This is a genomic window from Shewanella sp. 1180_01, from assembly GCF_052850535.1.
Genome location: NZ_VXCT01000019.1, coordinates 1 through 57,671, shown reverse-complemented (window position 1 = coordinate 57,671; position 57,671 = coordinate 1). Strand labels below are relative to the sequence as shown.

Genomic DNA, 57,671 nt, shown 5'->3' with positions numbered 1-57,671 from the left:
AATGCACACCTTTACCCAAAGTTATGTGGCGCTGAAGTATCAAGATTTACCGGCTGATGCCTATCAAGCGCATTTAACAAAATTTAAAGCGGCGGCGAAGCAACTGAATTGGTTATTGCTCAGGGCTAAGGTGAAAAAGAAGTTCACGCTAGCCTAGGATTTGTAAACTGAGCATTAGCCGGCCAAGTTGCATCAGTTCAAGGCTCAGTAAACGCCTAAAATTGCGGGTTAATTCCACAGAAGCAGCAATAGTGTTGAATCTTATAAATCAAACACATAGAATTGTTTTACTGTCACCATGCCGAGTTGCACATGCTAAAGTTAATCCAGTCCAATCAGATGGAAGTGCTCTGCGCCCATTTAGCCGCTTACCTGACCCAGCCCCTTGCTTTTGCACGTCTACTGAGTAACGAGCATATTCTGGTGCAGAGTCCTGGCATGTCGACTTGGCTGCGCCTCGAAATCGCCAAACAAAATGGGATTGCCGCCGCATTGGAATTCCCGCTGCCATCGAGCTTTACCTGGCAGTTGTGCCATGACTTATTGCCCGATGTGCCCAAAGACAACGCCTTCACTAAAGCGGCGATGACGTGGAAGCTGATGCAACTCTTGCCGCGCATGTTACAAGATGACGCCTTTGGGCCATTGAGACACTATCTAGGTAATACCCTAGAAAGTACGTCCACCACAAATACCGCCAACACGAGTGAACAACTCAACACCAGTGATATGACCGCTGACGACATTAAGCTGTACCAACTCTGTGGCCGTATCGCCGACATCTTCGACCAATACTTAGTGTATCGCCCCGATTGGATTTTAGCGTGGGAGCAAAACGAGCATCCCGAATCACTTACCAAGCCGCTGAATGAAGACCAACGCTGGCAACCTATTTTATGGCGCGCGCTCATTGCCTTTAACCGTGATGAGCTTAATCAAAGCCATTACCACAGGGCCAATCTACACAGCGACTTGATTGCCGCGCTGAATAATCCCGACACGTCACTCGCCCAATTGCCACAACGCTTATTTGTGTTTGGCATTTCCTCAATGGCGCCGCAAACCCTTGAGGTGCTGTACCATCTGGCAGGCCGCATCGATGTGATCGTGCTGGGTTTAAGCCCTTGTCAGCACTATTGGGGGGATATTGTTGATCCCCGTAATCGTGCCCGCATGGCGGTGCAATATGCGGGTAAACGCCAATTAGCCGAACTGTGGGAAGATAAACTCGAAGTGGGCAATCCGCTGCTTGCCAATAACGGCAAGATGGGCCGTGAATTACTCGATATGCTGCTTGAGCTTCCCGCCGAACACTGCGACTTTGGCGACGATGTGTATTGTGAGCCCTGCGACGATCCCAACGATCCACACAGTCATGCCAGCATGCTCCACGGGGTGCAATACGATATTTTAGAGATGCAAACCTTAGACAGAGTACTAGGGCCTGATGCCGAGCTGTATCAAAATGTCGAGAACAGACGCCTGCTTAAGCGCGACGATGAATCCATTCGAGTAAAGAGTTGTCACAGCCCATTGCGGGAAGTCGAAACCCTGCACGATCACTTGCTTGAGTTACTCAGCAATGATGTCGACCTGACACCCAAAGACATAGTGGTCATGATGCCCGATGTCGCCGCCTACGCGCCCTACATCGATGCCGTCTTCTCGGCGAAGCAAGGCCTGCATTACATTCCCTACGCCATTGCCGACCGCGGCGCGGCGCAGGAATCACCGCTCATCAATAGCTTTTTGAATTTACTTGGGATTAATCAAAGTCGTTTTGGTCTGACCGACATTTTGAGCATACTCGAAGTGCCCGCCATTTTGCGCCGTTTCCAGCTCGATGACGATGAATTGCAACTTATCCGCCGCTGGTTAGATGAAGCGGGCGTGCGCTGGGGCCGCGATGAGCAAAGCCGCCTAAAACAAGGTGTGCCAGCGTTTGAGCAAAACTCCTGGGCCTTTGGTATTAAAAGGCTGATTTTAGGTTACGCCTTGAGTGACGATGCTCCGCTGTACCAAGACCATCTGATCGTGACTGGCATCGAAGGCCAATCGGCGCAGGCGTTAGGTAAGTTACTCAATTTTATTGAAGTACTCGATGAAACGGCGCAAATACTCGCCCTGCCGCAAGTGGGCGCCCTGCGTTTGGCTGAATTAACTGAGCTGCTGGATGCTTTTTACGACACAGATGAAGACGAGCGCGAACAATTGCAGGAAATCCGCGATGCCATTGCCGCCCTAGAGCAAGAGTTACTATCGGCGGGTAAGCCATTAGATACAAACTCGTTAGATACAAGTATGTTCGTGACACTAGCCCAACAGAACATAAGCGGACTGAGCCTCAGTATCGAAGTGCTGCAGCAATGGTTTAATCAACGCTTAACCGAATCTCGGGTCGGCCAGCGTTATCTTGCGGGAAGCGTGAACTTTTGTACCTTGATGCCGATGCGCTCGATCCCCTTTAAGATCGTGTGTTTACTCGGCATGAACGATGGGGTTTATCCTAGGGTTCAACATCCCGTCGGCTTTGATTTAATGGCACACTTTGGTGCCCGTAAAGGCGATCGTTCCCGCCGCCTCGATGACAGATATTTGTTTTTAGAAGCCTTATTGTCGGCGCGCGAGCAACTGTATATCAGCTATATCGGTCGCAGCGAACGGGATAACTCTGAGCGTATCGCCTCTATGCTCGTCTCTGAACTAATTGAATATTGTCAGCTGTGCTATTTGCCTGAAACGCTATTGGCTCAATCGCAAAACGCTTCAAGCTCCATAGACCCAGAAGATGCTGAAAAAGCCCTCTATAACGCGATTGTCAGCCACCAGCCGCTGCAACCCTTCGATCCTAAGTTGTATCAAGCCGCAGTAAAAAGTGATGACGAAAATAGCTCAAACATAGATGGCTCAAGCATAAGTAAAAATGAGTCAGGCATAGGCCAAAGTTATAGCCAGCAATGGTGTCCGCCCAATGCCGACGCTGCGGGCACACATGCTGGCCGCTTTATCGGCGCGCAAACTCGCATCATGCTGGAAGCAGATGAGCCAGACTCCATCCTGCAGGCCGATGCACAGCCCGATCCTCTGCACGCAACGCAAAGCAAGCAAGTTGATGTGTCTGCCCTGATCCGTTTCTTTCGAAATCCGGCGCAGTACTTCTTCAACCGAACGCTTAAAGTCGACCTTAGTCTTAATATTCAGGCCGATGATAATGACGAGCCCTTTAGCTTAAATGCTCTAGAGCGCTATATGTTGCAGGCCCAGTTACTCGACGATGCCATAGGCCAAGGTCTGACTGAGCCCGATATCGAGCTGATTAAACGCCTCAAAGCTAGCGGCAGTTTGCCGATGCAGCCCTTCGATGATTTGCTGCTACGCCAATATCAGCAAGATATTAAGCCTTTGATTGGCAGAACCTTGTTCCTCAAGGGAGAACAAACCGGCAGTCATGCGGATATTAAACTCCTATTTGACTTACCCATCACGGCGGGTAAATCCCAGCAAGTGTTACTGCAAGGCCGTATTGATGACATCAGCCCTAAGGGATTAGTGAATTACCGTCCCGGTAGCGCCCACGGCCGCGATGTGCTGAGGTTATACCTTCGCCACCTGTGTTTAATGGCAATGGGCCACACACATGCAAGCTATCTACTCGACATGGGGCATTTCCACGCCTTAGCGCCAATTACTGCTGAGCGCGCCCATGCGTTACTGGCCGATTTGCTGGTGCTGTTTTATCAAGGTCAGCAATATCCACTGTGTTTTATGCCGCGCACCTCACTAGCCTACGTCAGCAGCGAGGGTGGGCACGATGAGCGTTTGCAGCAAGCGTTACCTGAATGGCTGGATGAGCAGAGTCAATTAGGCGAAGGGAACGAACCCCATTACCAACGCTTATTCAGTTTTCCGCGGGATTTCTCTGAGGATAGCTTTGGCGCATTAGCCGAGCGCATCTATCGCCCTATGGTGAGTTTATATCTCAAAGATACCTTGGCTCAGCTTGAAGAATTTGCGCTAAATGATGGCATGAGCCAAGGCCAGACTCCCGCTGTACAAGCGACTGAAACGCAAGCGACTGAAACACGAGCGACTGCAGCACATTTGAACCGCGATAGCGCACAGGGAGAGCAATCATGAGTGATCACAAGCAGTTAAACGCAGCGGCGTTACATTCAGCGGCGCAGGCGCTTGATCCACTCACATTGCCCTTTGGTGGTAGTCGTCTGATTGAGGCCAGCGCTGGCACAGGTAAAACCTACACCATTTCAGGTCTTTATTTACGCTTATTGCTTGGCGATGGCATAGCAGCGCCGCTCACCTGCGAGCAAATTCTCGTGGTTACCTTCACCAATGCGGCCACCGAAGAGCTAAGGGATCGTATTCGTCGGCGTATTCAAGTCGCCTTTAAGTGCTTCTTAGGGCTAACGATTGCCGATCCCTTTGTGCAGGCGTTGTATGACAACACCCCAGAGAGTGATCGCGCCATTGCCCTAAGGCGATTCGATCTCGCCCTTAAATCCCTCGACGAAGCGGCAATTTTTACCATCCACGGTTTCTGTCAGCGAATTTTATCGGATCTCGCCTTTGAGTCCTCCCTGCTGTTCGAATCGGACTTCACCTTAGACGACAGCGAGTTTTTGCACCATGCCGTGCGGGATTTTTGGCGTGAGGCCTGTTATCCGCTGCCCGATTACTTAGCGCAAATCATTGCTAAGGAATTTGGCGAGCCCGATGGTTTGGTCAAACAATTGCGGCCGCTCCTTGGCGCCAGTCAAGCAAAGCCTCTGAAACCCGCGCTTAAGTTTGATGCCTTAGCCCTGTCACTGCGCCAAAGTTTAGAGCGCTTTAAATTAGCTTGGCCGCGGGGGCGCGATGGCTTATTGGCATTGCTACAAGGTTTGCCACTGAATGGCACCCGCTTTGGCAAAGCAACGGATAAGTACCCCAAGCTCGCCGCCATGTTCGATGCACTGGATAACTGGCTCGCCTTCGGTCATGGGTTGCCGCCACTGAAAGAGTTAGAAGCCTTGTCCTTGTCTGAGTTAAAGCTCAACAAGGGCGGCGTGATCCCAAGCGTGAGCGAAGCGCCGCTGATGGATCATATGGAGCAGCTCGCTACATTGATTGCCGCCATTAAACCAGCGTTTTTGTATAGTGCGAAACTTGGTATAAGCGAGCGATTTGCCCAGCAAAAGCAGCAAAAAAACGTACTGACTCCCGATGACTTGCTCACAACCTTAGCAAGCGCGCTACATGCCAATAATGAAACCTTGCCCAAAGCCGTGGCGACACGTTTCCCCGTCGCGCTTATCGATGAATTCCAAGATACCGATCCGCTGCAATTTGCGATCTTCTCTGGCATCTACCAAGGCCGCTACTCGTTTGAGCAGCAAGGTGTAGATACTACAGAGAACAAGCTCAGCCTGTTGATGATTGGCGATCCTAAACAGGCCATTTATGCCTTTCGCGGCGCCGATATCCATACCTATATTGAGGCCCGTCATCATACGCAGGCCCACTATCATCTAGATACCAACTACCGCTCAAGTGCAAACATGGTCGCTGGGGTTAACCATCTCTTTAGCCAGCATCACGATCCTTTTATCAGTCAGTCGATCCCCTTTGATAGCGTGAAAACGCCCAGTAGTGCCAAGGGGAAAACCCTCACTGAAAAAACCGTCAATCCAGCTGCCTTAAGATTAAGACTCTTAAGCGAAAGCGCAGAAAACGGCCTCAACAAAACCACCGCCAGACACTTGCTCGCCGAAGATGCAGCGGCGGAGATCACCCGTTTACTGACAGATGCGGCCAATGGCGCGTGCCACAGCCCGAAAGGGCCTTTGATCACTAAAGACATCGCTATCTTAGTGCGGGATCGCAACGAAGCCGCGGTGATGAAAACCGCATTGAGTAAACGCCACATAGGCGCAGTGTTTTTAAGTCGTGACAGTGTATTCGATACCCTTGAAGCGCGGGAAATGGCGTTAATTTTGCGATCTCTGGCGAATCCTAAGGATGAACGGGCATTGCGCAGCGCGCTAGCTACAGCATTATTGGGCTACAGCGCCGAGCAAATTCATGCCTTCAACCAAGATGAAGAGCACAGACAGCTGTTATTAGAGCAGTTTTTTAACTTGCACCAAGTGTGGCAAAAACGCGGCATCATGCCCACGCTATTAAGCCTTGCCAATAGCACTAAGCTGATTGACCGTTTACTGCACTCCGCTAGTACGCAAACCGATGCACAGGAGCAAGATGCCACCAACGGCGAGCGCCGTTTGACAGATTTTCGTCACCTTGCCGAGCTATTACAGCAAAAGGCCACCGAGCTTGATGGTATTAGCGCCCTGCTCAATTGGTATGAACAACAACTGATTGATAACACGGGCACCGATGAACAGCAGCTGCGCCTTGAAAGCGAGCAGAATCTAGTGCAGATCGTTACTATCCATAAGAGTAAGGGCCTTGAGTATCCCGTGTGCTTTGTGCCCTTTGTCAGCCTAGCCCGCGACAATCGCCGTCGCCCGACGCCTATGCTGTACCACAGAACCAACGATGCAGGTGAGCAAGAGCTAGTATGGGATATCGAAGGCACGGATGAGGGTTGGGATCGCGCCAAACAAGAAACCTTGGCCGAAGACTTGCGCTTACTATATGTGGCGCTCACTCGGCCTGTGTATTTGTGTTACTTGTATATCGCCAATCACAGTCGTCAGCTTAAAAATGGCCTTAAAAGTCAGCTGCATGAAACCGCCATCGGCTATCTGCTCGGCATAGGCGACTCAGAATGTGACTTTGCCCGTATCTGCAATGCAGCGCAGCAGCTCGCACAAGATGTGGAAGCCATAAGTATTGATAAGGTGCCCGATGACATAGACGAGCAGCCATTGCCCTCAAGCCAAGACATAGCACAAATACTGAGCGCGAAAACCTTAACCCGCCAATACAGCACGCCGTGGCGAGTCGGCAGTTATTCAGGCCTAGTTAAAAATACCAGCCATGGTAAAGCCGCTCCTGGCGCCGATGATGAAGCATTAGGCACACTTGAATATATGGCTGCGCAAACACTCTCTATTCCTGATGAGCCAAGTCATGAGCTGCAGGATGGCATGCTCAATCGCTTTAACTTTGAGCGCGGTGCTAACGCCGGTAGTTTTATGCATTTAGTGCTAGAAGAGATTGATTTTACGCAGGCAGACAGAGACTTACCGCTGCAACTGCCTAAAGCCATGCTGAAATACGGTATCGCGCCCGAGTGGCAAACGGTATTGCACACTTGGTATCTGGATGTGCTACATGCGCCGCTTGGGCTCATGCCAACGACAATGCCTTCAACATCGGCCTTAGAGAATAATTCCAAGACGGCCAAACCTGAGCATCCTGATTTGTGCTTAGCCAAGTTATCGCCGCAGGATACCTTAGTCGAAATGGAGTTTTATTTACCCCTAAGCGAGCTTAAGGATACTGAGCTCAATGCGCTACTGCAGCAGTTTGGCTATGAGTCGACACTTAAGTTTGATGATCTCAAGGGCATGCTCAAAGGCTTTATCGACTTAACCTTTGAATACCAAGGAAAATATTACATCGCCGACTATAAGTCGAATCATTTAGGCGACAACATCAATGCCTATCATCAGAGCGCGCTGCAAAGTGCAATAACCGATCACAGGTATGATTTGCAGTACATCCTCTACTCATTGGCACTACACAGATATTTGAGTTTACGCCTGCCAAGTTATGACTACGACAGCCATATCGGCGGTTGTTATTACTTGTTCTTACGGGGAATGTCGGCTCAGTATCCCGGCTACGGTATTTACTACGACAAGCCGCCGAAGGCACTTATTCTCGCGCTGGATTCACTTTTTAATGACAATTTATTTCACAGCAGATTAGCTCGTGCAATCGATACAGGAGTCACGGCATGATGCGCTCAACCCAAAGGCTAAATGCACATTCACTCTCAGCCGCGAAATGGATAGACCATGGCGCAATCCAGCTTAGCGCGCCGCTACCAGAGCTGTTGAAACTGTGGGAGCAGGAACGACTGCTCACGCCACTCGATCGGCATTTCGCACTCGAGATGAGTCTCTTACATCCATGCGACAGCCAACAACCCTTGTTTATTTTGCTATGTGCGCTGTTGAGCCAGCAATTATCTTCACAGCACAGCTGCCTAGTGCTCGCCCATATCGTGCCGCTTAATCCTATGGCCGAGCAAAATAGCCACTGTAAAATAGCCTTAAGCCTAGAAGCGCTCACAGAGACTTTACAAAGCTTTGATGCCGTTGGCCAAGCGGGCAGTAACAAACCACTTATTTTTGATAATGGCAGACTCTATCTACAACGTTATCATCAATTTGAAACCTCAGTGGCCGCTTCTTTAATCCGCCTATCAGGCAGCGTATCTAAGCACTCTGAAGACGCAAGCCACCAAGAGCATACTCAAACCGCTAAATTGAGGTCACTGTTAGATCAACTGTTCCCTGCCTATGTGAGCGATCCCCATTCACTCACACGCAATGCACTGACTAACAGTGAAGACGCAGCAACCATTGATTGGCAAAAGGTCGCCACGGCCACTGCGCTGGGTAAAAAACTGTCGGTGATCACTGGCGGCCCAGGCACAGGCAAAACCACCACTGTGACTAAACTTTTGTTATTGTTACAAATGGAATCACAACAGGAAATCCGTTTAGTCGCACCGACAGGAAAAGCGGCGGCTCGCTTAAGCGAATCAATCAAAGCCTCAAAAGCGCGTCTAGCGAAGGAACTCAGCGCCCATGCTGATGTTATTGATGAAGCTCGCAATAGAAATAACCAAGATTTTTTAACGGCATTGGGGCGTATTCCAGAAGAGGCATCAACCCTACACAGACTGCTCGGAGTGATCCCCAATTCGCCGCACTTTCGCCACCACCAAGGTAATCCGCTGCGGCTCGACTTATTGATCGTCGACGAAGCCTCTATGGTCGATTTGCCCATGATGTATAAATTGCTCAGCGCACTGCCCGAACACGCCAGTTTGATTTTACTTGGCGATCAGGACCAACTCGCCTCGGTTGAGGCTGGCGCTGTGCTCGCCGATATTTGTGCTGGCCTTAAAATGCCAGTAGCTCCCAATAACCTCGCGCAAAATAACATAGCGTCAAACAGCCCTGCTCTGTGGCAAATGCGCTATTCCAAGGAGCAAGCCGAGCGCCTGAGCGCTCTAACGGGTTTTGAGTTGACACCCTTTATCAGCGATAGCCCTAAACTTGGCGATAGCTTGTGTATGCTGATGCACAGCCACAGATTTAAAGGTGATGCGGGGATTGGGCTGCTTGCTAGCGCCGTCAATCGCGCGGATCTTCAAGGCATATTGCAAGTATGGCAACAGGGCCTTGCTGAATTGAACTGGTTAGAACACAGTATGGTCATAAGCCAAACCCAAGCCAAAGTGAGCGAGCCGGGTAATAATGTGGGACTCAATTTACTGCTAGAGCAAGCCTGCCAGCAGTATGGCGTTTATCTCAGCGCCTTGAATAGCGATGAAAGTAACAATGATGCAAGTAATAGTGATCTAGGCACACGTCCAAGCACGGCTGACATCATAGAAAGCTTTAACCAGTACCGCATTTTATGCGCCATGCGCTCGGGCGATTATGGGGTCGAAGGCATCAATCAATTTGTGACTCAGGCACTGGCCAATGCCAAGCTGATTAAACCGCTGCAGGAGTTTTATCTGGGTCGGCCGATTATCATCCAAAGCAATGACTATAACTTAGGCCTGTTTAACGGTGATATCGGATTGATTTTGCAGGATGAAGATAAACCCGAACGCTTAATGGCGCACTTTATCAAGGCCGATGGCAGCCTGTTAAAAGTCTTGCCAGCCCGTTTGCCCAGCCATGAAACCTGTTACGCCATGACAGTACACAAAAGCCAAGGCAGCGAATTTAGCCGTGTGGCCTTAGTGCTGCCACCTAACCCCAGCCTAGCGCAGTGGCAACTGCTGACCAAAGAGTTAATCTACACCGCCATCACCCGCGCTAAAGTGCATTTTACCTGCTTAGGCACCCAACACGTATTCGAGCGGGCCAGTAGCCAAGCAACCCAACGCGCATCGGGTCTTGCAGACAGGCTTTGGGGTTAAGTTAAGTTAGGTTCGTTTAGCTCAAGACTAAGCTATAACGGAAGGAGGTTTTGGTAAACCCTATGCTTTCATAGTATTGCTGAGTGGCGATGCGCTGGGTCGATGTGGTGAGTTCGAGTAACTGACAGGCTTCTTGTCTTCCGCGCGCTTTAGCAAAATCGATCAGCTGAGTGCCTATGCCCTGACCCCGCATATCGGCATTCACCACAATCGCCGTTATACGACAAATACGACTCAAGGCGGGGAAATAATCAAAGAACATTAAGGCCATCACAGCGACAACTTGCGGCTCACCCTGTGCATTGGGTTGCTCACATACTAATAGCTCATCACTGCGGGACTGGGGATTATCTTGGTACTCGGTTAATGTCTGGGCTAACGCGGCGACAGGCAAAGCATAACCTAGCTGCTCAAGTAGCAACTGAATACTCTCTGCATCGTGTAACTGAGCTAACCGAATGTTTTTATTCGTCATACTGATTTCTCCTCATGATTCACCAAAACGCTTTACGATGACATCTGACCATAGTCGTTCAATGCAACAATGCCATGCTGAAATGCATCCCGAATGCCGTTACACTCACTGTCGTGTCATTTGGTCACTGATAATTTGTATCACTGCTAATTTTTTTCGCGGCTATTCATCGCGGCTAATAGTGATTCCACAGTTGCAAAACATTGGCAGCTAACCCCACAAAAATCAAAATAAAATTCACCAAATGCACAAGCCCTTATTTGCAGTGCGATTAAATGCGTTAAAATTCACCACTTAATAGCTGTCAGTCAGCAAAACCTTGCACTCATGGGGACAAGAAAACTAAGATGACAGCGGTTGTACTATAGGATGATGTTCGTATTGCCACAGGCCGATATCATCCGATTTTGCTCACTTTGAGGAATCACAATGTCTAAGATCAATCTGCTTTTGCTGTGCGGCGGCGGAAGTGCCGAACACGATATTTCATTAATGTCGGCCAACTATTTTGAAACCTCACTGGCAAAATCTGAGCAGTTTTCCGTGTTGCGAGTCGAGCTGGATAAATTCGGCCAGTACCGCACTGCCGCTGGTGACGACTGTGAGCTGACCAATAGCCGCGAGATTCGCTTCCGTGGTGAAAGCAAAACGCCATGGCCAGTCGATTACGTCATTCCTTGCATTCATGGCTATCCCGGCGAGACTGGCGACATTCAATCCTATTTTAATCTGATCCAACTGCCCTATTTTGGCTGTGAATCCGAAGCGAGCAGTAACTGCTTCAATAAGATCACCGCTAAAATGTGGTTCTCGGCCTTAGGTATTCCTAATACGCCATATATTTTCCTGAATCAGTTCGATGATGCGGCGATTGAGCAAACCCAAGCGGCATTGGCACAATGGGGATCGATCTTCGTTAAAGCAGCATCACAGGGTTCCTCTGTTGGTTGTTACAAAGTGGATGACAGCGATAAAGTTGCAGGCGTGCTTAAGGATGCTTTTGGCTATGCACCCTATGTGATCGTTGAAAAAACCATTAAAGCCCGCGAGTTAGAAGTAGCTGTCTACGAGTACAATGGAGAAGTGGTGGCGACAGTGCCTGGTGAAATCATCTGTGATACCAACACCTTCTACACCTTCGATGAGAAATACGCCAAAAACAGTAAAGCGCGCACCGATGTGGTCGCGCAGCATGTTTCAGCAGAGATCAGCGAACAGATCCGCGCCTATGCAATCAAGGCATTTAAAGGAATGAAGCTGCGTCACTTATCGCGCATCGACTTTTTCTTAACCGCGGACAATGAAATTCTATTGAATGAAATCAATACCTTCCCTGGTTCTACGCCGATTTCTATGTTCCCTAAAATGCTGCAAAATCACGGCCATGACTTTACTGAATACTTGAGCCTAGTGATTAACGGTCAGCTAACCGCTAAATCTTAGGTCTGCCACCTGACTCAATGTGAACGCAGATACTGTGTGCAGCACCCGTTTTCAGTAATAAAAAGAGCGCCTTGGCGCTCTTTTTGTTTTTATATTTCAATTGGTTATATTTAACTCTTGATTCTAACCTTACATCTAAGCCCGATATCTAAATCAGACTGTCGCTGATTAAGCCGCCCTCACATCTAGGTCAAACATCAAGGTCCAACGTTAAAACCCTAATGCAGTTCAGCTTGCTTTGCCAACAGCGCAAAGAAGGCAGCTTTAGGCATAGGTTTATAGAAAAGGTAGCCTTGAATCTCTTGAATATGATTCGACATCACAAACTTAAGTTGGGACTCAGTTTCCACCCCTTCTGCCGTCACGGTTAAATCTAACGCATGGCTTAACCGCACTATGGCCTCCACCAACGCTTCGTGGCGCTTGCCTTCATCTAATCGGTCGATAAAGCTCTTATCAATCTTAATTTGATCGATAGGGAAATTCGCTAAATAGGACAAGGACGAGTAGCCAGTACCAAAGTCATCCAAGGAAATTTTGATCCCCTTAATCCGCAGACCATTAAGCACATCAATAAGATGTGTATGTTGCTTCATCAGCAAAGACTCAGTGATCTCAAGGGTTAACCTGTCATAGGGGAAATCTGTCACCTCAAGTTGCTCGGTAATCGCGGCAAAGGAATCCACAAAGGCATCTTGCAGTTCATGGGACCAAAACTCAAAGGTCGACACATTCACCGATAAGTTAATCGGCCAATTATGAGCCTGCATTTCTAAGATGGTTTGCATCGCGCCAAGGCGCACATCTCGACCAATATCAACGATTAAGCCGCTGTTCTCCGCAATGGGAATAAACTCATCGGGGGGAATGAATTGCCCTTCATGCTGCCAGCGCAGCAGCACTTCGGCGCGAACAATCAAACCTGTGGTCGCATTCACTATGGGCTGGTAATAAAGCTCAAAAGTCTGTTGATCCAGTGCCTGCTTGAGTTGATTATGAAGGCTGGCAATGCGCTCGGCATTAAGCTGCATTTGCTCAGTAAAAAAATGATAACGATTACGACCATTAGCCTTAGAAATATACATGGCCTGATCGGCGCAATTTAACAGCTGCTCGAGATCGAGGGCATCTTCAGGAAAACGCGCAATTCCAATGCTTACCGAGCTATAAACGCCTTTACCATCGGCAAGCACATAACGTTTAGCAACATGCTTATTAATTGTTTCAGCAAGTTGCGCCAACTCTTTCTGATTGACTATCCCAGGTAACAGTAAGGCAAACTCATCACCGCCGAGGCGCGCAAACACCATAGTGTCATTGAGGCACTCGCAAATCTGCCGCACCACTTGCACTAATAACGCATCACCTTTGTCGTGGCCATGGGTGTCGTTAACTTGTTTAAAGTTATCTAAATCCATCAGCATAAAACTAAAACCGGGCGTCAGACTGTCGGAGGTAATTAAAGATTGGATCTGTTTAAACAAGGCATTACGGTTAGCAAGCCCAGTAAGCGAGTCATTATTGGCCTGATACTTAATCAGCTGCGCCGCTTTTTTACGTTCGCTAATATCAGAAAATAACCACGCAAAACATGGTTGTAATCCATTGGGCTCTCGAAACGTGGTGACGATAAGATCTAGATAAAACTCCTCGCCATTGCCCCTTAAGCCAACCAATTCCCCCTGCCACATTTTATCCTGCGCTAAATGCTCAAATAGGCCGACTAACTCATTCGATTGAGACGCAGATAAAAACATCTTTGGGTTAAAGTTTTCGATATCAATATCTTGCGGAAGAACGATGTGTTTAAAAGCGGGGTTAGCATAGAGAACGGAATCATCGGAATTGGAGATAACCAGAGCTAAAGGTAAGCGGTCAAAAATTTTCACTGCTAAACGCTGAAACTCCATTGCTCGACTGCGTTCAATGGCCAAACTGGCTAATCGTGCAGCCTCTGAAATCAGCTCCAAATCAAGCTCTATTGGGGACTTTATCGTATCGTAGTACATGGCAAATGTGCCGAGCACTTTGCCTTGAGTATCTTTGATAGGTTCAGACCAACAAGATTTAAGACCGGCGCGCAGTGGCAGTTCTTTATAATTTTCCCAATAAGGATGTGTAGCGATATCTTCAACGATAACCCGCTTTGCTAAATACGCCGCTGTTCCGCAGGAGCCAACATTTGGGCCAATCTCGACCCCATTAATCGCTTGGTTGTAACTGTCGGGTAAATGGGGCGCAGCACCTAACAACAAACGTTTGCCGTCACCGCTGAGCAGTAATACAGACCCTCGAGTGCCTATCTTTTGCGCTTCGATTTTTAGCACTAAGGCGTGCAAGATTTCATGTAGCGGTGCGCCATTAAGCAGCATAGAGAGAATACTGCTATAGCAAGCTATGCTGACATTGTGGGCGAGTTTAACGTCAGCATGGTCAAGCAGATCTGGAAGATTAACGCCGGACGCCATAATTCCCTTAGAAAAAAGTTGCAATATAAATACACATTCACAATGTTAAAATATTTATAACTTATAGGAAATTCTAGGCACTAATGTTAACTAAGTAAACCCTGTATCAATTCAATAAAGGGCTTACTTTAGTCTTAACTGCAGGGCTTTATTCTTGAATACGTTCAAGTTTTGCAAGGTAAAAACCATCAAATCCGCTATCGGCTGGGCTGATACTTTCATCCTCAATCAGGCGGAAATTAGGATTCTCGGCTAAAAACGCATCGACTTGACCGCGGTTCTCGCAGGGGAAGATTGAACAGGTCGCATAAACCACTATGCCACCAACCTTCACCATGCGGCTGTAGCTGGTTAAAATGTGCTTTTGAAGCTCCATTAACACAGGTAAACGCTCAACAGTATCGCGCCATTTTGCATCTGGATTACGCTTTAATACGCCCAAACCTGAGCATGGCACATCGAGTAATACCCGATCGGCACTGAGCTTTAAGCGTTTAATGGTTTTACTGCTGGCAATCACACGGGTTTCGACATTGTGCGCCCCATTGCGACGGGCACGCTCTTTGAGTTTGTCGAGTTTCCATTGCTCCACATCCATGGCCAACAAGCGCCCTTTGCCCTGCATTTGCGCGGCTATGTGTAAGGTTTTGCCACCCGCGCCTGCGCAAGCATCGATGACTTTCATGCCTGGCTTGGCATCAAGCGCCGCCGCCACGCGCTGAGAGCCCGCATCTTGCTGCTCGAATAAGCCATCTTTAAAGCTTTGGGTACGGAACAAGGCAGAATCGGAGGTCACTTCAAGGGCAGAGTCGACCCCATCAACGCTCAGCGTGCTCACAAACTCAGCGGCAAGCTTAGCGGCCAATTCATCACGCGTCACTTTAAGGCTGTTAGCGCGTAAAAAACGCTTCGGCGCTGTGCTTAACGCGGCGCGCTCTTTTTCCCAAGACTCGCCTAATTGCTCACGGCCCATCGCATCTAGCCACTCAGGGCAACCGTCCCACAGTACTGGCTTAGTTTTCGCCTGCTCAGTGCGCTCAGCTAAACGCGCCTCATCGACTTGCAGCGAATATTGCATTTTAGGCAGTTCAAGCCCATGGAATAAATGCCACGCATTTAGCAATTTAGAGCCAAAACGCTCCATCTCATCTGGACTGATTTCCGCCAGATAACAATATAAATTTAAGCGACGTAGGATATCACCCGTCGTTAGTGCGATACGCGCCTGTTCGGCGGGTACCAATTGCAACCCAGAAAAATGCTGAGAATAGGCCCGATCTAAGGGTTTTCCTTGGCTCAGCACCATAGTTAAGATACTGATCACTAATTCGTTCGAGCTGGCAGAAAGCGGAGAATTCAACATTTAAAAGGTCACCATGAATGATAAAACCGGAGGATCATAGGAGGTCAGGCCCTAATACGCAAGCACGCTGGCGCTGAGTTAAGGTTAAAGCCATAAAAAAAGCGATCCAAAGGGATCGCTTTTAAGTGTCAGCCAGTTAACCCGTTACATTTTTGAGCCTTTAGAGCCATAGAACAAGATAAAGCCATAACAAATAACAGGCAGAATAAAGGCGAGTTGCACGCCAAGGTTATCCGCTAACATGCCTTGGAATAAAGGTAGAATCGCACCACCCACAATTGCCAGACATAGAATGCCACTGCCCTGTGAAGTGTGTGGACCTAAATCACGCAGCGCTAAGCTGAAGATCGTTGGGAACATAATCGAGTTAAATAACCCCACCCCAAGAATTGCCCACATGGCAATGCTGCCACTGGTTGTCATCGCCACAACCACAAGTAGCGCCGCCATAAAGGCATTAAACGCAAGCACTGAGCCAGCCGGCACTTTTTGCATTACCACAGAGCCAATGAAACGTCCCACCATAGCGCCGCCCCAGTAATAGGCGATGTAATGGGCGGCTTCAGCTTCTGGCATACCGGCAATATGGCTTTCACCTAAGAAACTGACCAAGAAGCTACCGATAGACACTTCGGCACCGACATACACAAAAATACCCACAGCGCCGAGCACTAAGTGCTTGCTTTGCAAGGCACTGGTTTTACCTAGATGGGTTTGTACTTCACCTTGAACACTTTCATCATGCTCACGGATCACTGGTAAATCTAACTTCGCAAAAATCAGCGCTAAGATAGCCAAGGCGCCAGAAAGTAACAGGTATGGCAGTTTAACCACTTCGGCTTCGGCGCTTGCGTGGGCTAAATCGCTTGATACCGAACTGGCGACAGAAAGAATTAACATTGCACCAAAGAATGGTGCGACTGTTGTACCTAATGCATTGAAAGCTTGCGTTAAATTTAAACGGCTCGAGGCAGTTTCGCTACTGCCTAAGGCGTTAACATAGGGGTTAGCTGCCACCTGTAGGATAGTGATACCCGATGCTAAAACGAATAACGCGCCAAGAAACAGATTATAGGTCGCTAGCGTGGCCGCTGGATAAAACAGCGCACAGCCAATACTCGCAATCACAAGACCAGTAACAATCCCCTTTTGATAACCCAGTTTTTTCACTAAGTTACCGGCGGGGATCGACACTAAGAAGTAAGCACCGAAGAAACAAAACTGGATCAACATGGCTTGAGTGTAATTCAGTGAAAACACCGCTTTAAGATGCGGGATCAGAATATCGTTCAAGCAAGTGATAAAACCCCACATAAAAAACAGTGAAGTTAATGAGATCAAGGCAAAACGATAACTGCCCGACCCATTTTCGCCAGTGCTGCTCGTGTAGCTATCGGTATTAATTGATGACGCCATAGTTATTCTCTCTGTATGTTTTTATTATCAGGAACTCAGTAAGGTTACATTCCCCAGTGTGCCCGTGGGCGGCTTTACGTCGAATAGTGGGCTTGGGTATATAACACCTCAGCCGAATAAAAATGAATCATTTTCAGTTTAAAACTGCATAAAAGCTGGCAAATGCCGAAAACTTCAGCTGATTGTTTTCTATTTGTGCGATTTTCAGGCCATGTCCCGTTAATATTTCACCCAATTTAAACTGTGATAAATCCAACTCAACATTGGTATCGCCTAAGTTGAATCCGACGAATATTTTGAGCTCGCCTAAGGTGCGGATAAAGGCCAAGATGGGCTCATTAGTATCCACAAATTGGATATCGCCTTCAACCAGCACTGGGTGTAATTTACGCCAAGCAAGAAAACGTCGATAACCGTTAAGCATGGAATCTGCATCTGATTCTTGTACATCCACCGCTAACGCTTGATGCGCAGGGGCGATCGGCAACCAGGGTGAAACCTCACTAAAACCGCTAAAATCGGCGCCTTGTTGCCATGGCATTGGCGTACGGCAACCATCACGACCTTTAAACATAGGCCAGAAGGTTTTGCCAAAGGGATCTTGCAACTCATGGTATTCAATCGGCGCTTCGGTTAAACCGAGTTCTTCACCTTGATAACTACACACACTACCGCGCAGTGAACTTAGCATGGCATTGAGCATTTTGACCATGTCTGAATTCTGCTTGCCCTGCCCCCAACGGCTCGCCACGCGCTGCACATCATGATTACCGATAGCCCAACAAGGCCAGCCATCACCAATGCTCGCTTCTAATGCCTCTACGGTTTGGCGAATATAAGCGGCGCTGTAATCGTCGGTCAGTAGCTCAAAACTGTAGGCCATGTGCAGGCGATCTTCACCCTTAGTGTACGCCGCCATCACAGCTAAAGAGTCTTCGGCAGACACTTCACCTAAGGTCACCGCACCAGGATAACGATTAATAAGCTTTCGTAAATCTTCAATAAACGCGATGGTTTGCGGACGGTCATTATTGTAGTAATGATATTGATAGGCGTAAGGGTTATCTTCACTGAAACCTCGGCCCTGACGTTTATCCTTAGGTTTTGCCGGATTGTCCCTGAGTTGTTCATCGTGATAACAGAAGGTAATCGCATCTAAGCGAAAGCCATCAACGCCTTTTTTAAGCCAGAATTCAACATTATCCAGCACAGCTTGGCGCACGTCAGGGTTATGGAAATTGATATCGGGCTGGCTACGCAGGAAGTTATGTAAATAGTATTGTTGTCTGCGCGGCTCCCATTCCCAAGCGCAACCACCAAAAATCGCGAGCCAGTTGTTAGGCGCTGTGCCGTCTTCCTTAGGATCGGCCCACACGTACCAATCCGCTTTGGGATTCGTACGGCTCTCGCGGCTTTCAACAAACCACGCATGCTGATCAGAGGTATGACTTAATACTTGGTCGATAATGACCTTAATGCCTAAGTCGTGGGCTTTTTCAATCAATTTATCGAAATCATGCATAGTGCCAAAAAGAGGGTCAACTTCGTGGTAGTCACTGATGTCGTAGCCAAAATCTGCCATGGGCGATTTGAAGAATGGTGAAATCCAGATGGCATCGACGTTGAGGCTCGCAATGTAGTTCAGCTTAGCGATAATGCCACGCAAATCACCAACGCCATCACCATTAGTATCTAAAAGGCTACGCGGATAAATTTGATAAATCACCGCGCCACGCCACCAAGTTAACTCACTCATTGTTGCCCCTTTATCGTTATTCTACAGCGATTTTTCCCTAACACACTCACGCAAACAGTTATCGTTTTGTTACTGCAGAGTAAAGGTATCGCGGCTTATTTTGTGTCACCGAGCATACGTGAAGAGGGAAATAAGGTTCAATACACCTGCATACGTATGCAGAAGACCTCTCCATAAATCACATTGAGATATAACTCGCTTTACCATTTACTAACAAACACTTAATTGCAAAATAAAATCATTTTACTCCATGAGATTTCCCCCAGTTAACGGCTATTCTTAACTCAACGAGGCATTGAATACGTATGCACTCTGTTGTTCCGCCAAGAAGCTCGGGAGTAGTATCTTCACCGTTGCATAACAATTTGGTCATAAACGCAGCACTTATGCAGTCAATTAAGCGCCCAGATACCAAAAAAAAAGGCCGCAAACATAACGCGGTGATAACGATAAACGCTCTACAAAGCGATAAAGCGACTCCAAGGGGAAGAGAGATATGATGCGATTTAAACCCAGTTTGCTAACCTTAGCGCTCATTGCCGCAGGTGCGAGTATGCACTCCTATGCGGCAGATGAAGCGGCGACAGATAAGACAGCTAAAGATGAAAATATTGAAGTGATTCAAGTCACTGGTATTCGTCGTAGCTTGCAAGAATCCCAATCACTTAAGATGTCATCTTCTTCTATCGTTGAAGCCATTTCAGCGGAAGACATAGGTAAATTACCTGATGTCAGTATTGCAGAATCTCTAGCACGATTACCTGGCGTATCGGCACAACGACTCGATGGTCGTGCCAACGTAATTTCTATCCGCGGTATGGGCCCTGACTTCACTACCGCCACATTAAATGGTCGCGAACAAGCCTCTGTAAACGATAACCGCAGTGTGGAATTCGACCAATATCCATCTGAGTTATTAAATCGCGTTGTGGTTTACAAGACACCCGATGCCTCTGTGATGGCGCAAGCCATCGGCGGTACGGTTGATATGCAAACAATCAGTCCTTTAGCCCACGGTGAACAAACGATTGCCGTTTCGCTACGCGGCGAAATGAACGATTTAGGTTCATTAAACAGCGGCTCAAGTGACACAGGCTACCGCGGCAGTATCTCTTATATTGACCAATTCGCCGATGACACTATTGGTGTCGCCATTGGTTATGCTCGCATGATGTCACCTAACCAAGAAGAACGTTGGCAAGCTTGGGGTTACCCAGATTTATATAAGCACATTGATAATGGCCAAGAGTTTTATAACGCCAATGCCGATTATAATGGTGTACCTGGCGAAGCAGCTGGATTTAAAGGTTTAGGTGGAGCCAAGCCCTTCGTTCGCTCAAGTGAATTAGAACGTGATGGTGTGCTCGCCGTATTTGAATATGCACCAAATACCACTTTCCACTCAACCTTAGACATTTACTACTCTAAATTTACCGATGATCAACGCCTACGAGGCATTGAAATCCCTGGTGCATGGGGTACTAATGGTGGACTAGTTTCTCCTACAGTGAGTGATGGATTAATGACAGCTGGTGCCATTAATGGCGCTGAAGTCGTTATCCGTAACGACGTGAACAAACGTGATGCGGATTCTCTTTCTATTGGCTGGAATAACAAATTCAACATCAATGATAACTGGAATGTTGAAGCCGATATCTCCATGTCTAGAGCTAACCGTACTGACATAGGTATGGAAAGTTACTCAGGAACTGGCCGCGGTACAGGTGTGGGTGCGGTTGACGATTTAGGCTTTGCTTACAACGGTAAAGGCGGTTATGTATTTGACCATAACCTCGATTATTCTGATAAAAACCTGATCAAACTTGGCGATCCACTCGGTTGGGGTAGCCCGCTAGGCGCTAACACTCAAGACGGCTTTATCAACAAACCTGAAATTGAGGATGAGCTAAAATCCTTCCGTTTAAGCGCTGAATATGTGCTCGATGGCGGTGCCGTTCGTAGCGTTGAGTTTGGTGTCAATCGTACTAATCGCGATAAAACCAAATTAGATAAAGGTTATTACCTGACACTCAAAGGTTATGACGGTTCTGCCAATTACACTATGGCAGTACCAGATCAATACTTACTTGCACCAACGTCACTCGACTTCTTTGGCATGGGCAATGTATTAAGTTACGACTCGTTGGCTTTCTACAATGACGGTAACTATACAGAAACTGACGTCGCTGATGTGGATCTTTCACGCGCTACTAACTCTTGGGCTGTACAGGAAAAAGTGACAACGGGCTATGTGATGGCCAACCTTGAATCAGAAGTGTTTGGTATTCCTTTGACTGGCAACGCAGGCTTACAAGCGGTTCATACCGATCAATCCTCTGACGGTACAGTGGCAACGGTTGAAAATGGCTTAGTGGTGTTAACACCGCGCACTGCGGGTGATTCCTATGTTGAATGGCTGCCAAGCGTTAACTTAAGTTTCGAAGTCGCCGATAGCCAAGTGGTTCGTTTAGCCGCAGCGCGCACGTTAACCCGTTCACGCATGGACAAAATGAATGCCAACCTAAACTACACTTATTCAGCTAACCCAAGTGGTGGCAACGTTAACTGGAGTGGTAACGCAGGTAATCCTGAGTTACGTCCATGGTTAGCCCGTCAATATGACTTAAGCTATGAAAACTATTTCAGCGACCAAGGTTATTTCTCGGTAGCAGTATTCTACAAAGATCTTGAAAACTTCGTTTACGATCAACATACAGACTTTGATTTCAGCACCCTATTCCCACAAGGGCCTACTGATAACCCGATTGGCGATGTCACCCAACCACAAAACGGTGAAGGTGGTTATGTTCAAGGTGTTGAAGCCTCTGTATCTGTCGACTTTGGTATGTTTGCCGATGTGTTAAGTGGCTTTGGTACTGTTATTAGTGGCTCGTATAACGACAGTGAAGTGAAGGAAACCCCGACCAGCAATCCAACAACCTTGCCAGGTCTGTCAGAAAAAACCTTAAACGCGACGATCTACTATGAAAACTCAGGCTTTGAAGCACGCATTAGCTCACGCTACCGCAGCGACTTCCTAGGTGAAGTCACAAAGATCAGCCTGCAACGCGAAAACGTGAACATCAAAGCGGAAACTGTGGTTGATGCACAAATCGGTTATGACTTTAGCGAAAGTGGTATTGAGTCCCTGTATGGTTTATCTGTTCAGTTCCAAGTGAACAACTTAACCAACGAGCCTTTCACCTCTTACACTAGCGATGATCAACGTTTAGTCCGTGATTACCAAAACTATGGCCGTAACTTTATGTTAGGCGCGAACTATAAGTTCTAATCCTGCACGGCTTAAAGCCTCTGTAACCTGTTACAGAGGCTTTTTTACTTTATCATTTCAAGCCACTAGGCTATTCATCTGCGTTAACTGATCACCACTAATTATAAAATAAAAGGCATATATCATGAATAAAATCAAAGATATCGTCATTGTCGGTGGCGGTTCTTCAGGTTGGATGACGGCGGCCATGTTGGCAAGATTGTTTAAATCAACACTGAATATCACCCTGATTGAATCTGAAGATATAGGCACAGTGGGCGTAGGTGAAGCCACCATTCCACCACTGCAAATATTCAATAACGTCCTTGGGATTTCCGAAGCCGATTTTATCAATGCCACCCAAGCAACGTTTAAATTGGGTATTCAATTCGAAAATTGGGGCAAACCAGATGAAGCCTATATGCATGCTTTTGGCAATATAGGTAAAGATATAGGTTTTACTCAATTTCATCATTACTGGCTCAGCACCTCCCCAACAGAGGTCAATTCGTTTTGGGATTATTCGGTTAATTACCAAGCGGCAAAACACAATAAATTTCAAGTACTCCAGCAGATCCCAAACTCTCCCCTTGCCGGCTTAACTCATGCTTATCATTTCGATGCAGCGCTCTATGCCCAATTTTTACGGCGTTTCAGTGAGCAACTGGGAGTAAAGCGTATCGAAGGCAAAATTACGGCGGTTGAACTCACGCCAAACGGCGATATTGAAAGTGTAATCTTAGGAACAGGACAAACCGTAAAAGCCGATTTCTTTATCGATTGCTCGGGCTTTGCCGCGCTACTGATAGAAAAAGCGCTCAAGGTTGGCTTCGATAGCTACCAACACTGGCTCCCCTGCGACAGCGCCTATGCCGTACCCTGCGAAAAAACGCCAGCAATAGTGCCTTATACACGTTCTATCGCCCATGATGCGGGTTGGCAATGGCGGATCCCGCTGCAGCACCGCACAGGCAATGGGTTAGTCTATTGCAGTCGCTATATCAGTGATGACGCCGCCAAACAGCTTTTACTCAGTAATTTAGATGGTAAGCCTTTGGCTGAACCTAAGAAAATCAATTTCACGACCGGACGACGAATCAAACAGTGGCATAAAAATTGTGTCGCCATCGGCCTTTCGAGTGGATTCTTAGAGCCTTTAGAATCCACCAGCTTGCATTTAGTCCAATCAGCGATTATTCGCTTAAGTAAACTCTTTCCACATCAAGGAATTGCACAAGCGAATGTCGATGAATTTAATCGCCAGTCCCAACTTGAATTTGAACAAATCCGCGATTTTATTATCTTGCACTATCATTTAAACCAAAGGGAAGATGCTCAGGAAAATGGGTTTTGGCATCAATGCCGAACCATGGTTCTGCCAGAGAGTTTGCAGCAAAAAATCGCCCTATTTCGTGCCACAGGCACAGTGTTTAGACATCAAGATGAACTTTTTACCGAAGCCGCATGGATACAAGTCATGTTGGGGCAAGGCATTAGGCCTCGAGATTTCAATCCATTAGCGGCAACCATTCAACCGCAAGCACTGAGTGAATTTCTGCTCAACATGCGCACCATTATTGATAATACCGTCACTAAGCTACCTACCCATGATCAGTATTTAGCGCACTTATCGACACATAAATAATAAATACGGCTTAAGAGTTACAACTGACGTTAAGAGTGTACTAACTCATCGATTTATAAATTGAATTTGCAGTTTAAATTTGAATCAACAAGGAAAGAATATGATATTAAACCTGCGGTCTCTCACCACTTCCTTAGTGATTATGCTTAGCCTAGGCGCCTCTGCCCACACAGCGCAGGCAAGTTCAAGCAGTCTCTCTTCACCACTTCAAGACACATCAAGCCAGCATCAAGACACATCAAGCCAGCATCAAGACCTGACACTCGAACCCGCTTTTTGGTGGGCGGGAATGCAAAATCCTGAGTTACAGTTAATGCTGTATAGCCGCGATTTCCCTAGCTTACCGCAGCAGCTTAAGGTTGATATCCAAGGGCACGGCATCACGCTAAAAAGCCTTGAACACATTGATAACCCTCACTATCTGTTTATCAATTTAGATCTGAGCCAAGCTGCGCCGCAAACCTTTGAGCTGGTGATTTCCAGCACTGACTTGGCTTCAAAAACCAGCGCTTCAAAAACCAACACGCCTCTTTATCGCCTGCCCTATACGTTGCAAGCGCGTGTTAAGGGCAGCCGTGAACGCCAAGGGTTTAGCAATAAGGATGTGATTTACCTTATCACGCCAGACAGATTCGCCAATGGCGACACGAGCAATGACAATCAGGCCGATATGATAGAGCAAGTCGCGGCTAACTCTCCTAGCAATCCCAGCAACCCCTATTATCACGATGCTCGCCATGGCGGCGATATCGCAGGGATCAGCCAGCACTTAGCATATCTGGCAAAACTCGGGGTGACTCAGTTATGGATCAATCCACTGCTTGAGAATAATCAAGCCCAATATTCATACCACGGATACTCAATTACCAATTTGTACCGCGTCGATCCCCGCTTTGGCAGCAATGAGGATTATAAAGCCTTAGTCGCTAAGGCTAACAAGCTTGGCCTTGGGGTAATTAAAGATGTTGTCGTGAATCATATCGGCTCTAATCATTGGTGGCTCAACGATTTACCTAGCCAAGACTGGCTCAATGACGCCACAAAAACGCCGCTAAACAATCACGAATCCAAGCCTGACTTAACTCAGTCTGCCGATACTAAATCCAGCACTATCACATCCAGCGTTACCAGCCCCCGTTTTACCAGTCATAGGCGCACCACAGTGCAAGATCCCTACGCGGCAGCGCAAGATCATAGTGATTTTGTCGACGGCTGGTTTACCGACACTATGCCGGATCTGAATCAAAGCAATCCCAAACTGGCAACCTATCTTATCCAAAACAGTATTTGGTGGGTCGAGTACGCAGGACTTTCAGGGATCCGCGAAGATACTTATTCCTACGCCGACAAAGGGTTTCTCGCTAAATGGTCTAAGGCCGTAATGACTGAGTACCCGAATTTTAATATTGTGGGCGAAGAATGGACCGCAAACCCCATCACAATGTCCTATTGGCAAAAGGGCAAAATCAATATCGATGGCTATACCTCAGATTTACCCAGTTTGATGGACTTCCCGCTATATGAAAAATTGATTGCCAGCCTCAATGAGCCGGAAAGCTGGGACACAGGTTTTATCAAGCTTTATGAGATGTTAGCCAACGATCTTGTGTATGCCGATCCCAGTCAACTAGTGCTATTTGAAGGCAATCACGACACCAATCGTATCTTCAGTTTAGTGAAGGAAAATATAGACTTATACAAGATGGCACTCACCTATGTGCTGACCGCCAAACGCATTCCGCAGCTGTTCTACGGTACAGAAGTGTTAATGACCAGCCCGACAGAAGGCCGTCACGATGGCGTTGTGCGCAGTGATTTCCCCGGCGGTTTTGCCAACAGTGCCACTAACGCCTTTACCGGCCAAGGACTGAGTGAACCCCAGCGACAAGCACAGCAATTTGTCAGAACCCTACTGAATTACCGTAAACAATCCCCTGCGCTACAATCGGGCGATTTACTGCACTTTGTACCGCAAGATGGCGTCTATGTGCAATTTCGATGCGTATTAAATGCACTATTATCTGCTGAACAAAAAGCCGAGGCGCTCAAGTCACGAATACAAAACAATTCTCTAACCCAACACAATGCCTGCACTCAGCCCTCGGCCGATAAAGTCATGGTGATTTACAATAAGAATGACAAGGCAGTCACGCTAGATATAAACCGCTTTGCCAGTGTACTTGGCGATAGCGGCGCCGCTACAGATATCATCAGTGGCAAAACAGTTTCACTCAATCAAGCGATAACATTGCCCCATGCAGGTGTCACTATCCTTGAGCTTAAGCCTAATTCTAAGTCTAAGTCGCCGCTGAATGCTGGCTTGCCGAGCCGCCAAGATTCAATGCTCTCTAGGAATCAAGCTAACGCTTTAACGCGCGCTCATACTAACAACAGTGCTATCAACCTAGCCAAACACTCAACTCAAAAAGGAACTCAGTCTTGAGCTTTTTATCACCTATCGATTCCAGAGTGACTCAGAGCCAACAAGCGGCTAAATTTCCCATAATGGCTTTACTGACCAAAGGGGCGAAAGCCCCGCAGCGCCGACAGTCGCGGCAATCATCACTCAGTTTATGTCTACAGTCTTTGTTTAATGCCTCTTTATCTAGTGCAGCTTTATTAACTGCCTCGCTTTTTTGCTTATCGGCCAATGCAAATGCATCGGCGCAGGCGCTTGATAATGAGTTACCGCCAAAGTCAGAGAGTGAGGTTATGACGCTAAAACCTGTCGTATATCAGATTTTTACTCGCCTTTATGGCAATAAAAACCCAACGAATAAACCTTGGGGCACGATTGCCGACAACGGTGTCGGCAAATTTAATGATATCGACGATGTTGCACTCAATAGCATCAAGGACCTAGGCGTCACCCATGTGTGGTACACGGGCGTTCCGCACCATGCATTGATTGGTGATTACAGTGAGATTGGCGTAAGTGCAGATGATCCCGATGTGGTAAAAGGCCGCGCAGGATCACCCTACGCAGTCAAAGATTACTACAACGTCAACCCAGATCTGGCGGTCAATCCTGCCAAGCGTTTAGCCGAGTTCGAGGCGCTCATTGCCCGTACCCATCAACACGGCTTAAAGGTGATTATCGATATCGTGCCAAATCATGTGGCGCGCCATTATCAATCCGTCAGTAAACCCCAAGGCGTGCGCGATTTTGGCGAAGATGATGATACCAGTCTAGAGTACGCCAAAAACAACAACTTCTATTACGTCGTTGATAACAGTGTGAAGGGAACGAAAGGACAAGCGCATGCCTTTGAGGTGCCAAGCTTACCCGCAGAGCTTAAACCGCTGGGCGGAGAAACTCACCCCTTAAGTGACGGTAAATTCGACGAATTTCCCGCAAAGTGGACTGGAAATGGCTCACGCTTAGCCAAGCCCGATGCTAATGATTGGTACGAGACAGTTAAAATCAATTACGGCGTACGCCCCGATGGCACCTATGACTTCCCTCGCCTGCCAGCCAAATTCGCCACTTTTACTGAAGCGCAGCATTACGCTTTCTGGCAACAACACTTAGCCAAGATCCCAAGCTCTTGGATTAAATTCAATCAGATTGCCCAATATTGGCTTGCAAAAGGAGTCGATGGGTTTCGATACGATATGGCCGAAATGGTGCCAGTGGAGTTTTGGAGTTACCTCAACAGCCAGATAAAACACACTAATCCCGATGCCTTTATCTTGGCCGAGGTCTATAACCCTAAGTTGTACCGAGATTATATCCAGCTTGGAAAAATGGATTATCTGTACGATAAGGTCGATCTTTACGACACCCTAAAAGCCGTGATGGCGGGTAAAACCAGCACAGCTAATATCGCGGCGGATCAGGCAAAAGTGCAGGATATTGAATCCCACATGCTGCACTTTTTAGAGAACCACGACGAACAACGTATTGGTAATGCAGCATTTTTAGCATCGTTACAAACGAATAAACCAACGAATAGCTCCCTAGAGACCCAAGCCGTAAATCCAAACTACGCCCTGCCAGCCATGGTCGTGTCGGCAACGATAGGCACTTCACCAACGTTAGTGTATTTTGGCCAAGAAGTGGGAGAAGCCGCCATCGACAATCCAGGCTTTGGTCACGCATCACGCACCAGTATTTTTGACTATGTTGGTGTCCCCGCCCATCAGCGCTGGATGAACAATGGCAAGTTTGATGGTGGACAATCAACGACGCAGGAAACCTCGCTGCGGGCTTACTATCAAAAACTATTAACGTTAAGCACAGGCCAAACGGCGCCTGCACTGTTAGGCCAATATTATTCACTCGATGCCACGAATCGCAGCAAGAAGAATGCGACTCAAAGTCATATCACTGAAAGTAACAGCGCTCAAAGTATGAGTACTCAAAATAGTTCTGCAAACGAAACGGGCTATGACGACAGCACCTTCGCCTTTGCCCGCTTCGAGGTGATATCTGGGACCTCAAAGCAGACTCAAAAGTTGATTGTAGTCAGTAACTTCAGTAAGACCGAATCAAAAGCCTTACAGCTCAAACTCCCCAAAGAGCTTATCCGTCAGTGGCAATTAAAGGACGGCGTATATCCGCTTAAGGATTTACTCGAAGATCATCAAACAAGCCAGCTGCAGCTTGAACAAGGCGAAGGCAAGATAGCGCTCACCCTAGCCCCGCTGTCGTCGGCGATCCTCTCGCTCACGGTTATGGCAGATGAGCGGAAAAGTGAGTCCGCGAGTAAGCAACTGAATGAGCAAGCGGCTAAATAAGTAAGCGGCTGAATAAGCATACTGCTGAATAATAAAGGTCGAATGCGTTCAGTAAATAATGTGATCGGCTTTTACGAGATAACACGTTGCGAAATAAGAACAGTTACTCTGCACAAAAGAATAAATACTTAGATGCACTGCTAAGACAATATCTTAAACGCGATATTAGGAAACCTATGTTACTCGGCATACACCACGCGGCGATTATTTGCAGCGACTATGAAAAATCCAAACACTTCTACGTGACAATTTTAGGGCTCAAGCCGCTGGCGGAACATTATCGGGCGCAGCGCAACTCCTTTAAACTCGATCTACAACTGCCGGATTTAAGTCAAATCGAGCTGTTCTCTTTTACCAAGCCGCCACAAAGACCGAGCTATCCCGAAGCTTGTGGGCTTAGGCATTTAGCCTTTCGGGTACAATCCATTGATGCAACCGTTGCACACTTGCAGTCACATAATATTGAAGTCGAAGCCATTCGTATCGATGAGTACACAGGTAAACAATTCACCTTTTTCAGCGATCCTGACGGCTTACCCCTAGAGCTTTACCAAGTTTAAAATATCGATGGAAACTCGAACGAGCTGCAAATATAAAAGCGTGTTTAACGCCGCTATAAAGTCAAAAACTTAAGTCACTGTATCAAGTGCGAATCTCAAGTTGCTGTTCAAATGCCAATACAAGTAGCAGTTCAAGTCACAGTGTGAAGTCGCAATATGAAGAAAGCTTAATCGCCGAAAGTCTGCTTTAAGATTACACTCACTGTGCTTAAGAACTCATTATGAGCAGTGACTAAGCACTAATGCGATGGGCTAATGTGATGCGCTATTACGACAAACTTAAGTCAATGCAGAAGATAAGAAGGAGCAAGGCGTGCTAGATAATCCCGCGGTACTGATTTGGAGCATGCTATTTGGTGTCTTCGGCATTGGTTTCTTCACCTATGGCAAACGCCAAGGCGCGCCCATCCCCCTCGTCGTTGGGATAACCCTGATGATCTACCCTTATTTTGTCAGCAACCTAATCTTACTCGTCTGCATCGGCATCGCCCTCATCGCGCTACCGTATTTTGTGAAGTTGTAACCGTAAGAGTCAGTTAAAAGTCATAAAATCTGCTGAGTTTTTACCACTTCAGCATAGGAATGCCATTGCTTATCCACTCACCTATAAATTAAATTTCGATTCATTTCATCAAGTGAACGGCAGCCCGAAGCAGCCAATAATGCCAAGAAATCGTCCAACATATGTTGGTGATAATTGCGGACTCTTTTCCACTTTTCTGCAACCACTAAGCCCCGCACTAATGTGGGGGTATTTGTGGTGACGCCTGTAGGGCATTCATTGGTGTTGCATTTCAAGGACTGAACACAACCTAAAGCCAACATCATACCCCGAGCGGAATTACACACATCAGCACCAATACAAAGGGCTTTAAACAGATCAAAAGCGGTAAATATCTTAGTCGCCGTAATCACTTTTATGTCTTTTTTAAGCTTGTAGGTATTGAGCGTATCCACGGCGAAAATCAGCGCATCTTCCCAAGGCATACCGACATAGTTTGAGAAATCGATGGGAGCAGCGCCCGTTCCCCCTTCCGCACCATCCACAGTGATGAAATCGGGTTTGATACCTATTTCGAGCATTTTAGTCCGCTTTTAGGTGCTGACAACCACTAGATAAATGTCGTCCCTGTTTTAAAAATGTTCACACGAGATCCCAGCGATAAATCCAACTACGCAGACTTGTCATGACATTTATGATCAGACACGCATAAGTATGTCCAATCACTCCTCCTCTATTTCATGGTGAATGAGTGTCATAGTGAATTTTTCCACGGTTGTTGGCGCAGTCCATCACACGCCTTACATGGCTTCCTAACACAAATTACTGAGCAATTGTCGCTGTGTTTTCGTTTGTACCCGCATTTTCTTTTTCTTGGATGACTTTCAGTTTTCTACGTTTTTTTTCGTTGTTGGAATCGTTCAGCCTTTCAAGGTTTTAGCCGCCAACTGAGTCATCAAAAAAATGTTAACGCACGATGAAAATAAATAAATATTCTTATTTTCAATAATTTACATTCTACTTAATTGCGTAGATTCGTTGACAGATAGGCCTGTAAGACACTAGTGTAGAAAGAGACTACTCGTGCTGTGCATTTTTTATGAACTCTGTGAGTTCATCATTCAATGCTTAACCGAGTAGAATTTATTCATGTGTTTTTTATGTAGCGTTAGTGCAAAAAAGCAGAACGGCGTAAAAGAGCGTCATGGAAAATGTTATGGAAAAAATAGTGATAAAAAACCTGTATAAGGTTTTTGGTGCTGAGCCTCGCAAGGGGGTGAAGTTACTTGAACAAGGGAAAAGCAAAGAGGAAATTTACGAACAGACAGGGCTGACGGTTGCCGTACAAGGTGCCAGCTTTAGCGTAAATAAAGGTGAGATTTTTGTCGTTATGGGGCTATCCGGCTCAGGAAAATCAACCCTAGTAAGAATGTTAAACAGGCTCATTGAACCCACGTCGGGAGAGGTATTAGTCGATGGCCAAAATATCCTAAACATGAATAAGGATGAACTGGTCAGGTTTCGCAGAAGTAAAACCAGTATGGTGTTTCAATCCTTCGCGCTTATGCCCCATCAAACAGTGTTAGAGAATGCTGCATTTGGCCTCGAACTCGATGGCATGGATAAAAAACAGCGTGAAGAGCGAGCCCTAGATGCTTTAAAACAAGTCGGACTTGAAGGTTTGGAGAAAGCCTATCCCAATGAGTTAAGCGGCGGTATGCAGCAGCGAGTGGGATTAGCGCGAGGCTTAGCGGTTGATCCTGATATATTGCTCATGGATGAGGCATTTTCGGCGCTTGATCCGCTTATCAAGACAGAGATGCAAGATGAACTGCTGAAACTGCAAGATCGTCATGAACGCACCATCATTTTTATCTCCCATGATTTAGACGAAGCATTACGGATTGGCGACCGAATTGCCATTATGCAGGGTGGGCGTGTGATTCAGGTGGGGACGCCGGAAGAAATCCTGCAAAATCCCGCAGATGATTATGTGCGCGCATTTTTCCGTGGTGTGGATCCAACCGGTGTTATCTCCGCTGGGGATATTGCCCGCGACAGTCAGCCAACCGTTGTTTGGCATACTAAAGCCGGTAGCCCACGCGCCACCCTAGAAATGTTGAGTATTAAAGATCGCGAGTTTGCCTATGTACTTGACTCAGAACACCGCTTTTTAGGTGTGGTCTCTTCAGACTCCCTGCGCGACGCTGTTGACCAAGGAAATGGTGCTAGCAAACTTGAGCATGCTTTTCTGACAGACGCTAAATCAGTTCAAGAAACAGATAGCCTTCAGGATATCTTACCCTTGGTCGCCTCCCATGCTTGGCCTATTCCAGTTGTAAACTCAGAAAGTAGATATCGCGGCGTTGTTTCTAAAAATCTGTTTCTTCGTACCTTAAACCGTGCGGAAAAGGGGACCTATTTTGAGCAGTCAGCATCTTAGAATACTCACTTCAGGAGTTTTATATCATGTTCAGTTTTGATGAAAGAGTGATTCCTTTAGATGTGTGGATCACCAATATAGTTAACTGGTTGGTTGAAGGCTATAGATGGTTTTTCCAACTGATCAAATGGCCCGTCGATTTTATTCTGTCTGGTGTGTCAGACGGTCTACTGGCAACCTCCCCTCTGCTTGTTATTGCCCTGTTTGGCGCCATTGCTTGGCGAGTGTCAGGTTTAAAACTGGCCATCTTTACGCTGTTATCATTGGTGCTCATTGGTCTACTCGGTTTCTGGTCAGAAACCATGATAACCCTCGCCATGGTCTTTTCATCCGTGGTGTTCTGCACCCTTGTTGGTGTGCCATTTGGGATATGGGCTGGACGCAGTGATCGTGTTAACAACGTTCTACGACCCATTTTGGACGCGATGCAAACGACGCCAGCCTTTGTCTATTTGGTCCCGATTGTGATGCTTTTTTCTATTGGCAATACCGCGGGTGTGTTGGCGACCATCATTTTTGCCCTGCCACCCTTGGTGAGATTAACCAGTCTCGGGATCAGGCAGGTACACCCAGAGTTAGTCGAGGCTGCGCTCGCCTTTGGGGCAACAAGCTCGCAGGTTTTACTTAAAGTTCAGATACCCCTTGCTTTACCGACCATCATGGCGGGCCTGAATCAGACCATCATGATGTCGCTCTCCATGGTGGTCATCGCCGCGATGATTGGCGCGGGTGGCCTCGGGGCACCTGTCGTTCTGGGCTTAAATACACTTGATATTGGTTTGGCCACGGTGGGCGGTCTAGCGATTGTTTTATTAGCCATCATTCTCGATAGGATCACCCAATCAATGGCGACCAAAAAAATAAGGACGTAAAATGAGACTTAAAAAAGTAATACTGGGTGCAGCGTTAGCTGCAATGACAGTGACGGGATCCGCAGCGCTTGCAGATACTCTCAATCCAGGGGAAGGCATAACCGTTAAACCCGCTCGGGCGACATGGGACACAGGTTTTTTTCAGGAAGCACTTGTTCGACGCGGTCTTGAAACGCTTGGGTATGATGTCGAAAAGCCTAAGACATTGGTCAATCCCATCTTTTATAAAACCGTCACACTCGGTGACATTGACTATTGGGCCAATGGTTGGTTTCCAATGCATAACGATCAGCTACCGAGTAATTTCGACGAGAAAGCTGAAAAGATTGGTTATGTTATTAAAGCAGGTGGATTAGGCGGATATTTAATCTCTAAAAAAGAAGCCGATAAATACAATATAACCTCTCTTGCAGATTTTAAACGCCCTGAAGTCAAACAAGCATTTGATACTAATGGAGATGGTAATGCGGATTTGACTGCATGTCCTCCTGGTTGGGGATGCGAAAAAATCATCACTCACCATATGGATGTTTACGGTCTGAAAGATTCGATTAATCCAGTGAAAGCGTCCTATGCTGCCGGGATGGCATCCGCTATGGCGGGTTATAAAAATGGTGGCCCGATATTTTTCTATACTTGGGCGCCCAACTGGACCATTTTTAAAATGAAGCCAGGCAAGGACGTTGTGTGGATAAACGTGCCTGAAATCAAACCAACAAAAGCCCAGAGTGCTGCCGTTGATCGGATGACGGTAAAGGGACTCGAAGGCGCGGTTTCCGATCCGATAAAACTGGGGTTTGTCGCTTCTGACATCCAGATCGTTGCCAACAAAAAATTCGCTAAACAAAATCCCGCCGCGAGGAAGTTTTTTGAGGTATTCACACTACCGCTCGCCGATATCAACGAGCAGAACACGCGTATGAACGAAGGTGAAAAGAGTAAGCAAGATATTCAACACCACGTTGATGGATGGATTGCCAAGAACCAAGATAAATGGAACGGTTGGCTTACTGAAGCACGAAACGCGGCTCAATAGCCTCAAGCTGTAACCTTAAATCTGGCCTGTGATGATAAAACGCAAACAACATCCACTTTCGGTTTGCGTTCTATCATCACTGGAACTTGTTTTCGGGGTCTTTCATCGACTCAGATCCACTTATTTGAGCCCTGTCCCAGCTCTTAGCGGCCTAACCTGATTCCACTATCTATCACTGGTCATGACTTTACTGGCTAAGCCAATAAGCAACACCCCTGATATCCCCTCTAAGGCTCTGGAATAACGCTGGGAATTGGGCCGACTAAATACCCAGCTTCCTGCCGACGCATAAAGGACGTTACACAGGGTCGCTAACAAACTGAAAATAAGACCAAGGGTTAACAGCTGAATTGACGTTGAACCCGCTAACGGGTCAATAAACTGCGGCAAAAAAGAGAGGAAAAATAAAGCGACTTTAGGGTTAAGTACACTAACGACAATGCCTTGGAAAAATACGTTGCCGTTTGGTTTGCTATTGTCATCAACCACAATTTTATTGTTGCCACGCCACATTGATATTAACGCTTGAATGCCTAAATACACTAGATACGCGGCGCCCAACCACTTCACAATACTAAAAGCCAACGCTGAGCTGAGAATGATGGCAGATAATCCCAAGCTAGCAGCAAGCGTGTGAACAAAATAACCCACACCTAAACCCATCGCAGCTTTAAGCCCACTGATCATTTTCCCTTTCATTGTGTTAGATACAATGTAGATAACATCGGGTCCAGGGATAAGATTGATAGCAAGGCAAGCAACTGCAAACAGTAATAGTGAATTTAAATCCATTTAATTTTTCTCCTTGTTAAACGCGTAATGTATCGCGCCCGCTTAAGTGGTGTCCGACGCAATACCACAGCCTCAGTAAACCACTTTAAAAATAAAATCAGAACGTTAACTACAAGTAAGTTGATAACCAGAGCCTGTGCTCAACTTTATATACTTTTTGCTCACGTCTTGATTCAAAGCAAACCTCAATTTGCTCATCCTTAACGATCTTAATTGGCGCTTAATTTTTTTATTCACGGCAAATCGTTAAACGGCGCAGCGCAAAAATCCCCAGGAGTGAAAGTATCAATAGCGATAAGCTGCCACCGCCGCTGTAACCTTGTTTATGTTCTATGGTGGCAATGTGCTCTTCTTTAACCCGTGTTTTAAAGCGGGCGAGCTCATCGTCTAAATTGACTATCATATCGTTCACCGCAAGATCAAAACCCTCATAGGATTTCTCCCTTAGGGTTGTCGTCACGCCAACAGCGGTTGAACTTTCAGTTAACTGATTTATGCCCGGCGACCTAAATAACATCTTTTGGCTGCGCATATCGAACACTGCGGTATCAACAAAGGTTTGGATTGCATTCTCATTGCCGGGGATTAAATACATGCCCACGATAGTCCAATAAAGAATGGCGGATTTGTTCTCGTGGCTTTGCATTAATTGATCGTAAGATACCAGCGCCATCACATCGACGTCATGCAGGCGGGCAACTTGCTGTAAGGTATTAAAGCCTTTGCCATTTTTAAGATAGGTGCTCGGAATGATTTCAATACGATCGATATAATCGTATTTAATAAAGGATTGTTTCACCTTGTTGAGCAAAGCGACTTGGGCGCGACTGTCTATGGCATCAGCTTGCCAATGGGATGAAGGTAAAAAAGCAATGCCGACGGTAATTGGCAAACGCAGCACAGGTAAGGATGGCTGCTGGGCTTGGCGACTCTTCTCATCTGGGTATAAGTATTCGACTAAGCTACTCGATACCGCCTTTTTATCTGTGGTATTGCCGTTAAAAAACGCGCTGCAGCCACTGAGTGAAAGCATTGCGAGTGAGATTATGCCGCTGGTTATGATCTTAAGTTTCATCTGTTTCCCTACCGTATCCATACACTGCCGCTAATGATGCTACTGAATTTATTACTAGCGGATATTGCTGGCAACCTTATCCACTCATTACTGTTAAAACAAGTTGTTATGTTCACATATCAAATCAAAGACATTCAAACTCAGGTTTTACATACCAATTTTAGATACAAAAAAGCCGCATCATAAAATGCGGCTAGTCAGCAGGTGCAACACGCAAATCAGCGCGCTCATACACTTTTTTGTGCACGCTTTTATGCAATAGGCTTAAGCGTATTTACGCACTTTTTTAAGCGCAATTTGTTGTTTTAACATGGATAAATGTTCGATAAACACTTTGCCATGTAAATGGTCGATTTCATGCTGTAATACTATGGCTAAAAACTCATCGGTTTCGATTTCAATAGCCTTGCCTGTTCTGTCTAAGGCGGTCACTTTGACCTTCTCAAAACGTGACACTTTAGCGCGATAACCGGGGATCGACAGACACCCTTCTTCACCCACAAACTCGCCAGACTTTTCGACGATTTCAGGATTGATCAGCACTTGAGGTTGGTCGCGACCGTCAGATAAATCGATCACGATAATCGCATCCGTACTGCCGACTTGCGTTGCCGCTAAACCGATACCATCATCCGTGTGATACATGGTTTCGATTAAATCATCGATAAATCCCTGAACAGCTTCAATATCTTTTACAGGTTGCGCTTTACGTTTAAGGCGCTCATCGGGAATTGTTAGAATATCGAGTACAGCCATGCCAGTTATCTTCTCTCATCGAGTCAAAAAAATTGGCGCTATTATGGACTATTTGACCATTTACACAATATTTAAGCTAAAAACAGTTTAAATATTTTGTTAGCAATCGAGATAGTCGATAAAAAATGTCGAGTAATGCATAATCCATTGAACGCTTAATGCCCTCACTTCTTCCGCTAAACCAGACTTTGCCGTTACACTAGCGCAACCTCGTCGCGGGCGACTTTTACTGTGTGACCTTTTAAGCCTTATTATCTGAGCATGAACACACATTTAGCTGAGGGCCAACTATTCGATGGCATCGTTTCCAAAAGACAAATCGCCGCTATATCGCTATCTTGAAAAAGATAAACAAGATGAACAGGATTTAGTGAGTCACCAGCCGCAAGCGGTTGACTTGTCTCCCATGGCGAAAATCTGGCATATCGTTGCGATGATCCCGCAGGGAAAAATCAGCAGTTATGGCAAAATTGCCGATTATGCGGGATTACCGGGGCGAGCACGTTATGTGTCCAAGGCACTCAAATTGGCACCCGAGCATTTGTCTCTGCCTTGGCACAGAGTCCTCAATAGTCAGGGTAAAATCTCCTTCGAGAAAAATTCAGTCTCCTTTCAGGAACAGATGGAATTATTAAGAATCGAAGGGATAACAGTGAACTGCGGCAAAGTTAGTTTGTCTGAGTACCTGTGGCGTCCCGATCTGGTCACTTTAGTCATGGCAATGCCATTTTAGTTTAATATACTGATCCATAAACTGTTTACATCGCTATTTACAGAAGTGTCGGCCTCGGCTATAACCTGCTAACCGTCGATTCCGATTTTTGATTTACGCTGAACTGATTTACCCTGAACTGTGTAAGTAAGCATGCTACTCGACACTTTTTTATCAACCACTACTGAGCGTTTTGTAGTGATACAAGGTGAAAACCTGCGACCCAAGGAGCATTCTTTGCGTACCATTCCCACATTATTAGTGAGCTTAACAGCCCTCACCCAAAGTATGTTTGCCATAGCCGCGCCGACGCCGCTCACACCGCAGACGGCCGAATACCAAGTCAATTATGGGGATATCGAACTCGGTAAAGCCAAATACACGCTGCCCAATCCAGAAGATGGGGTGTATAAGTATCGTTTTGACAGCGATCTTAGCCTGTTATTGCTAACCGATGTGCGCCACATCTTGAGTGAATTTACTCAAGAAAATAGTCAACTCAGCCCTTTGCGTTACTTACAGCAGCGCCAAGGTGTCGGCCCTAATTACACAGAGCAAACCGCGTTCGCCAAAGCGCAGGGCTTTATTCATACCCGTTATAAAGACGAGAAAGGCAAATTCCCCTATGAAGGCGAGATTTTCGATCCGCTAATGGTGCAATTGCAATTCAGGCTCGATATGGCAGCGGGCAAAGAAGCGCTCAACTACAAGATGGTCAAAGACAACGAACTGGATGAATACAAGTTCCATGTGATTGGCAGAGAACGGATGAACATCGACAGTGGCAGTTACGACACAGTCAAAATTGAAGTGGTGCGTGACAATAAAAAGCGCCAAACCTTCTTCTGGATGGCACCGGATTTAGCCTACCTGCCCGTGCGGTTAACACATTTTGAAAAAGGCAGTAAGCAGCTGGATATTAAGTTACTTAAATATCACTTCGATGAAGTTGTGAGCCAAGAAAGCGCGCCTGCAGATATTGCTGAGCAACCGCAAGTACCAAAACTGCTCGGTACGACAGAAGGTTAACTGGCAAAGCATTGAGTTAAGTTAAGGAAATCAACTTAGCTCAATGATACAAAGCCTTAGCTGAACTCACACCGATAAAACCAAACCGAAGTTATACCGAACCGAATGAATATCTAACCGAGCTAATATTTAACCGAACTAATATTAACGGAATCTAGGGCCAGCCTCTAATGTTCGGTTAATGCTCATAGCTAATAGTTCATAGCTAATAGTTCATAGCTACTAGTTCATAGCGAACAGTTCATTACCGCATGTTCGTTGCTAATGGTCTATCACTAACCATTCATTGCTAGAAGATGTGTTGGATACTGACTCAATCTTTTTAAAAAGTGACCTGAACAAAGCAAAATCAGCCGCAAATCTGCTCGCCCCCTTTTTTTAGCACAGGTGTTAGCACTGTTGGATAACATCAAAGATCGATTAACAGCTCGCCTAATCTAAACAACTTCCAGTTGCCGGGCTGCATGACATGCCACTGTTCGTTCTCAGTTAATGGACGAGTCGCAATCACAGTCACGACATCGTGGGCCGTGGTTTCCTTATCAAAATCAATCACCACATCGGTGTCGATAAGTTTCGCTTTGCCAAACGGCGCGCGGCGAGTGATGTAACATAAATTGTTACTGCAATAGCTCATCAAATGCTCGCCATCGCTCAATATCATGTTGAACACACCTAAGGCACGGATTTGCTCGGCCAACGTTGCGACATAATGGAACACAGCCAGCATATCTTCGGGTTTAGTGCCGCCAAACTTCTGGGCAACTTGTTCCAAAATCCAGCAGAACGCGAGTTCGCTGTCAGTATCGCCAACGGGTTGATAGCGCGAGACGTTGAACTTAGGCAGATAGTCCGTCAATTGGCCATTGTGGGCATAGGTCCAATAACGTCCCCATAATTCGCGGGTAAAAGGATGAGTATTCTCTAAAGACACACAACCGCGATTCGCTTGGCGAATATGGCTTATCACCACTTCACTTTTAATCGGGTAGGATTTGATCAATTTTGCAATATGCGATTCGCTACTCGGGCAAGCATCTTTAAAAGTACGGCTGCCTTTGCCCTCGTAAAACGTAATACCCCAGCCGTCCACGTGGGGACCTGTTACGCCTCCACGTTGTGCTAATCCCGTAAAACTAAACACAATATCGGTTGGCACATTGGCGCTCATCGCCAGTAACTCGCACATATTTCTCGCCCATCATCAATCAAAAATCCACTTGTTGGCATTGTAACTAGTTGATGACATTTGTGGAATGATCAAAGCTGACAAATAATTTAAACAATTGTTTGAAAAATACTTGTATTAAAATTGTCTTAGGTTTAACTTTTATGCGACACAGGTCTGACCACAAACTATAATTGTGATCGCAATCAACAAAACACTCTATGACCTGTGGTTGGCACTCGGTCATATTTAAGGAGAATTACAGTGACTACCCTACTTTGGATCATCGCCATGATCTTAGTGCTAGGAGCCCTAGCTTACCTTCGGGTATCTTTGCTCACTGCCACTATTGCAGCCGCTGTTGTGATGACAGCAGGATGGACACTCGATGTTGTCGGCCCTATCTCTTGGATCATTTTCCTTGTGGTAGCCTTGCCGTTAAATATCAGTGCATTTAGACAAAATGTGATCAGTCGTCCACTGATGAAGGTATATCGCGGCATCATGCCGGAAATGTCTTCAACAGAGAAAGAAGCGATTGAAGCCGGCACCACTTGGTGGGAAGCCGATCTGTTTGCGGGTAACCCTAACTGGAAAAAACTCCATAACTACCCAGTTGCGCGTTTAAGTGCAGACGAACAGGCATTCCTCGATGGCCCTGTTGAAGAAGTGTGCCGCATGGTGAATCAACACCAAGTGTCACATCAACTTGCCGATCTGCCAGCCGACGTATGGCAATATCTGAAAGATAATGGCTTCTTCGCCATGATCATTAAGAAAAAATACGGCGGTTTAGAATATTCAGCTTATGCCCAATCGCGCGTGTTACAAAAACTCGCAGGTTCGAGCAGTGAGTTGGCATCCACTGTTGGTGTGCCTAACTCTTTAGGCCCTGGAGAGTTGCTGCAACATTACGGCACGCCAGAGCAACAAAACCATTATTTACCGCGTTTAGCCAAAGGATTAGAAGTACCTTGTTTCGCACTGACCAGCCCAGAAGCCGGTAGCGATGCAGGCTCTATTCCTGACTTTGGTATCGTGTGTAAAGGCCAGTGGGAAGGTGAAGAAGTTCTGGGTATGAAACTGACCTGGAACAAGCGTTACATCACTTTAGCCCCTGTCGCGACAGTATTAGGCTTAGCCTTTAAACTGCGCGATCCAGAACATCTACTTGGCGATAAAGAAGAACTTGGCATTACTTGTGCTTTGATCCCTACCGATATGGAAGGAGTTGAAACCGGTCGTCGTCACTTCCCGCTCAACTGTATGTTCCAAAACGGTCCAACACACGGCAACGAAGTATTCGTGCCATTAAGCTTCATCATTGGCGGCCCGAAAATGGCAGGTCAAGGCTGGCGCATGCTGGTGGAATGTTTATCAGTGGGCCGTGGTATCACACTGCCATCAAACTCAGCTGGTGGGGTTAAAACCGCGGCACTGGCAACGGGTGCTTATGCTCGCATTCGTCGTCAGTTCAAATTGCCTATCGGCAAGCTTGAAGGTATCGAAGAGCCAATGGCACGCATCGGCGGTAACGCTTATCTGATGGATGCGGTAACCACGTTGACCACTACAGGTATCGACCTAGGTGAAAAACCGTCGGTTATCTCTGCGATTGTGAAATATCACCTGACAGACAGAATGCAGAAATGCGTTATCGATGCCATGGATATTCACGGTGGTAAAGGCGTGTGTCTTGGCCCCAATAACTACTTAGGCCGTGGCTACCAAGCTGCGCCTATCGCGATTACCGTTGAAGGCGCAAACATCCTGACCCGTTCTATGATCATCTACGGCCAAGGCGCAATTCGCTGCCATCCGTACGTGCTTGCAGAAATGGAGTCAGCATTTGATACCGAATCGGGTCAAGGTTTAGCTAACTTCGATGCGGCCATCTTTGGTCACATTGGTTTCGCGACCAGTAACTTCATCCGTAGCTTCTGGTTAGGTCTGACATCAAGCCGTTTCTCTAACGCGCCTTACTCAGATAAAACCAAGCGTTATTATCAACAAATGAACCGTTTCAGTGCCAACCTTGCCCTGCTCTCTGACTTAGCCATGGCAACCTTGGGCGGAAACCTAAAACGTAAAGAGCGTATTTCTGCCCGTTTAGGTGACCTACTGAGCCAACTGTATCTGGCATCTGCCACGCTGAAACGCTATGAAGATGAAGGCCGTCAAACCGACGACTTACCATTAGTGCAATGGGCGGTTGAAGATGCGCTGTACAAGTTACAAGCCTCGTTAGACGATTTGCTGGATAACTTCCCTATGGGTCTTGGCGGCGCATTACGCGTGGTGATGTTCCCATTCGGTCGTCCACTGAAACGCCCAAGCGATGTGTTAGATCATAAAGTCGCTAAGATCATGCAAACACCGTGTGAAAGCCGTGACCGTTTAGGTAAAGGCCAGTTCTGGACCAACTCTGAGCATAATGCTGTGGGTATCCAAGAACAAACGCTACTGGACATCATTGCATCTGAGCCTCTGCATGACAAAGTCTGTAAAGCGAGCGGTAAACGTCTACCCTTCATGTGGTTAGATAAAGTTGCCGCTGAAGGTAAAGCACTAGGCGTACTGAGCGACGATGAAGTTAACTTGCTAGAGAGAGCGGAAATCGGTCGTATGAAGTCAATCAACGTTGATGACTTTGACCCTGCTGAACTGCGTCCTGAAGTGGTTTCTACCTCTTCACAGGAACGCGCAGCGTAATCCACTCAGTAAGATTTAAACCAACAAAAAAGGAGGCTAATTAGCCTCCTTTTTTATAACAAGTCTATCTGCCTCCGTCACGAATCAACCGCTCAATATGATACAAGCTCAATCAGATAAAGCGTCACAACCAGATGACGAAAGCTATTCAGCGTTAACATAGCTTATCCTTTATCCTGCAAACGATGTCGCATAACAGCTAGTACCGCGGAACAAAAATAACAATGTAATGGCGTGAAGACAGTGCCAAGCGTTGTGCTTTAAAACTAAGAATACATCGTTAATACAAGCTTAAATACACTGTGTAGCGTATCAATACTTACTGCAAACGAGGCATAGTAAGAAGTGACTTATCAAGCTTCAAGGCAACACCCACGCTACGCCCAGCGAGATTAGGAACAGAATAATGAGCAGCACTGCCGAGGAGAATCGCACATTCTGGCAGCGTCAATCCATAATCTAGTTGTAACCACTGAATAAGCCCTGTTGTCGCCGAACGTAATGCCTCATCTAATGATCCCGCCTGACCTAAGACCATGATCTGATCCGGTGATTCAACACGCGGCATCGCTATCGATTTAGCCTTGATCACATCAACCGTGAATTCAACATCCATAGAAGTTTCCAACGCATACTGCGAGGTTTCACCATCCCCTTGCAACGCATGAGCGTCGCCAAGATAAAGTAAAGCACCAGGTTGTTGCACGGGTAAATAAACAATATTGCCTTCAACTACTTCGTTAAAGTCCATGTTGCCTCCAAAGCGTCCGGTATCACCCGTAGATACAGGCGCAGAACCAAAACCTGGTGCAACAGCCAGCCCACCTAGCATAGGCCGTACTTTAATTGTGTAGTCTTTTAAATGCTCAGTTGGCGTTTCCAAGCTCGCCATTCCACGCTCTCTGTCCAATTTCCAGCGCACAGGCTTTCCAAGTTCGTCCGCTTGAGTCGCAAAACCTGCCCCCAATGCTCGCCCTACTATCGCATCCAAGCTATCAGCATAATCTCGATTCAATCTAAGCCGATTTATCCGTATGACTAGCGTATCTCCTGGCGCTGCGGTGGCAATAAAAAAAGGGCCAGTTTGTGGATTTCCAAATAGAGCCTTAGTAACGCCGTGCTCATCGACCCCACCCGAGTCAATCGTTTTTGTTTGTACTGTATCCCCAGGCCAAATCGTGAGGACGGGTGTGCGATGAGGATCAAATAGATTGGAATAGTTTGTCGGCATGAATTCATAACGCCGCGGTTGGCCTTCTGGACGCGTGGCTATTTTCCTTGCCGAAAAGGCATGTTTCACCCGAACTTTTGGATGATTGGTATCAGGAAAATCGGCAATACCTTCAATGGTATTATCCTGCATCTTGCCCTCATAGTGATAGACCGCGCCATTCGCATCTGTGCTTTCAAAGGTAAGACTTGTACCTTGGCGATGTCCGCTCAACTTGTCACCGTCTATATCGCCACTGAGATTGTCACCCTTGGATGTTAATGTCAGTGTGCCATACACAGGATTACCCCAGAGATCCGCTGTTAGTAGCCATTGTTCAGCTGCGTGCGCCTGTCCAAACACCAGACTCAAGCACATGAGTGTGGAACATTTCAACATCGGTATTCTCCAGTTTAACTTGCGAATATGAGAGTGAGTTTGTCGTATCAACAAGATAAAACATGGCAGTAATACCTTATGACATGCTCAAGTTAACTCTTTATCATGTTATCCACCACACCCTTGTCTGCTTCGTCATTTATTACAGTGTTAGCGTCTGATTTATCGAGCCTTAATTGCTCAGCCTCCTCTTCCGCTTTTACCTTCGCTAAAGCGGCTTCTGCAGTAGCTTTCTCTTGGGCTTCCTGTGCTTCTCGCTCTGCAATCGCTTGCTGTACTTTGGCTTCTTCTAAGGCTTCAATCGGCAACAGGCTAATCAGCTCAATACCATTCGGGAACACAGTATCGTTGCCTGACACTACGACGACCTTACCTTCCTTGGTTAAATAAACCAGTGGCATAGCCGTTTCACCGTAACGCTTACGGAAATGCTCAAAGCTGAAGTTTTCGGTTAAATTGGTCACTTTAAGCTGAGCGCCCCTCGCCATCAGGCTTGCTATCTTGGCATAGGACACGGCATCACCAAACAGACATAAACGCTGCTTATAAGTTTCAGAGAGCTGGTGGCGCGCACTGCCCACTTCGGTATTATTTAAGCCAAAGACCTTCTTAGTGCCAAAGAAATCTTGAAAATGGAAACTCACTAAAGGGTTTAATTGTCGATAAGGCGAAATGATCAACACGCGGCCAATCCCAGTTAAATCCATATAGGTTTCAGCATGTTCCGATGCGGGATTGCCAAAATACACTGGGATATTATCCATACGAGCTAGGCGAATGTTATCCCAGTTATTATCAGCCAATAGCACTTTGACATCCTTGGCTTTTAAAATTTTCGCTAACTCACGGGAAAATTTAGAAGCACCGAAAATCAATAAACCTTGGGCAGAATCGGCTTTGACACCAAGGAATCGCGCCCAACGTCCCGCGGTTAAACTTTGGATAACGACCGTGCCGATAATAATTAAAAACACTAAGGGCACAATCGCATCGGCGCCTTGCACATTGTTGGCTTCTAACTTAATCGCAAACAATGACGATACCGCCGCAGCGACTATGCCTCGCGGCGCAATCCAGCATAAAAACCACTTATCGGCCCTCGACAAAGAGGTGCCGATACCTGAAACCCAAATACTCAGCGGCCGCGCTAACAACATAGTGACCGCTAAAACGCCTAGTCCACCCCAACCTAAATCGAGCATAGCATTAGAATCTAATCTTGCCGCCAATAAAATAAACAGTGCCGAAATCAGTAGTACGGTTAAGGTCTCTTTAAACTCAAGGATTTCAGCAATATCCACACCGCGCATATTGGCAAGCCAAATGCCCATAACGGTCACAGTCAGTAGACCCGACTCTTCCTGTAATAGGTTCGAGCCGACAAAGATGCCGAGCATTAAGGTTAAGACTGCGGTATTACGCAAATAATGTGGCAACAGGTTGCGTCTTAATATTTGCCCAGTGAGGTAACCTGCTGCCGCTCCAAGTCCTAATCCTAGAGAAAGCATTGAACCTAGGGCATAAAGCACATGCGTTGTCTGATCGCCTGAAACTGTAATATATTCAAAAACTAATACTGCGAGCAGCGCGCCTATTGGGTCAATGACTATGCCTTCCCAGCGTAAAATACTCGCCAACTGGGATTTGGGGCGCACACTTCTAAGCATAGGCACGATAACCGTCGGTCCCGTTACCACCACTAATGCGCCAAAGAGGAGTGCAATTTCCCAACTAAAATCGAGTAAATAAAAGGTGGCCGTGCTGATACAAGCCCAAGTGATCACAGTCCCTATGGTCACAAGATGCGTCACCATACGACCATGATCTTTGATTTCTTTAAAGTTGAGAGTCAATGCGCCTTCAAACAAAATCACGGCAACCCCGAGAGAAATGATCGGAAAGAGTAAATTGCCAAAAATAGCATCGGGATTAAGGAAGCCAAGTCCGGGGCCTAGGGTGAGTCCACAAAGCAGTAAAGGCAAAATCGCCGGTAACCGCAGTTTCCAACCAAGCCATTGACAAAAAAGCGATAACACCCCAATCAGCGCTAACATACCCGTGATTTGTTCAACCATAAAAAATCCTTTAGGTGAGGAAAACAATGAGCTCGCATTATCTTTAATGAAATAGATGACATGAGCATGATAATGGCTCGGGAATTATCTATTTCGCTTAACAATAGCAGCAAATGCATAAACGCTATAAAGTTTATCGAAGACTGCATGACCTAAGTGAAACCAATGCGCAACAGCGATGGACTGCAAGCTGCAGCGATTTTACGCAGCAATTATTTGATGAAAAAGATAGAAATAAAAAGGCCTTACATTGCTGTAAGGCCTTTTTATTGATTTGGCGGAGCGGACGGGACTCGAACCCGCGACCCCCGGCGTGACAGGCCGGTATTCTAACCAACTGAACTACCGCTCCAAATTTTTCCATATCCAACATCTGACGGGTTTCAAAACCCGCTAACCTCAGCCTGATAGGCCGCTGGAGCTAAAACAGAAATAAAGATAATTCAACTGACTTATCAAGGCTTCTGCTTAAGATGCGAAGAATAATACGGTTGAGCCCTGCGGGCGTCAACCGTTTTTTTACTTAGATTTATCATTTGATTAAAAAAAAACCAAATCAATTTCCGACCTTGATTTATGTGCCAAATATCGCTGCTACGCCCTAGTTCAAAGTCATAACTCAAACACATCAGCGACACTTGGCTAACGATCTTTATCCGCCTCATCTGGCATAGTGAGATCGATTTCATCTAATGACGGCGCAGCTGCTGGATTCGCCGATGCTTCCTCCAATAAACGTAACTCCGCGGCAGCTAAGGCCTGCGCTAAACTTTGGCGTTTACGCCACACAATTAATCCCACGACGCCCAAGACTAATAAGATAGCGTTGATCGTGATGATCCAGAACATGGCATCTTTCTTCGCAAGTTCTTCTTCCTCTGCGGCTTTTTGTGCAGCAACGGCGGCCAACTCTTCAGCGCTTGGTGGTGGCTCTGGCGGCTGAATTAAGTTGAAAAACAGCTCTGGCAAATCCAGTACGATTTCTCGACCCGTAATCGTCGTCGTCGCCACGAAACCTTTAATTCGATAACTACCAAACTCAGTCACAGTCGGTAAATCTAATTCAGAGTCCGGCTCAGTAAGGCCATTAACGGTCAAAGGCAGTTGTAAGCCCGCAGGACCCACTAGCTCAAAGGAAAAATGCGTTTCAGCTAGCTGCAGCACAGCACTATCGACGTGCAACATGATTTTCCATTGCCCCGTTAACGGATCGTCTGGGGTAATGACTTCTAAATTAATTGGCCGCGGCGATAATCTAAACGGAAATGAAATCTGCCGCTCAAACACGTTGTTGCGAGCCTGTACCACAAACTCATAATCCCCCCAAGGCTGCTTTACATTGATATTGCTGGTAAATACGCCATCATCGGGTTTTTCATCATAATCTTCACCATTGTCTTTATAGGAACCGACAATAATGTCACCCGCGGCAAAGTTCTCATCGCCGGCCCTGTGCTTACTCACAAAATGAGCCGTCCATTCCACCAGAAAGTCGAGTCCCGGCATGCGCACACGCTGAGCATCACCCATCAACTGGGCGACAATTTTAACTTGCTCACCTTGGAATAGCGGCTGCGGCAAAGGCTGCACTTCGATTTCGAGTTTAGAGAGTTTTTTGAGGGTCGAACCCGGGACGACTTTACCCACCAACTGCCAAGGTCCAGGCATAGGCGACTCAATGTAAATAATATCGCCGGTAATGCCATCGACCCACTTAACGGTTTCGGGATGGCGATTGGCGTACCATTTACTGCCATCGGGCAACACAATGACTACCGGTGCAGAGCCGTATTCACGCTCCACTAACAGCGTCATGTTATCGACCATATGGTCGATGCGAAAACGGTTTTTAAGCTCAGAAGCCGTCTCCAATCCTATAATCGGCGCGGCCTTGGGCGGCTTGACGACTTTTTTAGCGGTTTCAACCTCGACGGCCAATACAGACGTCACACTGGCAAACAGCGTAGTGACAACAAGGCAAAGCGCTAAAATGGGTTTATGGCGCGACATCGGCATAGTGATTTTTCTATCCTCTCCAGAGGCATTTGCCTGATTTCGCGACTAAATCAAGGCGTTGTTCATGCATAGTCAATTCATCGGCCGAAGCGCCGATCACTTTAAGGTTAAGTGATTGCGGATCAAAACGTTGAATCCCCCCCGCTTCCTGCCCCGCTTCCTCGTTAGACAAATTAAACTTTGTCTGCCCGCCGGTCATGATCAGATAAACATCGGCGAGGATCTCGGCATCGAGCAAAGCACCGTGATATTCGCGGCGCGACGTATCCACGCCATAACGCTTACAGAGGGCGTCAAGGTTGTTTTTCTGACCAGGATGCAGGAACTTAGCGATGACTAAGGTATCGAGGATCTGACAAATATCAGCGGTTTTTGGTCCACGCGGCTGCAACAGTGAAAACTCATGATCCATGAAGCTCACGTCGAAGTTCGCGTTATGGGCGACGATTTCAGCGCCGTCGATAAAGTTGATAAAGTCTTGAGCAACTTGATGAAAACGCGGCTCTTTGGAAACGCGCTCATCGGTAATACCGTGAACGGCGATGGCTTCTGGATCGATTGCTTGACCTGGATTGATATATTGGTGGTAATAACGCCCCGTCAAACGACGGTTCACCACTTCCACACAACCTATCTCGATGATCCTATGGCCTAAATAGATGGCGCCGCTGCCCTGGTTCATACCTGTGGTTTCGGTATCCAAAATAACCTGACGGTTAGCGTTAGAGATAATATTCATTTTTTTATGCGCTTCTTATGACAATTTTTGGTTATACTCGGCCGAAATTCCCGGCTATGGTAACAATTTGATGACTGAACTAAAACTGATCCACATCTTCACCGACGGCTCTTGCTTAGGCAATCCCGGTCCTGGCGGCTATGGCATTGTAATGAATTATAAAGGCCATACAAAGGAGATGTCCGACGGTTTTGCGCTCACGACCAATAATCGCATGGAATTATTAGCCCCGATCATAGCGTTAGAAAGCTTAAAAGAGCCTTGCCAAGTCGTGCTCACTAGCGACAGCCAATATATGCGCCAAGGCATAATGACGTGGATCCATGGCTGGAAGAAAAAAGGCTGGATGACATCAAACCGTACCCCAGTCAAAAACGTTGACCTGTGGAAACGTTTAGATAAAGCCTCACAGATGCACACTATCGACTGGCAATGGGTTAAAGGTCACGCAGGACACGCCGAAAACGAACGTTGCGATGTATTAGCTCGCACCGCGGCAGAATCTAAACCGACCCAACCCGACTTAGGCTACCAGCCTTAACCCTGTGGCCCTTACTTAAACAAGCTAAGTTAGAACAAACTAAGTTCATACAAGCTAAATTCGAAAAAGTAAGTTCGAAAAGTAAGTTCTATGCCATCACGCCTAAGCTAAACACTTAGGCTTGATGATTTATTTCACTATTCATCTCACCGTAAACCCACAGTTCAAATTAACCGCTTAAGCTCACTGCATATGGCCATTGCTATCAAACGGCTTATTTGGTTCCACGCCTGCGATATTGAAAAAATTCTCACAGAACTGCACAAAAGCTTGGCCAAGGGATGTCGCCTGACGGCTCTTATGGGTGATGCGATAAAACTGCCGCTCCAGCACTAATCCCTCAATCGTGACTAACGCCAACTCTTTGCGGCTGATTTCTTTCTCCAGCGCCAGCTCAGATAATACCCCAAGCCCAGCACCTTGTTTCACCGCCAGTTTGATTGCATCCGGCGTAGTAAAGCAGAATTTGGCTTCTGGCTGCATATCCAACTCATTGGCGGCATTGACAAAATACTCACGAGTGCCCGAGCCTTCTTCACGTAACACCCATGAATGGCCTCTCACTTGCGCCGGTTTAACCACTTTCCCCGCCAGAGGATGCGCCTGATGACAAAACACCAGCAGCCTATCCTTATGCCAAGCTTCAACACTCAAGCGATTATCGGTGCAATGACCTTCAATAAAGCCCATTTCAGAGCGGAACTGCGCAACCGCTTGGATCACATCTTGAGTATTTGTGATCGCCACATCCACATGGGTTTGAGTGTGCTGCTGACAAAATGCCACTGCGGCTTTCGCCATCAGATAGTTACCAATGGTCGAACTGGCACTGATACTTAACCGCCCAACCAAATCGCCACCATGATAGGTAAATGCCTGCTCAATTTGCTCGACACGGTGCAATAAATCCGTCGCCAGTGGCAACAGTAAATTGCCCTGCGAGTTCAGCTGTAATCGATTGCCAATGCGCTCGAATAGGCGGGCATTGAGCTGTTTTTCTAACTCAGCCAAGGCCATAGAAGTGGCCGGTGGTGATAAATTAACCTGCTCCGCCGCCTTTGCGACTTGGCCGCTACGCGCCACAGCCTCAAATACCGCCAGTTGTCTTAGGGTGATCCGCATATAAAAACCTGTACTTAAAATGGAAAAGGCTTATCCGTTTTTCGAATGCTTTGATAAATGCCCTGAACGTCCCGCGGTCGGTGCCGTGGTCCAATTTGTCTGCCGCACCTTACGTTTATCGCGGATAGGCGTGAGTGGCGACTCAAGTTTGCGTGCCACAATCAAATACAAACTGCCCGCGCTAGGCAGCCATGACGCTAAACTCTGTTGAAAAAATTTACCTTGGTTGAAATCACCCATTAAAGGGTGATAGACCAAACGTTCATCGCCCACCACTTGATAACCTAATAAACCTAACCAATCTCGCACCCTTGATGGCATAAAGAAGCGGCCATTCCATGGGAGACAATCCTGATACTTAGGCCATAACTTACCCAAAAATACTGGACTCAAGGGATTAAAACCGATGATAAAAAGATAGCCTCCGGCGATGAGTACCCGATCGGTTTCACGAAGAATACGGTAAGGATCGGGTTCAAATTCGAGCAATAGACTCATCACCACCGCATCTATCGCCGCATTCTGCAGGGGTAAATGGCAAAAATCGCCTTCGATCGAGGCGCCTTTGGATGGTGAGAGTGAAAAATGATGGGCGACTGGCGATGCCATGCTCGACAATTCGGCACTCAAAGGCCCTAATTTTAATAAATGATAACCAAAGACTCTTGGCCACCAATCTTCAAGTTGTTTAGCAACGGCTTGTTGCAACGCCTCACCATTGGGTAAGTCGCTCCATTGTTCGGGTTTGAGCTCAGTACTAAAATGCGACACAGAGTTCCTCCGTTAGCTTGGTAGACAAGTATCCAATTGGGTCAAAGATTACTGCCATTTAGCCATAGGGCAAAAGCGGCAAAGGTCGCCAAGGGCCGTTCACTCATGGATAATACCTTTATCTTCGAATTGAAATACAGACATAGGCGGTTCTATGCTCACTATAACAGCGATCAAAGCCTTTAATGACAATTATATCTGGGTGTTACAACAACAGCCCCATACACAGGTTTATGTCGTCGATCCCGGCGATGCGAGTGTGGTTATTGACTATCTAGAGGCCAATCAACTCACGCTAGCGGGCATTTTACTGACCCACCACCACAATGACCATACGGGTGGCGTCGCTGAACTTCAAGCCTACAGTCAAGACAGGCTCACAGTCTTTGGCCCAGACAATGAGAAGATTAAAGGCATCACCCATCCACTGCACGCAGCAGCGCAGCCCAGATTTACACTCGACTATATGAGTGGCGAGCTGCAAGTCTTGGATGTACCGGGGCACACAGCAGGACATATCGCCTATGTTATTGCAGATGCCTTATTCTGCGGTGACACCCTCTTTAGCGGTGGCTGCGGACGCTTATTTGAAGGTACGCCAGCGCAAATGCTCAACTCACTACAGCAACTTGCCCAGCTTCCCGCCGACACTCGGGTGTATTGCGCCCATGAGTACACACTTTCAAACCTCAAATTTGCCCTCGCAGTCAATCCCAACAATCGCGCGCTGCAAGACTATAACGAACGCGCCATACAGTTGCGTCGCCAAGACAAAGCGACTATCCCCTCCTCCATCGCTTTAGAGCGCGCCATCAATCCCTTTCTACGTGCCAGCGACACTGAGATTGTTGACAGCATAAAACAGCATTTTAGCGATCTAAATCATGCCAATTTAGACGAACTTGGCGGTTTTACCCTGCTCAGACAGTGGAAAGATAATTTTTGATCACAAAAGCAATATTATAGTTTGAAATTTAAACAGTTTTTCCCATTTTTGATGATGTAAATCAAAAATGGCCTTACATTATGTACGATAATTAAGGGACAAGATCGAAAAGATCCCATAGAATGGCTCGTTTTGCGTGAAAACTTTGCGCGCTGCGTCGTCTTTATCTTCATATAAAACATACTGTTACTATAAAGAAAAGCTATGCACTAACAGAGGACTACCGTTTTCAATGAGAGTATCACTTTATGTTGTAGGGGGATTTGCCCTACTCACAGGTTGTCAGACATTAGACAACCATGGCGTTAATCAGACAGAAGTTGAAGCCGTCACAACCGAAAATACAGTCCCAGAATATTACCTCGCAACTGAGGCTCCGTCGGCGCAAATTACCGATGTGTGGGAGCGAATTCGTCAAGGTATGCAGTTACCGGTTCCAGATCAAAAATTGGTAAACCAATATCGCGATTGGTACATCAAAAATCCGCAGCATCTAGAGATCATCTCAGAGCGTGCTGCACCTTATATGTACCTGATCGTGGAAGAGCTTGAAAAGCGTCATCTTCCGATTGAGATCGCCCTATTACCTATTATAGAAAGCGCCTTTGATCCATCGGCGTCTTCAGCAAGTGCGGCATCGGGTTTGTGGCAATTCACCACGCCTATGGCCAGCCATTTCGGTTTAGAAATGAACTGGTGGTACGACGGTCGCCGTGATGTGCCCGCTTCAACGACTGCAGCGCTCGACATGTTGGAATATCTTTACGATAAAACCAATAACAATTGGCTTTATGCTATTGCGGCCTATAACTCGGGTGAATCTCGGGTGCTCAATGCGATTAAAAGTAACGAGAAGAAAGGCTTAAAAACTGACTTTTGGTCATTGGATTTACCCAGTGAAACCGAACGCTACGTGCCGCAACTGCTCGCGCTGGCCGAAGTCATTAAACACGCCGATGAATATGGCATCACTTTAGCGCCAATCAGCAACAATCCTTCAATTGAAGTGGTTGATATTGATAGCCAAATTGATTTAGCCATGGCGGCAGGTTTGGCAAACATGACCACACTTGAGCTGCAAAAGCTCAACCCTGGTTATAACCGCTGGGCCACTTCGCCACTGGGGCCGCACACCTTAGTATTGCCGATTGATAAATCGGAAGAATTTAAGAAGGCGCTCGCCGAAACAGAAACCGAAGATAGGATCAGTTGGCTACGCTACACGATTAAATCCGGTGACAGTATTGGCAAAATTGCAAAGCAGCACCACACGACGATTAATGCAATTCGCGCCGCTAACGGCATGAAAAACAATACCATAGTCGCGGGTAAGCATTTGATTATTCCTGTCGACGCGCAAGACAAACAGCTCTATGCCCTGTCGACTCAGCAACAATTGCCGAAGAAATCGCACGCTGCGACTGAATCGACAAAAATTGCCTATCTGGTTAAGTCTGGTGACACACTTTCTGAAATCGCCCAAGCCCATAAAGTGACCGTGAAACAACTTAGCGTTTGGAACAAATTAGGTAAGAGTGACAAGCTACAAAATGGCCAAAAACTGGTGATCTTAGCGCCGAAAAATCTTGAGCAAACTGCGCAAATTCGCACTGTGAGTTATAAGGTCAAATCCGGTGATTCACTCGCCCGTATCGCCAGCAAATTTAACGTGACTGTGGCCGAGCTATTAGAATGGAATAGCCTAGCGCAATCACAATATTTGCAACCAGGCCAAGTGATTAAATTAGTAGTCGATGAAAGTAAGTTAAACGCATAAGGCTAAACAGGCACATAGTTCGAACTGATTGGTGCAATATAAACCCTTAGCTAGATTGAGCCACTGATAACAAAAAGGCAGCAACCCTATCGGATTGCTGCCTTTTTCTATTATGAGCCTGCTCTATTATAAGATGCGGCGTTATTCCATCGTCAGTAATAAGACAACAGGCGCCATAACGACGGCATCAGACTCTAATGCTTTAGCGGCAAAATGCGCTTCTAAACGAGCGCCATCTGCGGGTATTCCAGCAAACGCTTTGGGTGGAATGCTAAAGGAAGTGCTGATCACTTTCCCCGCTGCCAATTGGCTATCGCGTAACGCTTGGGTAAACATCATATCATCGGACCATGCCCACAGACGTTTGCCCTCTTGCGTTACCAGCCACAAATCCGCCGTCATCCCTGAGTTATAACGCAGGCCGACGGCATAGGTTTGTGGATTGGTCACAGTCAACGTCGCCTTAACTGGCTGCTTAAAATCCACAAATGGCTCTAAGGCTAACTCGCCGCGAAGCAGTCCTGGCGTAGCATCAGTCGTCATAGGTTCAACCTTTAATGTCGGTGTACTTTTAAGGCCTGAAACATCGAGCGCAAGATCGGCAGCGCGAACGATCTCAGGCTGAACCGCCGCGGCTGTTGTCGTCTCGCCCTTGGTAGACGGACTCATGTCAGCAGCTTCAGGCGCCGAGCACCCAACAAGTTGCCCGCCGACAAAAGCACTCGCGCAAACAAGCAATGCGTAGCGCATTGGAGCAACCATTAGAAACCTCCTAGTTTTTTCAGTAAGGAGTCTTTTAATTTTTCCTTAGCTTTGTCGGTTTCTTCTTTTAACTGATTATTCAGTAACGCTTTAGTATCCAAGGCATATTCAGGTTTTTGGAAAGTCCCGGTAATAGCCAACGGAATGTCAATTCCAGCCAGCGCATCTTTGTCGCTACCGCCCTGACCTTTTAATGAATTCACTAGGCTAGTAGTCAATCTGTAGTCTAAGGCTTCAGTCAATAAATTCGCCGTACCTTTGCCCGCCAAACGCAATAAAGGTGAAGACATAGAAAGATCTGGGTTAGTAGCAACGCCATTATCCAGCGAGAAACTACCAGTCAGACTCGAGAAGTCGGTTTTGCGCTCTTCCTTGGTTTCTGGCGATAAGTCACCCTTTAACTTAGCTTGGGCGCTACGGATCATCTGCGGTATGTTAACCCCGTACAAAGCCCCGTCATTAATATCAAAATGGCCATTGGCTAATAGATTTTTCTTTAACTGCTCAGGGATCAAACTCTTACCTTTACCTTTCACATCAAAGTTGGCTGTACCCGCCAGTAAATCCACATCCGCCGCATCTTTCAGCAAAGGACGAATTTGTACACCCGTCACTTTTTTATCGAATTGATAACTTGCCACCGCTTGACGTGCATCGACCTGAGCGCTCACCAGCAACTTACCTTGGTATAAATCCGCATTAAGTTTCGTTAGATCTAACACGCCATTTTTAATCCCCACATCCATCAACCAATTTTGAGTCGACAGGTTAGCAACCTTAATAGACTTAACGGCCAACTTGAGTTTTACATCAAGCTGCTTTAGGGCAGAGAGATCAGGCTCAACTGCCGGAGTGCTGGCAGCGGGTGCTTGTTCTGTTGCGGCAGCGGTCTCCGTTTTAGGTAACAGCGTATCTAAATCAATATCGCCGACTTGAAAATCAGCATTGATTTGCGGAATTTTTGTGGCGTAATTCACACCAACTTTACCTGCAGCGGTAATGCTCGCCGCGTTAAGCTGCGCAATATCGACGGACAATTGCTGTTTATCCAACGCGATTTGCGTCGCTAAGCTAATCGATGTTTCGAGTTTCTTATTGGGAATACTTTCACCTTCCACCACAGTGTCAATTTTGAGTCCATTGACGACGAGTTGCGTAAAGTCTCGGCTTAGTTTTAGCTCACCTTTACCTTCGCTGCTTACCGTCATGTCCGGCATAGTTGCACTAAATTCAAAGGCAATGGGCGCAAATTGTTCTAAAGCGAATTCACCTAAGGTGAAGCTTTTTAAGGTAAAGACTTGAGTTTGCTTTTTCGCTTCGTCAATCATATTAATTTGGGTATTGGTGATTGAAATACCGCCAATATTAATATCGTTCAGTTTGGCATTTGAGGAAGTTTCGGCCGCAGGAGTTGCAGCTTTCTTACTATTATCACCACTTAATCCATCAAAACTGCTGGTGCCATTCTTGCGAGTCACTAAATTAATGGTTGCGCCATCGAGACTCAGCTCCGCAATTTCAATTTGCTGACTAAACAATGGCATCAACGCCACTTCGGCAACGGCTTTGTTGACTTCTAACATAGCCTTAGGGGTAAAGCCTTCAGGATTAGATAAAGACACGCCCCCTAAATTAATGCCGATAACAGGGAAAAAGGTCCAGGATAAATCGTCAGCGATGACTAATTCTCGACCCGTTTGTTTTTTGACGGCATCGACTATTTCAGGTTTAAAATCATTAGGGTCGAAAAATACGGTGAGATACACTGTGACTAAAAGAATGAGCGTCACCACTAAGGCCAGGAGCCACTTAATGAATTTCATATAAATATCCTTATCAAAAACAACTTGAATTTAAAGCAACTAATTCATTTAAAAATGCAAAGTTCAACATCTCATCACTTACTGCAATACCATTTTCATCGGCATACAGCATCATACCGGGCGTAACCATCACGCCGCCCATATCTACTGCAACATTAATTTGGCCTTGATCTAACTTCTCGGTTTTTATCGGCATGGCCCCTAAGGCATAAACACCTAAACTAAAAGTATTTAATCGGGCTACATCACGAACACAACCATTGATCACTATCCCTTGCCAGCCATTATCTAGCGCGCTTTGCGCAATGAGATCGCCTAACAATGCGCGGCGCAGAGAGCCGCCCCCATCGACAACCAAAACTTTTCCTTGCCCATCCTGTGCAAGTATTTCTTTTACCTTAGAATTATCTTCAAAACACTTGACTGTGACTATCTCGCCCCAAAAGAGCCGCTTACCGCCATAGGGTTTAAATTCGAGGGGAAGTAACTGTAATTTAGACGGATAGTGGTCAAATAAATCTGGTAGTAGATCAAGCATTTGAATCTCCATAATAGCCTATCACTTTAGACTACCCATAATTGTAGACCCCGACAAGGTCAAAGCAAAAATCAGCGAATTTTTTATTTAATTTTAACCAGCAAAGGCTTGGTGTATATTGGCATAGGCACTATAATCTGCGATAGTTAACGTCCTATGACACCCTTTAATGTTTCATAAGAAAGTTTCATCAATCTGTTCTCACACCTCTTTGTTATAAAGCGAAAACCAAATGACTACTGATCTTGATTTACAGAGCGCAATCGCGGCTCTAGATGAATATGGATATGATAAAAAAGTCTCAACGGATCTTGAGCAAGCACGTAACAAGCAACAAATGGGTAAATATATTAAATCCCTCGACTATAGTTTACGTCGATTATTGATATTGCAAGAAACAGTTAACGAGTTAGTTGAAGAAAAGAAACATCAATTAGCCCAGCAAGAAAACATTCAAACCTACAAAACAAAAATCATTAACTTGTCGAGAGAATTTAACATTTCTTACGATGAAGTCTTAGCGTTGATGACATCATCTAAATCTAAAAATTAAACATAACGCTATTCTGCTCTATCATTAAGC

The 57,671-nt window shown here is 46.5% G+C and carries 40 protein-coding genes and 1 tRNA gene (1 of these 41 running past the window's edge); 21 read left to right on the top strand and 20 right to left on the bottom strand.

Annotated elements, in window-relative coordinates; translation table 11 throughout:
- The 4 genes from FW758_RS11895 to recD all read left to right on the top strand — a co-directional run.
- Positions 1–157, top strand: the 3' end of a protein-coding gene (locus FW758_RS11895; RefSeq protein WP_446445493.1) for a transglutaminase TgpA family protein. The gene continues 2,048 nt to the left of window position 1, outside the view; only the last 157 of its 2,205 coding nucleotides appear in the window; its start codon lies off the left edge, out of view; it ends in the stop codon at positions 155–157.
- Positions 158–312: 155 nt separating this feature from the next.
- Positions 313–4,137 carry an exodeoxyribonuclease V subunit gamma gene (gene recC / locus FW758_RS11890; RefSeq protein ID WP_446445492.1) on the top strand — a complete coding sequence of 1,275 codons (3,825 nt, stop codon included), beginning with the start codon at positions 313–315 and terminating at the stop codon, positions 4,135–4,137.
- Positions 4,134–7,928: an exodeoxyribonuclease V subunit beta gene (gene recB / locus FW758_RS11885; RefSeq protein WP_446445491.1), complete on the top strand. Its 3,795-nt coding sequence runs from the start codon at positions 4,134–4,136 to the stop codon at positions 7,926–7,928. Before recC ends, recB begins: the two co-directional genes overlap by 4 nt.
- Positions 7,925–10,135 carry an exodeoxyribonuclease V subunit alpha gene (recD, locus tag FW758_RS11880; protein WP_446445490.1) on the top strand — a complete coding sequence of 737 codons (2,211 nt, stop codon included), beginning with the start codon at positions 7,925–7,927 and terminating at the stop codon, positions 10,133–10,135. The genes recB and recD overlap by 4 nt, the downstream gene beginning before the upstream one ends.
- A gap of 16 nt (positions 10,136–10,151) precedes the next feature.
- On the opposite strand, the gene FW758_RS11875 is transcribed toward recD, so the two are convergent.
- Positions 10,152–10,610 (bottom strand): GNAT family N-acetyltransferase, encoded by a 459-nt coding sequence (locus FW758_RS11875; protein ID WP_427614065.1) that lies wholly within the window; start codon positions 10,608–10,610, stop codon positions 10,152–10,154.
- A 429-nt stretch (positions 10,611–11,039) separates the two neighbouring features.
- On the opposite strand from FW758_RS11875, the gene FW758_RS11870 reads away from it, so the two are divergent.
- Positions 11,040–12,053, top strand: a complete 1,014-nt coding sequence (locus FW758_RS11870) for a D-alanine--D-alanine ligase (protein ID WP_446445489.1) — start codon at positions 11,040–11,042, stop codon at positions 12,051–12,053.
- 218 nt (positions 12,054–12,271) lie between these two features.
- Here the strand turns inward: FW758_RS11870 and FW758_RS11865 are convergent, their stop codons facing one another.
- The 4 genes from FW758_RS11865 to FW758_RS11850 form a co-directional block, all read right to left on the bottom strand.
- Entirely contained in the window at positions 12,272–14,521 is a 2,250-nt protein-coding gene (locus tag FW758_RS11865) for a sensor domain-containing phosphodiesterase (protein ID WP_446445488.1), read from the bottom strand.
- 148 nt (positions 14,522–14,669) lie between these two features.
- Positions 14,670–15,884, bottom strand: a complete 1,215-nt coding sequence (locus FW758_RS11860; protein WP_446445487.1) for an RsmB/NOP family class I SAM-dependent RNA methyltransferase — start codon at positions 15,882–15,884, stop codon at positions 14,670–14,672.
- A 144-nt stretch (positions 15,885–16,028) separates the two neighbouring features.
- Complete coding sequence (locus FW758_RS11855; RefSeq protein ID WP_432370155.1) at positions 16,029–17,300, bottom strand: sugar MFS transporter; 1,272 nt, start codon at positions 17,298–17,300, stop codon at positions 16,029–16,031.
- A gap of 133 nt (positions 17,301–17,433) precedes the next feature.
- A complete protein-coding gene (locus FW758_RS11850) occupies positions 17,434–19,056 on the bottom strand; it encodes an alpha-glucosidase family protein (RefSeq protein WP_446445486.1) in 1,623 nt (540 codons plus the stop codon).
- Positions 19,057–19,552: 496 nt separating this feature from the next.
- Here FW758_RS11850 and FW758_RS11845 point away from each other — a divergent pair, with 496 nt between their 5' ends.
- From FW758_RS11845 to FW758_RS11820, 6 genes are all read left to right on the top strand, one after another.
- Positions 19,553–22,348, top strand: coding sequence for a TonB-dependent receptor (locus FW758_RS11845; protein ID WP_446445485.1), 2,796 nt, complete (start codon positions 19,553–19,555; stop codon positions 22,346–22,348).
- A 124-nt stretch (positions 22,349–22,472) separates the two neighbouring features.
- Positions 22,473–23,972 (top strand): tryptophan halogenase family protein, encoded by a 1,500-nt coding sequence (locus FW758_RS11840; protein ID WP_446445484.1) that lies wholly within the window; start codon positions 22,473–22,475, stop codon positions 23,970–23,972.
- A gap of 100 nt (positions 23,973–24,072) precedes the next feature.
- Positions 24,073–26,415, top strand: coding sequence for a glycoside hydrolase family 13 protein (locus FW758_RS11835; RefSeq protein WP_446445483.1), 2,343 nt, complete (start codon positions 24,073–24,075; stop codon positions 26,413–26,415).
- Positions 26,412–28,712 (top strand): alpha-amylase family protein, encoded by a 2,301-nt coding sequence (locus FW758_RS11830; protein ID WP_446445482.1) that lies wholly within the window; start codon positions 26,412–26,414, stop codon positions 28,710–28,712. Before FW758_RS11835 ends, FW758_RS11830 begins: the two co-directional genes overlap by 4 nt.
- Positions 28,713–28,888: 176 nt before the next feature.
- On the top strand, positions 28,889–29,272 hold the full coding sequence (gene gloA2, locus FW758_RS11825) for an SMU1112c/YaeR family gloxylase I-like metalloprotein (RefSeq protein WP_347097719.1): 384 nt from the start codon (positions 28,889–28,891) through the stop codon (positions 29,270–29,272).
- A gap of 313 nt (positions 29,273–29,585) precedes the next feature.
- Positions 29,586–29,795, top strand: a complete 210-nt coding sequence (locus FW758_RS11820) for a hypothetical protein (protein ID WP_006081509.1) — start codon at positions 29,586–29,588, stop codon at positions 29,793–29,795.
- A 77-nt stretch (positions 29,796–29,872) separates the two neighbouring features.
- Here FW758_RS11820 and FW758_RS11815 read toward each other — a convergent pair whose 3' ends face one another.
- Positions 29,873–30,355 (bottom strand): glutamate synthase-related protein, encoded by a 483-nt coding sequence (locus FW758_RS11815; RefSeq protein ID WP_446445481.1) that lies wholly within the window; start codon positions 30,353–30,355, stop codon positions 29,873–29,875.
- 635 nt (positions 30,356–30,990) lie between these two features.
- On the opposite strand from FW758_RS11815, the gene proV reads away from it, so the two are divergent.
- Genes proV through proX form a run of 3 tightly spaced genes read left to right on the top strand, consistent with a single transcriptional unit; the run spans position 30,991 to position 34,125 of the window.
- Entirely contained in the window at positions 30,991–32,217 is a 1,227-nt protein-coding gene (proV, locus tag FW758_RS11810) for a glycine betaine/L-proline ABC transporter ATP-binding protein ProV (protein WP_012587751.1), read from the top strand.
- 26 nt (positions 32,218–32,243) lie between these two features.
- Positions 32,244–33,089, top strand: coding sequence for an ABC transporter permease (locus FW758_RS11805; RefSeq protein ID WP_063884339.1), 846 nt, complete (start codon positions 32,244–32,246; stop codon positions 33,087–33,089).
- Between the two features lies 1 nt (position 33,090).
- Positions 33,091–34,125, top strand: coding sequence for a glycine betaine/L-proline ABC transporter substrate-binding protein ProX (gene proX, locus FW758_RS11800; RefSeq protein ID WP_446445480.1), 1,035 nt, complete (start codon positions 33,091–33,093; stop codon positions 34,123–34,125).
- 165 nt (positions 34,126–34,290) lie between these two features.
- Here the strand turns inward: proX and FW758_RS11795 are convergent, their stop codons facing one another.
- The 3 genes from FW758_RS11795 to def form a co-directional block, all read right to left on the bottom strand.
- Positions 34,291–34,917: a LysE family translocator gene (locus tag FW758_RS11795; RefSeq protein ID WP_011846875.1), complete on the bottom strand. Its 627-nt coding sequence runs from the start codon at positions 34,915–34,917 to the stop codon at positions 34,291–34,293.
- A 229-nt stretch (positions 34,918–35,146) separates the two neighbouring features.
- Positions 35,147–35,992 (bottom strand): rhombotarget lipoprotein, encoded by an 846-nt coding sequence (gene rhlP / locus FW758_RS11790; protein WP_259484119.1) that lies wholly within the window; start codon positions 35,990–35,992, stop codon positions 35,147–35,149.
- Between the two features lie 264 nt (positions 35,993–36,256).
- The gene (gene def, locus FW758_RS11785; protein WP_006081499.1) at positions 36,257–36,748 is read right to left on the bottom strand and encodes a peptide deformylase; all 492 of its coding nucleotides are present in this window, start codon (positions 36,746–36,748) and stop codon (positions 36,257–36,259) included.
- Between the two features lie 295 nt (positions 36,749–37,043).
- Here def and FW758_RS11780 point away from each other — a divergent pair, with 295 nt between their 5' ends.
- Both FW758_RS11780 and FW758_RS11775 read left to right on the top strand, forming a co-directional pair.
- Complete coding sequence (locus tag FW758_RS11780; protein WP_446445479.1) at positions 37,044–37,481, top strand: MGMT family protein; 438 nt, start codon at positions 37,044–37,046, stop codon at positions 37,479–37,481.
- A 216-nt stretch (positions 37,482–37,697) separates the two neighbouring features.
- Entirely contained in the window at positions 37,698–38,489 is a 792-nt protein-coding gene (locus FW758_RS11775; RefSeq protein WP_446445478.1) for a DUF3108 domain-containing protein, read from the top strand.
- Positions 38,490–38,898: 409 nt separating this feature from the next.
- Here the strand turns inward: FW758_RS11775 and FW758_RS11770 are convergent, their stop codons facing one another.
- Positions 38,899–39,678, bottom strand: coding sequence for a class II glutamine amidotransferase (locus FW758_RS11770; RefSeq protein ID WP_006081496.1), 780 nt, complete (start codon positions 39,676–39,678; stop codon positions 38,899–38,901).
- A gap of 243 nt (positions 39,679–39,921) precedes the next feature.
- Between FW758_RS11770 and fadE the strand changes: the two genes are divergently transcribed.
- Positions 39,922–42,369 (top strand): acyl-CoA dehydrogenase FadE, encoded by a 2,448-nt coding sequence (gene fadE, locus FW758_RS11765; protein ID WP_446445477.1) that lies wholly within the window; start codon positions 39,922–39,924, stop codon positions 42,367–42,369.
- 319 nt (positions 42,370–42,688) lie between these two features.
- Here the strand turns inward: fadE and FW758_RS11760 are convergent, their stop codons facing one another.
- The 5 genes from FW758_RS11760 to dnaQ all read right to left on the bottom strand — a co-directional run bounded on the left by FW758_RS11760 (position 42,689) and on the right by dnaQ (position 48,808).
- Positions 42,689–43,978, bottom strand: a complete 1,290-nt coding sequence (locus FW758_RS11760) for an acetamidase/formamidase family protein (protein ID WP_446445476.1) — start codon at positions 43,976–43,978, stop codon at positions 42,689–42,691.
- A gap of 92 nt (positions 43,979–44,070) precedes the next feature.
- A complete protein-coding gene (locus tag FW758_RS11755) occupies positions 44,071–46,053 on the bottom strand; it encodes a cation:proton antiporter domain-containing protein (RefSeq protein WP_446445475.1) in 1,983 nt (660 codons plus the stop codon).
- 275 nt (positions 46,054–46,328) lie between these two features.
- A tRNA-Asp gene (locus tag FW758_RS11750) sits at positions 46,329–46,405 on the bottom strand.
- Positions 46,406–46,695: 290 nt separating this feature from the next.
- Complete coding sequence (locus tag FW758_RS11745; protein WP_446445474.1) at positions 46,696–48,069, bottom strand: TIGR03503 family protein; 1,374 nt, start codon at positions 48,067–48,069, stop codon at positions 46,696–46,698.
- A gap of 10 nt (positions 48,070–48,079) precedes the next feature.
- Positions 48,080–48,808 (bottom strand): DNA polymerase III subunit epsilon, encoded by a 729-nt coding sequence (dnaQ, locus tag FW758_RS11740; RefSeq protein ID WP_011846728.1) that lies wholly within the window; start codon positions 48,806–48,808, stop codon positions 48,080–48,082.
- Positions 48,809–48,878: 70 nt separating this feature from the next.
- On the opposite strand from dnaQ, the gene rnhA reads away from it, so the two are divergent.
- A complete protein-coding gene (gene rnhA / locus FW758_RS11735; protein WP_006081489.1) occupies positions 48,879–49,349 on the top strand; it encodes a ribonuclease HI in 471 nt (156 codons plus the stop codon).
- A 183-nt stretch (positions 49,350–49,532) separates the two neighbouring features.
- Here rnhA and FW758_RS11730 read toward each other — a convergent pair whose 3' ends face one another.
- The gene (locus FW758_RS11730) at positions 49,533–50,471 is read right to left on the bottom strand and encodes a LysR substrate-binding domain-containing protein (RefSeq protein ID WP_446445473.1); all 939 of its coding nucleotides are present in this window, start codon (positions 50,469–50,471) and stop codon (positions 49,533–49,535) included.
- Between the two features lie 30 nt (positions 50,472–50,501).
- Positions 50,502–51,242, bottom strand: a complete 741-nt coding sequence (locus tag FW758_RS11725) for a class I SAM-dependent methyltransferase (protein WP_126492044.1) — start codon at positions 51,240–51,242, stop codon at positions 50,502–50,504.
- Positions 51,243–51,396: 154 nt separating this feature from the next.
- Here FW758_RS11725 and gloB point away from each other — a divergent pair, with 154 nt between their 5' ends.
- Together gloB and FW758_RS11715 are read left to right on the top strand one after the other, a co-directional pair.
- Positions 51,397–52,188 carry a hydroxyacylglutathione hydrolase gene (gloB, locus tag FW758_RS11720; protein ID WP_446445472.1) on the top strand — a complete coding sequence of 264 codons (792 nt, stop codon included), beginning with the start codon at positions 51,397–51,399 and terminating at the stop codon, positions 52,186–52,188.
- 232 nt (positions 52,189–52,420) lie between these two features.
- Complete coding sequence (locus FW758_RS11715; RefSeq protein ID WP_446445471.1) at positions 52,421–53,965, top strand: LysM peptidoglycan-binding domain-containing protein; 1,545 nt, start codon at positions 52,421–52,423, stop codon at positions 53,963–53,965.
- Positions 53,966–54,106: 141 nt separating this feature from the next.
- On the opposite strand, the gene FW758_RS11710 is transcribed toward FW758_RS11715, so the two are convergent.
- Genes FW758_RS11710 through FW758_RS11700 form a run of 3 tightly spaced genes read right to left on the bottom strand, consistent with a single transcriptional unit; the run spans position 54,107 to position 57,088 of the window.
- Positions 54,107–54,727: a BsuPI-related putative proteinase inhibitor gene (locus FW758_RS11710; RefSeq protein ID WP_446445470.1), complete on the bottom strand. Its 621-nt coding sequence runs from the start codon at positions 54,725–54,727 to the stop codon at positions 54,107–54,109.
- Positions 54,727–56,550 carry an AsmA family protein gene (locus FW758_RS11705; RefSeq protein WP_446445469.1) on the bottom strand — a complete coding sequence of 608 codons (1,824 nt, stop codon included), beginning with the start codon at positions 56,548–56,550 and terminating at the stop codon, positions 54,727–54,729. Before FW758_RS11705 ends, FW758_RS11710 begins: the two co-directional genes overlap by 1 nt.
- 13 nt (positions 56,551–56,563) lie before the next feature.
- The gene (locus FW758_RS11700; protein WP_446445504.1) at positions 56,564–57,088 is read right to left on the bottom strand and encodes a putative 4-hydroxy-4-methyl-2-oxoglutarate aldolase; all 525 of its coding nucleotides are present in this window, start codon (positions 57,086–57,088) and stop codon (positions 56,564–56,566) included.
- Between the two features lie 232 nt (positions 57,089–57,320).
- Between FW758_RS11700 and FW758_RS11695 the strand changes: the two genes are divergently transcribed.
- Positions 57,321–57,641 (top strand): hypothetical protein, encoded by a 321-nt coding sequence (locus FW758_RS11695; RefSeq protein WP_006081481.1) that lies wholly within the window; start codon positions 57,321–57,323, stop codon positions 57,639–57,641.
- The last annotated feature ends 30 nt before the right edge of the window (positions 57,642–57,671 follow it).

Excerpts from the sequence above, each read along its gene's own strand:
- FW758_RS11850 (WP_446445486.1), bottom strand. The coding sequence starts at position 19,056 with ATGAGTGAGTTAACTTGGTGGCGTGGCGCGGTGATTTATCAAATTTAT.
- FW758_RS11855 (WP_432370155.1), bottom strand. The coding sequence starts at position 17,300 with ATGGCGTCATCAATTAATACCGATAGCTACACGAGCAGCACTGGCGAA.
- FW758_RS11865 (WP_446445488.1), bottom strand. The coding sequence starts at position 14,521 with ATGGCGTCCGGCGTTAATCTTCCAGATCTGCTTGACCATGCTGACGTT.
- FW758_RS11715 (WP_446445471.1), top strand. The coding sequence starts at position 52,421 with ATGAGAGTATCACTTTATGTTGTAGGGGGATTTGCCCTACTCACAGGT.
- gloB (WP_446445472.1), top strand. The coding sequence starts at position 51,397 with ATGCTCACTATAACAGCGATCAAAGCCTTTAATGACAATTATATCTGG.
- proX (WP_446445480.1), top strand. The coding sequence starts at position 33,091 with ATGAGACTTAAAAAAGTAATACTGGGTGCAGCGTTAGCTGCAATGACA.
- def (WP_006081499.1), bottom strand. The coding sequence starts at position 36,748 with ATGGCTGTACTCGATATTCTAACAATTCCCGATGAGCGCCTTAAACGT.
- FW758_RS11770 (WP_006081496.1), bottom strand. The coding sequence starts at position 39,678 with ATGTGCGAGTTACTGGCGATGAGCGCCAATGTGCCAACCGATATTGTG.
- recB (WP_446445491.1), top strand. The coding sequence starts at position 4,134 with ATGAGTGATCACAAGCAGTTAAACGCAGCGGCGTTACATTCAGCGGCG.
- FW758_RS11845 (WP_446445485.1), top strand. The coding sequence starts at position 19,553 with ATGATGCGATTTAAACCCAGTTTGCTAACCTTAGCGCTCATTGCCGCA.
- FW758_RS11700 (WP_446445504.1), bottom strand. The coding sequence starts at position 57,088 with ATGCTTGATCTACTACCAGATTTATTTGACCACTATCCGTCTAAATTA.
- recD (WP_446445490.1), top strand. The coding sequence starts at position 7,925 with ATGATGCGCTCAACCCAAAGGCTAAATGCACATTCACTCTCAGCCGCG.
- FW758_RS11760 (WP_446445476.1), bottom strand. The coding sequence starts at position 43,978 with ATGTTGAAATGTTCCACACTCATGTGCTTGAGTCTGGTGTTTGGACAG.
- rhlP (WP_259484119.1), bottom strand. The coding sequence starts at position 35,992 with ATGAAACTTAAGATCATAACCAGCGGCATAATCTCACTCGCAATGCTT.
- FW758_RS11840 (WP_446445484.1), top strand. The coding sequence starts at position 22,473 with ATGAATAAAATCAAAGATATCGTCATTGTCGGTGGCGGTTCTTCAGGT.
- FW758_RS11705 (WP_446445469.1), bottom strand. The coding sequence starts at position 56,550 with ATGAAATTCATTAAGTGGCTCCTGGCCTTAGTGGTGACGCTCATTCTT.
- FW758_RS11875 (WP_427614065.1), bottom strand. The coding sequence starts at position 10,610 with ATGACGAATAAAAACATTCGGTTAGCTCAGTTACACGATGCAGAGAGT.
- FW758_RS11730 (WP_446445473.1), bottom strand. The coding sequence starts at position 50,471 with ATGCGGATCACCCTAAGACAACTGGCGGTATTTGAGGCTGTGGCGCGT.
- dnaQ (WP_011846728.1), bottom strand. The coding sequence starts at position 48,808 with ATGAATATTATCTCTAACGCTAACCGTCAGGTTATTTTGGATACCGAA.
- proV (WP_012587751.1), top strand. The coding sequence starts at position 30,991 with ATGGAAAAAATAGTGATAAAAAACCTGTATAAGGTTTTTGGTGCTGAG.
- FW758_RS11710 (WP_446445470.1), bottom strand. The coding sequence starts at position 54,727 with ATGGTTGCTCCAATGCGCTACGCATTGCTTGTTTGCGCGAGTGCTTTT.
- FW758_RS11860 (WP_446445487.1), bottom strand. The coding sequence starts at position 15,884 with ATGTTGAATTCTCCGCTTTCTGCCAGCTCGAACGAATTAGTGATCAGT.
- FW758_RS11755 (WP_446445475.1), bottom strand. The coding sequence starts at position 46,053 with ATGGTTGAACAAATCACGGGTATGTTAGCGCTGATTGGGGTGTTATCG.
- FW758_RS11835 (WP_446445483.1), top strand. The coding sequence starts at position 24,073 with ATGATATTAAACCTGCGGTCTCTCACCACTTCCTTAGTGATTATGCTT.
- FW758_RS11805 (WP_063884339.1), top strand. The coding sequence starts at position 32,244 with ATGTTCAGTTTTGATGAAAGAGTGATTCCTTTAGATGTGTGGATCACC.
- FW758_RS11815 (WP_446445481.1), bottom strand. The coding sequence starts at position 30,355 with ATGCTCGAAATAGGTATCAAACCCGATTTCATCACTGTGGATGGTGCG.
- FW758_RS11870 (WP_446445489.1), top strand. The coding sequence starts at position 11,040 with ATGTCTAAGATCAATCTGCTTTTGCTGTGCGGCGGCGGAAGTGCCGAA.
- FW758_RS11695 (WP_006081481.1), top strand. The coding sequence starts at position 57,321 with ATGACTACTGATCTTGATTTACAGAGCGCAATCGCGGCTCTAGATGAA.
- FW758_RS11780 (WP_446445479.1), top strand. The coding sequence starts at position 37,044 with ATGGCATCGTTTCCAAAAGACAAATCGCCGCTATATCGCTATCTTGAA.
- FW758_RS11795 (WP_011846875.1), bottom strand. The coding sequence starts at position 34,917 with ATGGATTTAAATTCACTATTACTGTTTGCAGTTGCTTGCCTTGCTATC.
- FW758_RS11745 (WP_446445474.1), bottom strand. The coding sequence starts at position 48,069 with ATGCCGATGTCGCGCCATAAACCCATTTTAGCGCTTTGCCTTGTTGTC.
- recC (WP_446445492.1), top strand. The coding sequence starts at position 313 with ATGCTAAAGTTAATCCAGTCCAATCAGATGGAAGTGCTCTGCGCCCAT.
- gloA2 (WP_347097719.1), top strand. The coding sequence starts at position 28,889 with ATGTTACTCGGCATACACCACGCGGCGATTATTTGCAGCGACTATGAA.
- rnhA (WP_006081489.1), top strand. The coding sequence starts at position 48,879 with ATGACTGAACTAAAACTGATCCACATCTTCACCGACGGCTCTTGCTTA.